Source organism: Methylophilus methylotrophus DSM 46235 = ATCC 53528, from assembly GCF_000378225.1.
In the GTDB taxonomy this organism is placed as follows: domain Bacteria; phylum Pseudomonadota; class Gammaproteobacteria; order Burkholderiales; family Methylophilaceae; genus Methylophilus; species Methylophilus methylotrophus.
The window spans coordinates 170,403-228,073 of the sequence record NZ_KB905143.1 but is presented as its reverse complement, the minus strand read 5'-3'; the positions used below and the strand labels follow the sequence as shown (position 1 = coordinate 228,073).

48 protein-coding genes (2 of these 48 cut by a window edge) are annotated in these 57,671 nt (G+C 47.7%); 23 read left to right on the top strand and 25 right to left on the bottom strand.

Annotation, left to right across the window (positions count from 1 at the left end):
- Positions 1-1,086, bottom strand: the 5' portion of a protein-coding gene (metH, locus tag F463_RS0109610; protein WP_018986871.1) for a methionine synthase. Its footprint begins 2,703 nt before the window's first position; only the first 1,086 of its 3,789 coding nucleotides appear in the window; it begins with the start codon at positions 1,084-1,086; its stop codon lies beyond the left edge, outside the window.
- A gap of 196 nt (positions 1,087-1,282) precedes the next feature.
- Between metH and F463_RS0109605 the strand changes: the two genes are divergently transcribed.
- Both F463_RS0109605 and F463_RS0109600 read left to right on the top strand, forming a co-directional pair.
- The gene (locus F463_RS0109605; RefSeq protein ID WP_018986870.1) at positions 1,283-1,669 is read left to right on the top strand and encodes a CidA/LrgA family protein; all 387 of its coding nucleotides are present in this window, start codon (positions 1,283-1,285) and stop codon (positions 1,667-1,669) included.
- On the top strand, positions 1,662-2,402 hold the full coding sequence (locus tag F463_RS0109600; RefSeq protein ID WP_018986869.1) for an LrgB family protein: 741 nt from the start codon (positions 1,662-1,664) through the stop codon (positions 2,400-2,402). The genes F463_RS0109605 and F463_RS0109600 overlap by 8 nt, the downstream gene beginning before the upstream one ends.
- 1,638 nt (positions 2,403-4,040) lie before the next feature.
- Here the strand turns inward: F463_RS0109600 and waaA are convergent.
- On the bottom strand, positions 4,041-5,306 hold the full coding sequence (gene waaA, locus F463_RS0109595; protein WP_026295484.1) for a lipid IV(A) 3-deoxy-D-manno-octulosonic acid transferase: 1,266 nt from the start codon (positions 5,304-5,306) through the stop codon (positions 4,041-4,043).
- A 398-nt stretch (positions 5,307-5,704) separates the two neighbouring features.
- Here waaA and F463_RS0109590 point away from each other — a divergent pair, with 398 nt between their 5' ends.
- Together F463_RS0109590 and F463_RS0109585 are read left to right on the top strand one after the other, a co-directional pair.
- A complete protein-coding gene (locus tag F463_RS0109590) occupies positions 5,705-7,870 on the top strand; it encodes an adenosylcobalamin-dependent ribonucleoside-diphosphate reductase (RefSeq protein ID WP_018986867.1) in 2,166 nt (721 codons plus the stop codon).
- Positions 7,871-8,000: 130 nt separating this feature from the next.
- On the top strand, positions 8,001-8,693 hold the full coding sequence (locus F463_RS0109585; RefSeq protein ID WP_018986866.1) for a TSCPD domain-containing protein: 693 nt from the start codon (positions 8,001-8,003) through the stop codon (positions 8,691-8,693).
- Between the two features lie 214 nt (positions 8,694-8,907).
- Here F463_RS0109585 and F463_RS14625 read toward each other — a convergent pair whose 3' ends face one another.
- The 4 genes from F463_RS14625 to F463_RS0109565 all read right to left on the bottom strand — a co-directional run bounded on the left by F463_RS14625 (position 8,908) and on the right by F463_RS0109565 (position 15,645).
- Complete coding sequence (locus tag F463_RS14625) at positions 8,908-9,411, bottom strand: hypothetical protein (RefSeq protein WP_018986865.1); 504 nt, start codon at positions 9,409-9,411, stop codon at positions 8,908-8,910.
- A gap of 599 nt (positions 9,412-10,010) precedes the next feature.
- Positions 10,011-13,094, bottom strand: coding sequence for an efflux RND transporter permease subunit (locus F463_RS0109575; RefSeq protein ID WP_026295483.1), 3,084 nt, complete (start codon positions 13,092-13,094; stop codon positions 10,011-10,013).
- A gap of 2 nt (positions 13,095-13,096) precedes the next feature.
- A complete protein-coding gene (locus tag F463_RS14280) occupies positions 13,097-14,251 on the bottom strand; it encodes an efflux RND transporter periplasmic adaptor subunit (protein ID WP_018986863.1) in 1,155 nt (384 codons plus the stop codon).
- Positions 14,248-15,645, bottom strand: a complete 1,398-nt coding sequence (locus F463_RS0109565) for a TolC family protein (RefSeq protein ID WP_018986862.1) — start codon at positions 15,643-15,645, stop codon at positions 14,248-14,250. The genes F463_RS14280 and F463_RS0109565 overlap by 4 nt, the downstream gene beginning before the upstream one ends.
- 189 nt (positions 15,646-15,834) lie before the next feature.
- On the opposite strand from F463_RS0109565, the gene F463_RS0109560 reads away from it, so the two are divergent.
- Positions 15,835-16,518 carry a response regulator transcription factor gene (locus F463_RS0109560; RefSeq protein ID WP_018986861.1) on the top strand — a complete coding sequence of 228 codons (684 nt, stop codon included), beginning with the start codon at positions 15,835-15,837 and terminating at the stop codon, positions 16,516-16,518.
- Positions 16,490-17,893 carry a sensor histidine kinase gene (locus F463_RS0109555; protein WP_026295482.1) on the top strand — a complete coding sequence of 468 codons (1,404 nt, stop codon included), beginning with the start codon at positions 16,490-16,492 and terminating at the stop codon, positions 17,891-17,893. Before F463_RS0109560 ends, F463_RS0109555 begins: the two co-directional genes overlap by 29 nt.
- Before the next feature lie 127 nt (positions 17,894-18,020).
- Here F463_RS0109555 and F463_RS14275 read toward each other — a convergent pair whose 3' ends face one another.
- Both F463_RS14275 and F463_RS0109545 read right to left on the bottom strand, forming a co-directional pair.
- Positions 18,021-18,650, bottom strand: a complete 630-nt coding sequence (locus F463_RS14275; RefSeq protein WP_018986859.1) for a hypothetical protein — start codon at positions 18,648-18,650, stop codon at positions 18,021-18,023.
- Between the two features lies 1 nt (position 18,651).
- Entirely contained in the window at positions 18,652-19,173 is a 522-nt protein-coding gene (locus tag F463_RS0109545; protein WP_033413367.1) for an ImmA/IrrE family metallo-endopeptidase, read from the bottom strand.
- 407 nt (positions 19,174-19,580) lie between these two features.
- Here F463_RS0109545 and F463_RS15310 point away from each other — a divergent pair, with 407 nt between their 5' ends.
- Positions 19,581-20,255 (top strand): DNA adenine methylase, encoded by a 675-nt coding sequence (locus F463_RS15310; RefSeq protein WP_026295480.1) that lies wholly within the window; start codon positions 19,581-19,583, stop codon positions 20,253-20,255.
- Positions 20,252-21,091 (top strand): 8-oxoguanine DNA glycosylase, encoded by an 840-nt coding sequence (locus F463_RS0109535; protein ID WP_018986856.1) that lies wholly within the window; start codon positions 20,252-20,254, stop codon positions 21,089-21,091. The genes F463_RS15310 and F463_RS0109535 overlap by 4 nt, the downstream gene beginning before the upstream one ends.
- Here the strand turns inward: F463_RS0109535 and F463_RS0109530 are convergent.
- The 3 genes from F463_RS0109530 to F463_RS0109515 all read right to left on the bottom strand — a co-directional run bounded on the left by F463_RS0109530 (position 21,088) and on the right by F463_RS0109515 (position 24,108).
- Entirely contained in the window at positions 21,088-21,681 is a 594-nt protein-coding gene (locus F463_RS0109530) for a 7-cyano-7-deazaguanine synthase (RefSeq protein ID WP_018986855.1), read from the bottom strand. The genes F463_RS0109535 and F463_RS0109530 overlap by 4 nt on opposite strands.
- Complete coding sequence (locus tag F463_RS0109525; RefSeq protein WP_033413309.1) at positions 21,674-22,915, bottom strand: PfkB family carbohydrate kinase; 1,242 nt, start codon at positions 22,913-22,915, stop codon at positions 21,674-21,676. Before F463_RS0109525 ends, F463_RS0109530 begins: the two co-directional genes overlap by 8 nt.
- Positions 22,916-23,421: 506 nt before the next feature.
- Positions 23,422-24,108: a hypothetical protein gene (locus F463_RS0109515; protein ID WP_018986852.1), complete on the bottom strand. Its 687-nt coding sequence runs from the start codon at positions 24,106-24,108 to the stop codon at positions 23,422-23,424.
- 475 nt (positions 24,109-24,583) lie between these two features.
- Between F463_RS0109515 and F463_RS0109510 the strand changes: the two genes are divergently transcribed.
- From F463_RS0109510 to F463_RS15265, 8 genes are all read left to right on the top strand, one after another.
- Positions 24,584-25,315, top strand: coding sequence for a TnsA endonuclease N-terminal domain-containing protein (locus F463_RS0109510; protein ID WP_018986851.1), 732 nt, complete (start codon positions 24,584-24,586; stop codon positions 25,313-25,315).
- Positions 25,282-27,234: a Mu transposase C-terminal domain-containing protein gene (locus tag F463_RS14270; protein ID WP_018986850.1), complete on the top strand. Its 1,953-nt coding sequence runs from the start codon at positions 25,282-25,284 to the stop codon at positions 27,232-27,234. The genes F463_RS0109510 and F463_RS14270 overlap by 34 nt, the downstream gene beginning before the upstream one ends.
- Positions 27,231-28,262 carry a TniB family NTP-binding protein gene (locus tag F463_RS14265; RefSeq protein WP_018986849.1) on the top strand — a complete coding sequence of 344 codons (1,032 nt, stop codon included), beginning with the start codon at positions 27,231-27,233 and terminating at the stop codon, positions 28,260-28,262. The genes F463_RS14270 and F463_RS14265 overlap by 4 nt, the downstream gene beginning before the upstream one ends.
- A complete protein-coding gene (locus F463_RS0109495) occupies positions 28,262-29,953 on the top strand; it encodes a TniQ family protein (RefSeq protein WP_018986848.1) in 1,692 nt (563 codons plus the stop codon). Before F463_RS14265 ends, F463_RS0109495 begins: the two co-directional genes overlap by 1 nt.
- Positions 29,954-29,978: 25 nt before the next feature.
- On the top strand, positions 29,979-30,218 hold the full coding sequence (locus F463_RS0109490; RefSeq protein WP_211209196.1) for a hypothetical protein: 240 nt from the start codon (positions 29,979-29,981) through the stop codon (positions 30,216-30,218).
- On the top strand, positions 30,215-30,424 hold the full coding sequence (locus tag F463_RS0109485) for an MbcA/ParS/Xre antitoxin family protein (RefSeq protein WP_018986846.1): 210 nt from the start codon (positions 30,215-30,217) through the stop codon (positions 30,422-30,424). Before F463_RS0109490 ends, F463_RS0109485 begins: the two co-directional genes overlap by 4 nt.
- Before the next feature lie 26 nt (positions 30,425-30,450).
- Positions 30,451-30,768: a DMT family transporter gene (locus F463_RS15270; RefSeq protein ID WP_018986845.1), complete on the top strand. Its 318-nt coding sequence runs from the start codon at positions 30,451-30,453 to the stop codon at positions 30,766-30,768.
- 129 nt (positions 30,769-30,897) lie between these two features.
- Complete coding sequence (locus F463_RS15265) at positions 30,898-31,506, top strand: DMT family transporter (RefSeq protein ID WP_281163730.1); 609 nt, start codon at positions 30,898-30,900, stop codon at positions 31,504-31,506.
- A gap of 93 nt (positions 31,507-31,599) precedes the next feature.
- Here F463_RS15265 and chrA read toward each other — a convergent pair whose 3' ends face one another.
- On the bottom strand, positions 31,600-32,949 hold the full coding sequence (gene chrA / locus F463_RS0109470) for a chromate efflux transporter (RefSeq protein WP_018986843.1): 1,350 nt from the start codon (positions 32,947-32,949) through the stop codon (positions 31,600-31,602).
- A gap of 358 nt (positions 32,950-33,307) precedes the next feature.
- Here chrA and F463_RS14255 point away from each other — a divergent pair, with 358 nt between their 5' ends.
- Positions 33,308-33,787 carry a DarT ssDNA thymidine ADP-ribosyltransferase family protein gene (locus F463_RS14255; protein WP_018986842.1) on the top strand — a complete coding sequence of 160 codons (480 nt, stop codon included), beginning with the start codon at positions 33,308-33,310 and terminating at the stop codon, positions 33,785-33,787.
- 110 nt (positions 33,788-33,897) lie between these two features.
- Positions 33,898-34,113 carry a hypothetical protein gene (locus F463_RS0109460; RefSeq protein ID WP_018986841.1) on the top strand — a complete coding sequence of 72 codons (216 nt, stop codon included), beginning with the start codon at positions 33,898-33,900 and terminating at the stop codon, positions 34,111-34,113.
- Between the two features lie 65 nt (positions 34,114-34,178).
- Here the strand turns inward: F463_RS0109460 and nhaA are convergent, their stop codons facing one another.
- The 9 genes from nhaA to F463_RS0109415 form a co-directional block, all read right to left on the bottom strand.
- On the bottom strand, positions 34,179-35,567 hold the full coding sequence (gene nhaA / locus F463_RS0109455) for a Na+/H+ antiporter NhaA (protein ID WP_018986840.1): 1,389 nt from the start codon (positions 35,565-35,567) through the stop codon (positions 34,179-34,181).
- A gap of 165 nt (positions 35,568-35,732) precedes the next feature.
- Positions 35,733-36,455, bottom strand: a complete 723-nt coding sequence (locus F463_RS0109450) for a tetratricopeptide repeat protein (protein ID WP_018986839.1) — start codon at positions 36,453-36,455, stop codon at positions 35,733-35,735.
- 31 nt (positions 36,456-36,486) lie between these two features.
- On the bottom strand, positions 36,487-37,710 hold the full coding sequence (locus F463_RS0109445) for a MalY/PatB family protein (RefSeq protein WP_018986838.1): 1,224 nt from the start codon (positions 37,708-37,710) through the stop codon (positions 36,487-36,489).
- A complete protein-coding gene (ovoA, locus tag F463_RS0109440) occupies positions 37,692-39,797 on the bottom strand; it encodes a 5-histidylcysteine sulfoxide synthase (RefSeq protein WP_018986837.1) in 2,106 nt (701 codons plus the stop codon). The genes F463_RS0109445 and ovoA overlap by 19 nt, the downstream gene beginning before the upstream one ends.
- 317 nt (positions 39,798-40,114) lie before the next feature.
- Positions 40,115-41,623: a porin gene (locus tag F463_RS0109435; RefSeq protein WP_154650041.1), complete on the bottom strand. Its 1,509-nt coding sequence runs from the start codon at positions 41,621-41,623 to the stop codon at positions 40,115-40,117.
- A 200-nt stretch (positions 41,624-41,823) separates the two neighbouring features.
- Positions 41,824-43,077, bottom strand: coding sequence for a cation:proton antiporter (locus tag F463_RS0109430; protein ID WP_018986835.1), 1,254 nt, complete (start codon positions 43,075-43,077; stop codon positions 41,824-41,826).
- 305 nt (positions 43,078-43,382) lie between these two features.
- Positions 43,383-44,237 carry a hypothetical protein gene (locus F463_RS0109425; protein ID WP_018986834.1) on the bottom strand — a complete coding sequence of 285 codons (855 nt, stop codon included), beginning with the start codon at positions 44,235-44,237 and terminating at the stop codon, positions 43,383-43,385.
- 17 nt (positions 44,238-44,254) lie between these two features.
- Positions 44,255-44,491, bottom strand: coding sequence for a DUF2789 domain-containing protein (locus F463_RS0109420; protein ID WP_018986833.1), 237 nt, complete (start codon positions 44,489-44,491; stop codon positions 44,255-44,257).
- 22 nt (positions 44,492-44,513) lie between these two features.
- A complete protein-coding gene (locus tag F463_RS0109415; protein ID WP_018986832.1) occupies positions 44,514-45,830 on the bottom strand; it encodes a chloride channel protein in 1,317 nt (438 codons plus the stop codon).
- 297 nt (positions 45,831-46,127) lie between these two features.
- Between F463_RS0109415 and F463_RS0109410 the strand changes: the two genes are divergently transcribed.
- The 3 genes from F463_RS0109410 to F463_RS0109400 all read left to right on the top strand — a co-directional run bounded on the left by F463_RS0109410 (position 46,128) and on the right by F463_RS0109400 (position 48,596).
- Positions 46,128-46,397 (top strand): hypothetical protein, encoded by a 270-nt coding sequence (locus tag F463_RS0109410; RefSeq protein WP_018986831.1) that lies wholly within the window; start codon positions 46,128-46,130, stop codon positions 46,395-46,397.
- A 70-nt stretch (positions 46,398-46,467) separates the two neighbouring features.
- Positions 46,468-48,117 (top strand): MNIO family bufferin maturase, encoded by a 1,650-nt coding sequence (bufB, locus tag F463_RS0109405; RefSeq protein WP_018986830.1) that lies wholly within the window; start codon positions 46,468-46,470, stop codon positions 48,115-48,117.
- 26 nt (positions 48,118-48,143) lie between these two features.
- Positions 48,144-48,596, top strand: coding sequence for a DoxX family protein (locus tag F463_RS0109400; RefSeq protein ID WP_018986829.1), 453 nt, complete (start codon positions 48,144-48,146; stop codon positions 48,594-48,596).
- A 164-nt stretch (positions 48,597-48,760) separates the two neighbouring features.
- Here the strand turns inward: F463_RS0109400 and F463_RS0109395 are convergent, their stop codons facing one another.
- On the bottom strand, positions 48,761-49,660 hold the full coding sequence (locus tag F463_RS0109395) for an SDR family oxidoreductase (protein ID WP_018986828.1): 900 nt from the start codon (positions 49,658-49,660) through the stop codon (positions 48,761-48,763).
- Positions 49,661-49,928: 268 nt separating this feature from the next.
- Between F463_RS0109395 and F463_RS14250 the strand changes: the two genes are divergently transcribed.
- Positions 49,929-52,493 (top strand): bifunctional diguanylate cyclase/phosphodiesterase, encoded by a 2,565-nt coding sequence (locus F463_RS14250; RefSeq protein ID WP_018986827.1) that lies wholly within the window; start codon positions 49,929-49,931, stop codon positions 52,491-52,493.
- Between the two features lie 55 nt (positions 52,494-52,548).
- Here F463_RS14250 and F463_RS0109385 read toward each other — a convergent pair whose 3' ends face one another.
- The 3 genes from F463_RS0109385 to F463_RS0109375 form a co-directional block, all read right to left on the bottom strand.
- The gene (locus tag F463_RS0109385) at positions 52,549-53,487 is read right to left on the bottom strand and encodes a sodium:calcium antiporter (RefSeq protein ID WP_018986826.1); all 939 of its coding nucleotides are present in this window, start codon (positions 53,485-53,487) and stop codon (positions 52,549-52,551) included.
- 54 nt (positions 53,488-53,541) lie between these two features.
- Positions 53,542-54,405, bottom strand: a complete 864-nt coding sequence (locus tag F463_RS0109380; protein ID WP_018986825.1) for a bestrophin family protein — start codon at positions 54,403-54,405, stop codon at positions 53,542-53,544.
- A gap of 194 nt (positions 54,406-54,599) precedes the next feature.
- On the bottom strand, positions 54,600-56,993 hold the full coding sequence (locus F463_RS0109375; RefSeq protein ID WP_033413306.1) for a catalase: 2,394 nt from the start codon (positions 56,991-56,993) through the stop codon (positions 54,600-54,602).
- A gap of 210 nt (positions 56,994-57,203) precedes the next feature.
- Here F463_RS0109375 and F463_RS0109370 point away from each other — a divergent pair, with 210 nt between their 5' ends.
- Positions 57,204-57,671 carry the start of a DUF72 domain-containing protein gene (locus F463_RS0109370; protein ID WP_018986823.1) on the top strand. It continues 495 nt past the right edge of the window, so the window shows 468 of its 963 coding nt (coding positions 1-468); it begins with the start codon at positions 57,204-57,206; its stop codon lies beyond the right edge, outside the window.

Here is a 57,671-nt window from a genome sequence, read left to right as displayed (position 1 = left end):
AATCACAAACGGTTCCAGGCCGGACAGCTTGGTCGTCACCGGTAAGGTTGGCACCTGGCGTGGTGGCAGGTCTTTAATCGCGTTGTAAATGGCATTGATATGCGGTGGCGTCGTCCCGCAGCAACCACCGGCAATATTGATAAAGCCGCTTTGCGCAAATTCTTTGACCAGGCTGGCGGTGATGTCGGGCGTCTCATCAAAGCCGGTATCAGACATCGGGTTGGGCAAACCTGCATTCGGGTAAATACAGACAAAGGTATCGGCCACTTTGCTGAGCTCTTCGGCATACGGGCGCATCAGGGTCGCACCCAGTGCACAGTTGAGGCCCACGGTCAGTGGTTTGGCGTGGCGTACCGAATGCCAGAAGGCCGTCACGGTCTGGCCTGAGAGAATACGTCCAGACGCATCGGTCACCGTGCCCGAGATCATGATCGGCCAGGTCTTGCCCTGTTCTTCAAAGAAACTGTCGATGGCAAACAGCGCGGCCTTGCAGTTGAGCGTATCAAAAATGGTTTCCACCATGAGGATATCTGCCCCGCCTTCGACCAGGCCGCGAATTTGCTCCAGGTAAGAAGTCACCAGCTGGTCAAAGCTGACGTTACGGGCCGCGGGGTCGTTCACGTCGGGTGAAATCGAAGCGGTTTTTGGTGTCGGGCCCAGGGCGCCTGCCACAAAACGCGGCTTGTCCGGCGTGCTGTATTTGACGCAGGCGGCCTTGGCCAGCTTGGCCGCTTCGACGTTCATCTCGTACACCAGATGCGCCATATGGTAATCGTCTTGGGCGACGCTGGTGGCCCCAAAGGTATTGGTTTCAATGATATCGGCCCCAGCTGCCAGGTATTGTTCGTGGATTTCCTGGATGACGTGCGGCTGGGTCAGGGTCAGCAGTTCGTTATTGCCTTTGACAAACAGCTCACGCTCACCGGCAGGCCCCTGAAAATCCTTGAACCGCTCGCCACGATAATCGGCTTCTGTCAGCTTGTAGCGCTGAATCATGGTCCCCATGGCGCCATCCAGGATCAGGATGCGTTGGGAGAGGGCCTCACGTAGCCATTGCTCAGTGGCAGAAACCGGCAGCTGTGTCATGCGTTTCAACTTGAAAATAAAAGCAATATTTTATCACAATGACAACGCCACCCCTTGCAAGTCGGCCACAGCACTTGTGGCATTAGGGGTTACTCCCGACCTTGCTCACATGGATAGGCGAATTCAACAAATGTCTTTAACATATCGCTGATACGGCGCATGGCGCATTCAAACCCGCATATAAACGGATCAATACATGATTTCAGGCTTGGTACAACTTTTCTTATGGCAAGGACTGGGTGAACTGCTCAGCAAGTTCTTTTTACCTGGCATTCCTGGGCCAGTGCTGGGCTTGCTGCTACTGCTGGCATTTTTATGTTTGCGCGGCCAGGTAGATAAAGACCTGGCCGAGGTGGCGGACAGTTTTCGCCAGCATCTGGGCCTGTTGTTTGTGCCTGCCTCAGTCGGTGTTTTGCTGTTTTTGCCAGAATTAAAGACCCATGCGCTGGCAGTGAGTACGGCGCTGGTGATCAGTGTGATTTTGACCATAGCGGTCACCGCGATTGTGTTGAAGATGTTCTGGTATTTTTCACTAAAACGCCACAAAGGCAACGCCTTGCACAGGGAGCAGCGCCATGAATAAGCGTTTGCCGATTTCCGACATCTGGGTCTACCTCTCGGGCGACCCGCTGTTTGCGCTGATCATTACATTGGCCACTTACCAGCTGGGTTACCTGCTGTATGTGCGTGCCAAGCGCAATCCATTGGTCAACCCGGTCGCTATTTCCGTGATCCTGACCTGCCTGGCGATAGACGTGCTGGACATGCCCTATGAAAAGTATTTTGAAGGCGCCCAGTTTGTGCACTTTTTACTGGGCACCGCGACCGTGGCACTCGCCGTACCGATCTATCACGGTTTCAAACGCATGCAGGGCAAGATCTTCCATATCTGGGTAGCGCTCACTGTAGGCAGCACTGTCTCCATTGCCAGTGCAGTGGCCATTGCCAAACTCATGGGGGCGACTGATAACATTGTCGGCAGCATGTATGCCAAATCGGTCACCGCCCCAATTGCCATGGGCATTGCCGAGCGCTTAAGCGTTTCGCCGACCCTGACAGCAGTGTTCACCGTGATTACAGGCATGCTGGGTGCGATTCTGGCGCCTTACATCCTCAATGCCGTCAAAGTGCAGCAATGGTGGATACGCGGTACGGCAATTGGTGTGGGTGCACATGGGCTGGGGATTACGCGAGCGTTTAGTGTGAATGAAGAGGCGGGGATTTACGCCAGCATGGCCATGGGGCTGAATGGCGTGATCAGCGCCATAGGATTGCCGATTGTGTTGACTTATTTACGGCCGCATTTGGGGTTTTGAAATGTGGTTGGGATCATTCCCACTCTAGTCTATTTCATCTGGTCGTCATTCTGGCGTCGTTCAGAATCCAGTTATAGGGTGGGCATGTATGCCCACGCGGATTGGTGTGTGTTGTTTGTGATGTTCTTTTTCGCCTGTAGGCGAGTGACTTTTCTTTGCTTGCACAAAGAACAAGTAACCAAAAGAAAGTGCACCCTAGCTTCCGCTTGATTCCTGCGTTGCTCACCAAAACAAGCGGTCACGAAACTCGACCTGGCAGCTCACGAAATGCGTGAGCTGCTGCGGGACTCGAACAGTCGCTCCCTTCTCCCTTGTTTTGTCTGCGCTACTCGGCGCGTCAGATAGGGGCCCATGAAAAGCACACGCTTTCACTTTGGTCAGATTCTTTCCCCTGCATCCCGCTCAATCTTAGGTGAAAAATAGAAGTTGTAGGGTGGGCATGTATGCCCACGCGGATTGGTGTGTGTTGTATGTGATGTTCTGTTTCGCCTTTAGGCGAGTTACTTTCTGTTGCTTGCCCCACAGAAAGTAACCACAACTAACGAAGTGTTGCGGCGTAGGCTAACCTTTAGGTTAAGCCACAAAGTGGCGGCCGTAGCCAAAGAAGAGGGCACCCAGCCATCACGGCCTTCGGCTGCCTTGCGTTGCTCAGTAAATTAAATGGATGTTTGTCAGGTTGCTTTTCGCTTTTTCAGCGAGTTACTTTTCTTTGCTTGCACAAAGATAAAGTAACCAAAAGAAAGTGCACCCTAGCTTCCGCTTTTATCCTGCGTTGCTCATCAGCGTAGGCGTCCAGCGAAACTCGCCCTAGCGGCTTGCAAAGTTCGCAAGCCACCGCGGACCTCAGACAGCCGCTGGCCGAAGTCCCCCACGCTGACTGCGCTACTCGGCGCGTCAGATAGGGGCCCATGAAAAGCACACGCTTTCACTTTGGTCAGATTCTTTCCCCTGCATCCCGCTCAATCTTAGGTGAAAAATAGAAGTTGTAGGGTGGGCATGTATGCCCACGCGGATTGGTGTGTGTTGTTTGTGATGTTCTTTTCGCCTGTAGGCGAGTTACTTTTCTTTGCTTGCCCAAAGATAAAGTAACCAAAAGAAAGTGCACCCCAGCTTCCGCTTGTTTCCTGCGTTGCTCACCAAAATAAGCGCTCGCGAAACTCATCCTAGCGGCCTGCACAAATCGCAGGCCACTGCGGGATTCGGACAGCCGCTCGCTTCATCTTATTTTGCCTGCGCTACTCGGCGCGGCAGATGGGGACCCTGAACACCCGATGAGCGCAACGATCCGTGGATTGAAGAAAGGAATTGGTGTTTTTCAACGGTCCAAACTTCAACGATGCGAGTTTGGCGAGACAAATCCCATTCCATCACGCTGAGTAGCGGAAACAAAGTAAGGAAGAAGGGAGCGACTGTCCGAGTCCCGCAGCAGCTCACGTTTTATGTGAGCTGCCAGGTCGAGTTTCGTGACCACTTACTTTGTTGAGCAACGCAAGGGAGCCGCAGGCCGTGATGGCTGGGTGCCCTCTTCTTTGGTTACTTTCTGTGGGGCAAGCAACAGAAAGTAACTCGCCCAAAGGCGAAATAAATCGCCACAACAATCAACTAATATCGAAATGACTTAAGTACCTCACTAAAGAATTACTTTTTTAACAATGGCGCCATCGCCATCATCAGTCTTTCCGTTGTCCCTCTATGCTGCAACGTAAACCCTTTCGCCGCCTCCGCCATCATACGCACTTTCACCTTATCCGCCGCCAAGGCTGCAATCATGTCATGCAGCTCACTCACCTCTTTTAACTGCACCGCCGCATCGGCCAGCACGGCTGCTTGTGCCACCTGCGTAAAATTAAACATATGCGGCCCTAGTATCGTCGGGACGCCCATGGCCGCCGCTTCAATCAGGTTTTGCCCGCCCAGCGGCTGCAGGCTGCCACCCATCACGGCAAAGTCACTGGCGGCGTAATAGGTATACATTTCCCCCATGCTATTGCCCAGCACCACTTGCACATCGGCATTTAAGGGTTGTACCAGTTCTGTACGCAGCACATAACGCAGGCCACGTGATTTCAGTAGCGATTCCACCTCGGCAAAGCGTTGCGGGTGGCGGGGCACCAGCAGCGTGAGTACGCCTGTGCCTTGCACGGCATCGAGGATCAGTGACTCTTCACCTTCACGTGTGCTGGCAGCCATCAATACGGTGCGGTCCTGGCCGATTCGCTGGCGCAATGCCGCACCTTTGTCAGCGCTGTCTGTGGGAGGCGTGACGTCAAATTTAAGGTTGCCGCAGATGATTGGATGCGGTGCCCCAAGCGCTTGCAGGCGTTCGGCATCCGCGGCGGTTTGTGCGGCCACCAGTGCCAGTTGTTGCAAGCCTTGCCGTGTCAGGCTGCCGAGTCTGGCGTAGCCAGCGGCCGATTTGGCCGAGAGGCGCGCACTCAGCAGCGCCACCGGGATGTGCTGGCGCGTGGCCTGGTCAATCACATGGAACCATAACTCGGTTTCCATTAACAAACCTAATACCGGCTTGAAGTGCGCAAGGAAGCGTTTGCTGGCGCCCGGCGTGTCTACCGGTAAATAGGCTTGCAGTACACGGCCCTGGGTAATGTGCTGGCTAAACAGCTGGCGACCGGTGTCACGGCCAGTAGGCGTGCCGTGGGTGATGAGTATCTGGTGTTGCGGATACTGTTCAAGCAAGGCATGGATCAGCGGCTGTGTCGCGCGCGTTTCACCGACGGAGACGCAATGCACCCAAATTAGCGGGGCGTTGACGGTTTGCGTGTAATAGCCATAGCGTTCGCGCACATGCTGGCGGTATTCGGGTTGTTTCAGGCCACGCCAGAGCAGCTTGAGTGGCAGCAGTAGCGCCACCAGTGTCATGAGTAGGGAATACACGATTTTTGGCATGGCGCTATTCTCGCATTAATGCTACCAAAATGGGTGCTTCTGGTCGTTGTTTAGAGACTTGTTGTATTGCCGACACACCTCAAAAAACACGTGAGTGATGACTCACCTATGCTTTGGCGCCTGTTTCTTTCACGCTCAAAAAAATGCAATACATATACCGCAAAAAAAATCACAAAAAAAGCATTGACGTCAACAAGCTATAGGCATAAATTATTGCCAACAACACAAGATATTGTGTTTGACCGGTGCCGCGCCTCAAGCCATAGCGTGCGGCCATGCAAGCGTGAAAACGCTTGTTTTAAGCCGGTCCTGTTGCAACGCGTTGTTTACCGCAGGGGTTTTTTCCGGTGCACAACGCGTTATCAATTTAATAAGAAACACCAAGGTGGGAGAACTCGATGCTGAAAGCAGTTGAACAAAAGAAAGTCCAGTCAGAAGGAGTTGCTGTGGAGATTCCGGTGCAGCCCGTCTCACTCGATATCTGGGACAAGAAATACCGTCTCAAAACCAAGTCTGGCGAGCATGTGGATAAAGACATGGACGACTCTTATAGCCGAGTCGCCCGTGCGCTGGCGGACGTCGAAACCACCGAAGAAAAAAAGCAAGAATGGCACGAAAAATTCCTGTGGGCCTTGCGCCGTGGCGCGATTCCGGCAGGCCGTATTACCTCCAACGCTGGCGCACAAGAGCACAAGCCAGCTACCTCTACCATTAACTGTACCGTGTCAGGCGTGGTCGAAGACAGCATGGACGATATCCTGGGCAAAGTGCACGAAGCCGGTCTGACGCTCAAAGCCGGTTGCGGTATCGGTTACGAGTTCTCCACCCTGCGTCCAAAAGGCGCGTTTGTCGCCGGTGCCGGTGCCTATACTTCCGGCCCGCTGTCGTTTATGGATATCTACGACAAAATGTGCTTCACCGTGTCATCTGCCGGTGGCCGCCGTGGTGCACAAATGGCAACCTTTGATATTTCGCATCCAGACGTGACTGACTTTATCAAAGCGAAGCGTGAAAACGGCCGTTTGCGCCAGTTCAACCTGAGCTGCCTGATCACCAAAGAATTTATGGAAGCCGTCAAAGCTGATGCCGAGTGGCGCCTGGCTTTCCCGGTGACTGAAAAAGAAGCCATTATTGATGGCCTCAATGTCAACGATGAGTCACAAGTGGTGTGGCGCGACTGGCCAATCAAAGGCAAATACCTCACCAAGCTGGAAGGCCCAGAGGCCGGTAAAGTGGCTTGCCGCATTTACAAAACCATCAAGGCACGCCGTCTGTGGGATGTCATTATGTCTTCCACCTACGACTTTGCCGAGCCAGGCTTTATCCTGATCGACCGCGTCAACGAGATGAACAACAACTGGTTCTGCGAAAACATCCGCGCCACCAACCCATGCGGCGAGCAACCCTTGCCGCCATACGGCGCCTGCCTGCTGGGTTCTGTGAACCTGACCAAGTTTGTACGCGAGCCATTCACCGACAATGCGCATTTTGACTGGGACGAATACCGCGAAGTGGTGGCCGTGTTCACCCGCATGCTCGACAACGTGGTCGAAATCAACGGTTTGCCACTCGAGCAGCAACGCCAGGAAATCGCCCGCAAACGCCGTCACGGTATGGGCTACCTGGGCCTGGGCTCAACACTCACCATGCTCAAAATGAAATACGGTGATGAAGATTCAGTGAAATTCACTGAAGAAGTCACCCGCATCATGGCCGAAGTGGGCTGGGAAATCGGTGTGCAACTGGCCGAAGAAAAAGGCCCGGCACCGATCATGGACGAGAAATTTGAAGTCACTGCCGACATGCTGCGCGTTCGCCCCGAAATGGCGGCTGATGGCATCAAGGTTGGCCAGAAACTGGCCGGTAAAGTTTTGCTGGGCAAATACAGCCGCTATATGCAGCAGTTCCCAGAAGGCTTGCGTAACCAGATCGCCACCAAGGGTGTGCGCTTTACGCACCACAGCTCTATTGCGCCCACCGGCACGATCTCACTGAGTCTGGCAAACAACGCCAGCAACGGCATCGAGCCGAGCTTTGCCCACCACTATGCACGTAACGTGATCCGTGAAGGCAAAAAGTCCAAAGAGAAGGTGGACGTATTCAGCTACGAGCTGCTGGCCTACCGTGAACTGGTGAACCCGAACGCGATGCCGTTCAGCGACAAACCAGAAGAACAATTGCCGGATTACTTCCTCGATTCATCCACCATCATGGCAAAAGCCCACGTGGATATTCAGGCCGCGGCGCAAAAATGGATTGATAGCTCCATCTCCAAAACCATTAACGTGCCTACCGATTACGACTTTGAGGATTTCAAAGACATCTACCTCTACGCTTACGACAAGGGCTTGAAAGGTTGCACGACCTTTAGATTTAATCCCGAGGCATTCCAAGGGGTTCTGGTGACCGAGAAGGATTTAGAGAGCACCACTTACAAGTTTACGCTCGAAGATGGCACCGAGATCGAAGCCAAAGGGAATGAAGAGATTGAGTACGACGGAGAAATCCACACCGCCGCCAACTTATTCGACGCCTTTAAGGAAGGTTATTATGGCAAGTTTTAATTAGAGCCAAGCGGATTAAAAGTCCGCTGCTCTAAAAACTTGCCCATTAAAAGTAGTGGCAACCATCAAAATTTGAGCACGTTAAAAGATTGAGTTTATTAAAAAATTAAGCTCCAATAGGGAGAACAACATGGCAATTAAGATCGACAAAAAAATCACCGCCTACAAACTGGTGACCGATGAAGACAAAAAAGCAGCCGAGGCCGCAGCAGCGCCTGTCACGAATGTTATCCAAATGGGCGAACCATTAAGCCGCCCAGATATGCTTGTGGGTAACACCTACAAGATCAAAACCCCGGTGACCGAGCACGCGCTCTACATCACCATCAACGACGTCATCATGAACGAAGGCACGCCACAAGAACACCGCCGCCCGTTTGAGATCTTCATCAACTCCAAAAACATGGAGCACTTCCAGTGGATAGTCGCGCTCACCCGCGTCATGTCCGCCGTGTTCCGCAAAGGTGGCGATGTCACCTTTTTGGTTGAGGAACTCAAAAGCGTGTTTGAGCCTAGCGGCGGCTACTTTAAAAAAGGCGGCAAGTTTGTGCCCAGCCTGGTAGCCGAGATTGGTGAAGTGGTAGAAAAACACCTGCAAGAAATCGGTATGCTGAAAAAGCCAGGTTTAGACGAACACCAGCAAAAACTGGTAGAAGAGAAAAAAGCCGAATACCTGGAAAAACACGCCAAATCGGGTGAAGAATCAAATGATGAAGGCTTCCCAAAAGGAGCGCAGCTTTGCAAAAAGTGTAATACCAAAGCAAGCATCCTGATGGATGGATGCATGACTTGCTTGAACTGCGGGGATAGTAAGTGCGGTTAAACAATTAAATGAAAGGAGCTTCGGCTCCTTTTGTGAGTGGCAGCATAAATTGCAAGTTTGGCTTCATAAGCTGCAACTTCTGCCCCTAAAAGATGCAACTTAAGTTAACTTATTAAAACGAAAAGCCCCAATAACGGGGCTTTTGTATTGATACAAATTAGGGATTTTTCGCTTTCGGATTATTGATGTCTTGAGAGGATTTATCTCGCAGATTTCAGGATTCTTTTTTTGATTTGTTGATAAATTCGATGATACTCTTCGCAAGCACCAGTGAGGGGTTGTCTAGCTCTTTCTTTTCGTATTGAGTTGGTTGATTATCAGAGGCACTCTCAACTTTTCTTTTTTGCTCTTCCTCTTGCCAGTATGCATTGTACTTAGTAATGAACTCTTTATGTTCTGAAGGCATTTCATTAAAGAAAGAGTCGTTCTCTTCGTATATATATGGCTTGATTAAAACTTCACTTTCCATCTCATGAATAAATCTCATGCAGTAGTCAAATACATCTGATACCGCAATATCAGTCCTATTGTTAAACTTATCCTCTAGGGTTTCAAGATTGTTTGTTTGGGTATTATTATCAATCCAAAAGAGGGGATATGGAATTCCACCCATTACGCCCTTTAAACAAACCCTCTGGTCATAAAAGAATTTCACATCGGATTTTAATGACTTAACTTGGGGCCAAGCTTGTATGCATTTTGCTAAAAGTAAAGCCAAATCAATTGATAGGATAAATTTCCTGGGGGTGGCATGGCTTCCTAATCGAAAGCCATTATCAATTGATGGGCCAATATAATCTTTTATAAGGCCTTTCGTGTCGTTCTCAAATTTTTTGTCGTTTGTGATTCAAATCGAGATTCTTGCAATTCAACTCGAGATTGTCATTTTAATAAAATCAATTGATTAACAAATAACTCAACCTACAAAGTTGCACCAAAAATGGTTTTTTGCCAAATTTGAGATTTGTGTTGATGAAGTTCTAAAAACAGCTGAAGGTAATTACTTTAACAATCGCGGGCGCGTTACTTTTGGGCGCATGAAACTTACCAGGAAAGAAAAGAACAATGACTGACTATAGTCAAAAACTTGCAAATATGCGTGCCCGTCGCCAGAGAAGCTCAGTTACGGCATTGAAAAAATCGGAATCATACGCTACTGATTCTGTGAGTTTTGCTGAGGCATATGAAAGCGCTACATATACACAAATACTAGCGACATTTGAAAGCTGTAGCGGCTAATTATAATCATCCTTGTCCGTGTAGAAATGTATTTGCAGATAATACTGGAGGTAAGGATATTGAATAATGTTACACAAGTTATTTAGTATGAAATAGCCTATATATTAATGGTAATAGCATTAGTGTCATCATTGATGCACCTCCTAAACCCCAAACGATCACCGTTGACAATGGTCTTTGTACATCAGAACCTAGCCCATGCGCCAGAGACGCAGGCAATAGTCCCAAGATGGCCACTAAAGAGGCGATCACTATTGGCCTAAAACAATCCATGGCACCCTGTATGATGGCATCGTCCGTCGGGAGTCCATCCTTCTCAAGGGTTGTAATCGCCTTGATCATTAATACACCACTCATGATTGATATGCCAAATACCGCAGCAAAACCAACCCCTGAAGAGACATTCAAATTCATCCCGCGCAAATAGAGCGCCACCAATCCCCCTGTAAATGCAAATGGGATTGTAGAAAGTAAAATCAGGGCATATCGCTGTGATTTAAAGATTGCCACGATCAATAGATAAATAATCAAAATTGTGATGGGTACCAAGATGGAAAAATGTTTGCCTGCTCGATCCAGATTCTCAAACATGCCTATCCAATTTAAACGATAGCCTTCTGGCAGCTTCAGTTGCTTGGCAAACACCCCTTGGGCTTCAGAAACAAAGCCACCCTGATCACGGCCCTGAATATCACTGCGCACAGTAAGACGACGCACACTGTCTGCCCGCGCAATCATCGTTTGACCATCCACGACTTTAACTTTTGCCACTTGAGACAATGGAATGGGAATCCCATCAGCATTAAATACGGGTAAGCGCTGTATCGACTGCATGGAGTTCATATATTCAGAAGAAAACTTCACAGCGATATCGAATCTTTTCTCATCTTCGTAAATCACGCCCACTGGCGATCCACCAATAGCGGTATTTATTAAGGTGGACAAGTCGATAATATTGACTTTATAACGTGCGCACAAGGCTCTGTCTGGCTCAATAACCAGCTGTGGCTGCGGCCCTTCCTGCTCAATGTTGACATCCACCGCGCCAGGAATTGTTTTTAACAATGTTTCAGCTTGCTTTGCGAGTGATAGCAATACGGTTGAATCATTGCCGGAAAACTCAACAGCCATGTTTGCTGAAGTTCCATTGGAGTCTTCTGTCACACTATCAATAATAGGCTGTGTGAAATTAAATCGGGTGGTTGGAAACTCTGTTCTGAATGCGTTTCCAATCACGGTAATGAGTTCGCTCTTGCTATGTACTTGTGTCCAGGTTGTCGGATCATTTGGACCTATCATCATTTCAACTCTGCTGGGTGGATATGGGTCTGTACCACTGTCATTTCGACCAGCTTGTACGGTCACAAATTTAATGTCTGGAAAGGACATGGCAACCTCTCTCAGGCGTTTTCCGAAGAGCGATGTTTGCTCTAGCGAGGTACCCTCGGGGAAGTTTGCCCTGACCCAAATGACGCCCTCATCCATATAAGGCAAAAACTCGGAGCCCACTCTAGGGAAAATAAAAATCGTCAGTAATCCGATCAATAATGCAGACAATACAACAATCGATTGCGTGTGCTTGAGCGACCATGTTAGCGCAGCATGATATTGTTTCTTTAGGTACAGCAACAGCTTACTTTCTGTATCCTTAAAGCCATTTTTAAACAAAAAAGAAGCGATGACTGGTAAAACAAACAAGGAGAAAATGACTGCTCCGATCAAGGCAAAGACGATCGTTTGCGCCATGGGTCTAAACAGTAGGCCCTCTATATGAGTGAGGGTAAGCAAAGGCAAAAAGGCGCCCACAATAATCAGAACTGAAAAAAAGACTGGGCGTTCTACTTCTTGCGTCGCTTGAGCAATCGTTTGAATAGTCTTATCAGGCGCATCAGGATTGCTCGCATGCGCCTCATTGTTTGCGTGCAGTGCTCTGGCTATGCTTTCAGCAATAATGATGGCGCCATCTACAATAATGCCAAAGTCAATTGCACCAATGGATAGGAGGCCAATCGGGATACCCGTCAGGTACATGAGAATGATGGCAAAGAGTAATGAAAATGGGATGGTTAATGCAACCAGGATAGCAAGCGCTGGCCGCCCCAAAAACATGAGTAAAATAAACAATACGAGCATCACGCCAAAAGTGACACTATGTGCAACCGTGTGTATGGTGCTGGCGATTAATTGACTTCTATCATAAAACGGCACGATTTTTACGCCCAAGGGCAAACCTGACTTATTGAGCTCGTGGATAGCTGACTGTACCCGGTTCAATACATCGGAAGGGTTCTCGCCTTTTCGGAGTAAAACGATACCTTCGACACTTGCATCTTCATTATTTTTACTAAAGATCCCCGCAGGTATTTTTTTTGAAATTTGTATACTGGAAATATCCCGCAGATATAGCGGCTGGCCATCGACAGATTTGATGAATACATCGCCAATCTCTTTCTCATTTTTTAAAACACCAGTGCCGCGGATGACGAAAGACATCCCGCCTCTAGACAGCACGCTCCCACCAGAATTGGTATTGTTTGATTCTATTGCACTGATGGCCTCTTGCACTGAAAGACCATAACGCAATAGCTGTGAAGGATTAAGAATAATGCCATATTGCTTTTCAAAACCGCCAAAATTTGAAACCTCGGCAACCCCCTCTGCACGCAATAGGCGGGGAATGATTACCCAATCATTGAGCGTACGTAATTCGATTAAATCCTGCCGACCATCAGATACCAGTTCATAACGCACCATTTCACCATACGCCGTAGCGAGAGGTCCAATTTCTGCCTCAGCACCAGCCGGTAAGCTGATCAGCGCTAATTTTTCCTGTACTCTTTGCCTTGCCCAATAACTTTCTGTGCCTTCTTTAAAGATGAGTTGAACAACAGATAAGCCAAAAATTGTGCGAGACCTTATTGTTTCGACATGCGGAACATTTTTCATGGCGATCTCTATCGGTACAGTTACCTGTCGCTCTACTTCCTCAGGTGCCTGACCTGGAAACACAGTGATAACTTGTACCATCTGTGAGGATATGTCCGGGTAGGCGTCTATTTTCATTTGTGTGAATAAAAATATGCCTGCTATGGAAATAGCCGATGCAATTAGTAGTACCGCCCAACGATATTGGAGAGCGTATTTAATAAAGCGGGCAATCATGACTATGCCGCCTGCTTGGATAGAGAAGTTATTGTCATGACGACTTTCTCAGCGATTGGCTTTAATAAAATGGCCCCGTGACCGATCACTTTTTCTTCTTCAGTCAGCCCATCTAAAATCTCTACCCAATTCGCGTCAAAACGCTCACCGACCTTCACTTCTGTGACTTGCCATTGATTATCTTGAACCATTCGGAAGACATAGTCTTTATCACGAATATGGATCAATGCATCGGACGGTATTAAGAGCGAGTCTCGGGCATCAGTGCCTAAACCAATGTCGGAGAACATGCCAGGAATTAATTCACCATTCTGATCTGATATTGTAAAGAATACTTTTAGGGTTCTTTTCTCGATAGACAGCGAGGGAGAGATGCTCTGTACACGTCCTGTAAAAACTTTATCAAGATGACCATAAAAGCGGGCAGCAAGTTGCTGGTTAACTTTAATTTTGTCGATACTGACTTCAGGCACATCCCCTGCCACCAATACAGCGGTTTGTCCGAGTTTTGCCAGTAGCTCTACATCCACCCCGGCTTGCAGCAAGCGTCTCTCGGCATCGGCAAAACTATGCTTCGCCTGTACCATTGCATTTTGCAAATCAAATAATGACTTTTGTCCTTCCAGTTGTGTTTGTAATAGATTCGATTCTGCAAGATTCAAGTCCCGTGCCGCTTCAGTACCAATCTCTACAAGCTTCCTCAGCCTTTCAACTTCCGTTTTCTGAGTGCGTAATTGAGTGGCTATCAATTCTTGTGTTTTAAGTATTTGTTTTTTCAAAAATGCAATGTCGGTTCCATACTTCTGCCAGTCAGCATAAATGGCAGACAGTTCTTGACTATTAAATTCAAAATTATCTTCCTGTGGCAATAGTCCACTTTTTCTTTTTGCAATTACAGTCCCGGTCATTGTCAACATGGGGATAGAAACAGATGTTTTCTGTAGTTGAAGGATGCTCATTTTTCGATACAACGGAGATTGTGGATCAATTTTGATCGTATGATTATTTAATACAGTCACCGGAGAAGGTGTCGGCACTTGACTCTTTATAGGGCGGGACTTTCCGCTGGTTTCTTTTAGGTTAAACCAGAGCACCAGTGCTAGCGCGATGACCAATAAGGCGATATAACTGAGGTGAATGTGTTTTTTGCTATTCATTTTAAAATTTGCTTTCCAACAGCTGCATTCAATGCGTATAAGGTATGCCAGTAGCTTGATAAATTCTGGATATGTGAGCGATAACTGTCTCGGTAATTTCTTTGGGCATCCAGCAACTCAAACAAACTGTTGCCGCCAAGCGCATATGCCGTTTTGATCTTGTCTCTGATGAAGCGGGCTGACTCTAGTTTGGCTTCCGAGTCGATAGACAAAACTTGATGAACATTCGCATAGTTTTGATGGAGTTGCTCTATCTCTGACCGCAGTTCGACCAATTGACTGTCCAACAAATATTCAGATTGCGTTTTTACAGACTTTGCCTTGGCAATATTCCCTTGATTCCGATCAAATAATGGTAACGAGATGTCAATGCCAATTCCCCATGAGTTAGCGTCCGGGTAACCGATTGCTTTCTGCTGAAACTGTCTCGTTAAACCGAATCTGGGTGTGACAGAAGGGTAGGCATTAACCTCTTCCACTTTGAGTGCGGCGGATGAGCGTTCTATTTGTTTACGTATTGCCTGGATATCCGGTCTATTTTCTTCTGCAACGGCTAATAATGTTTGAATATCTGCCGGGGGAATCAGATGTGTAATCAATAAGTCGCCGTGAATTTGAACCTGGCTGGTCTTGCTCGTACCAAGGTAGCTTTTTAATTGGCTAAGCGCCGCTTGCAAAGTCGCCTCTCGTGCTCTTACTTCACTTCTGCTAGTGATTATTGATAATTTGACGCGATCAAGCTCAATAGTGCCAACTCCACCAACAACAACACGCTGGGTAGTGATTTTTTGCAGTTCGACAATGTCCTTCAAGTCCTCCTCGGCCAGCTTTAATAATTGCTGCGCCTCTAAGACATCATAAAAAGAGGCAATTGCCCCCGCAATTCGCTGCCTGATCACATCATTCACATTGAACCTGGCAACATCAATGCCTTTTTCTGCCTCAGCCACCTCAGCAGCTTTTTTACCAAATAGAAACCAGTCAACCGGATAGGAAACACCTATATCAAACTGCGGAGGGCCTCCTTGCCTGTCTGCGGTAAAGGGACGATTTAGTGGCATTAAAGTACCACTGGTAGAGATCACGGGGTTCGGCGGGAGCTTGGCTGTCTGCAAATCAGCCTCTGCCTGTCGAATGGATTCAATTGCTCCACGTATCTGTGCATCGGCATATAAAGCTTTAAGAATCACTTCATCCAGTCCAAGTATGGCAGTTGTGGCTGGTTGGTCGATGCGATCAATCTGCGCTTGAGAACTTTTTTTAAGGAGAGTCGGGCGTTCGTCAGACACAAATGCAGGCGGGCTAATGATCTCCTCAGCGACATTATGTGAAGCAAATAAAAACAATATGCTTGCTATGACAAAAGATGGTTTGTGACAATTAGTTTGTGCCATAACGCTGTTTAATTTTGTTGTGTTATATCCTGAAGTTGCAGCATGCTAATTCATTTGGCCAAATGAAATTCTGAATTTCTATTCAGAAATACTGGTTATGATTGCGATATGTTGGTGGGTTTTCTTAAAATGAAGAAAGTGACTTAAGCAGGAATAACAAGTCATGTTGTCTGACAAGGTGAATAACGTGTGAAGATACTTTTAGTAGAGGATGATGCAAAAGCTGCAAAATTAATTGCCAGAGGACTATTGGAGGAAGGCTTTTATATCGACATTGTTTCAACGGTCGCCGAAGCATTGGCAGCTCCACTGGGGATATATCATTTAATACTTCTGGACTGGATGTTGCCTGATGGAGATGGCCTAGACGTTTGCATCAAACTACGTAAAAGCAAAATGATGATCCCCATTCTGATGTTAACGGCCAGAGATACAGTGACTGACAAAATAACTGGTTTAAATAGTGGCGCCGATGATTACCTGCCTAAGCCATTTGTATTTGAAGAGCTTCTTGCACGTATGCATTCATTATTAAGGCGTAATGCATATACCAAAGTTGAAATGATCACCATTGCTGGCATTAGTATCCAAACCTACACAAAAACGGTCATCAGGCATGGTCACCGGGTGATTCTGACCGCAAAGGAATTTGATCTTTTAGAAATGTTGATGCGAAATGCTGGCAACGTTATCTCCAGAAAAGAAATCGCTCAACGACTATGGCAGCAAGACATGATCGGGATAGACAATTTAATTGACGTCAATATCAAAAATCTGAGACAAAAAATAGACTTGCCATCCCAGTCCAAGTTAATTCATACCGTTAGAGGCGCTGGTTTTATTTTTGAAGAAAGAAGAGAAATTGAAACTTAACTTTCGGCAAAAACTCACGCTTATTCATCTTGTTACAATCATATTCATTGTCACTGCGACGGCTTTGTTTTCGTGGTGGCGCCTATCGATTGTCATAAATGGGCAATTGGATGCAGCTTTAGTGGCCTTGGCCGAAACTGAAGCAGATATGATGATGTTTGCCCATGATGAACAAGAGATCAGAGTTCATGACAGTCAGCACGAAAAGGAAACCCCTTCACTTAGCAGAATTGATAGACTCATCCAAATAGTCGATCCGCAAGGATTTACGATAGCCAAAAGCCACAACCTTGGTAACGCAAATCTCCCCATCCAAAAATTGCGATCTAGATTCGGTAAAGATATTCAATTTGCAACTGTCAAACATTTTGCCAATGAACCTCTCAGAGTTGTCATCTACCCTGTAGAAAAAAATCATCATCGCTATTTCATCCTAGTGGCGGGATCATTGGATGATATCCACCAAACACTCGATTCCGCAACTTTCACTTTTGTCTCCATGACAATCGTGCTCGCGCTTGCCATCACTTGGGCGAGCGCTATTCCAATCAAACGGTTACTAAAAGTCATAGATCATATCGTGACCAAGGCTAAAGAAATTAGTCAGGATAGTTTAAACCTGCGTTTACCTCACGACGATGGTCAGGATGAAATCTCTAAACTCATTGAGACACTGAATGAGATGTTAAGCAGGCTTGAACAGTCATTTCTAATACAAAAGAGCTTTACCGCGCACGCATCACATGAATTGAGATCACCTCTATCTCGCATGCGCACCGATATTGAGGTCACACTAAGAAGAAGTCGTGATTCCCAAACTTATTTGCAAACGGTGCAATCATGTTTAGTCGAAGTTGAGAACCTTACGAATATCGTGCATGGATTGACGTTACTGGCTGAGTTAGATGCCAAACAAACGTTAGAACGTCATGAATTAGTCTCTGTTACTGGCCTAGTAAATGCAGCAGTGAGACTACAAGAAAACGCATTCAGGGAAAAAGGGATTCTACTTAACATAATACTGGAGAATGAATTTGAAGTGAGAACGCATCGAGAGTTTGCGACTTTAATCATCAGCAATATTCTCGATAATGCCGTCAAATACAGTCCAGCTGGAACCTCAATTCTTGTTAAGGGCAGTAGGAATCAAGGCCGTATTGAGTTAAATATCATAGATGCGGGCGATGGATTTCTACAAGATGAACTTCCCTTTATTTTTGATCGATTTTTCAGAGGTAGGGAGTCTTTGAAAAAACAAATTCCAGGATGTGGTTTGGGTTTGGCATTAGTAAAAATACTGGCTGAATTTTCAGGTTGTGTGGTGACAGCCAGTCAACATTCTGGAGGGGGTGCCTGTTTTACGATCAGGTGGTAGATAAACATATAAAAATCTCGAGACAGAGCACAACTGTTGTACTGATTTTAGACTAATGCCTCAGACTTTCAACTCACTGTTCTGTTAAATTTCGAGTTAATTTGCAAGACACATGCTAAATCTCAACTTATGTTGCAAATGGCTTGAAATTCATATTTGCATGACTCCTACTAAGTCTTTGATTTGTATTGATGTTGGGTCTTAAGTCAAATTGCAGACGACATTTTTGCAGCAATCTAAAATTTGCAACAACTGAGTCATCATCTACCATATCCTCTGACTGACCTGATCTTAGGATTAGCTCATGATTAATTACAGGAAACCCCGCTATCCAACCAGTCAGTTTTAAGTCCAAGCTTTTTGAAAACTTCTTAATGGCCGGCCTAAATTTTTCTGCAGCTCTTTTCCACGCAATTACATACACTGCTACATGTCTATAATCTTTGATTTGAACAGTGTAGATGAGCTCATCACCAGCACTCTTCCATAGGTTTGGTTCGTCACCACTTGGCCAGCTATAGTCGGTCTGATTTTCTTTATTCAATGCTCTCCACTCTTGGATGAAGAGCCGATCAATCTCTCGATAAAAATTCGTGGTTGCCCTAAACCAAGCAGGACTAACCTCTGTAGAGTTGAGATTTTTGGGAGTGGATTGTTTAAATGCGGTTGAGCCAACTATATCTACACTAAGAAATAATCGTAGCTTAGGCTTAAGGAATTGGGGAACATTCAGTTCCGCTAAGCTGATATCCTGCATTTCAATTGAGGAGATTTAGCGATTTAGCTCTAACTTCAGCCGCCTGAACAGAGACGAAAAAATGAGAAGCAAGAGAGTACAAGTCTCCAGCAAACTTCACATAACTTGAAGTGAATTCTTCTTTTGGCATTAGGAATCCTGCAGCAAACCAATTGGCCTCATATTCTGCGAAGGAGTCGCCATAACGCATTGCTTTGAGCGAGCCTATTTCATCCCCATTGCTTTTATGAAAAATGTAATGCAGGAAATAATGGCCTAGTTCATGACAAATTGTGAATCTATCCCTTGATTCACTTGTATGGTCTGCAAGATTTATTTCAAAGTTTCCGATATCGCTAATTGATATAGAGCCAGATGCAGAATCCATTTCAAGCAAGCTTTGATAATGAATCTTGCCGCCGAGCTTTTCGACGATTGGAGCTAATGAATCGCCAGGTTTATAACCTAAGTCTCGAGCGACTATTTCACTAAACTCGAAGATTTTATCTTTACCAAGCTTACATGGCCTAATATCTTCGCTCATGATAACTCCCCTAAAGAAACTTTCGAATTCTACCAAATTTCGCTGCCGCGCGGTTGAAATGAATCTGTTTGCGATTTGAAAATACGGAGCATTTTTTATGCGAACCAATATATATTCAGTAAAGTTTATGTCACAGGTTTTTCATTTAACGGTAAATGGGTAGTAAAACTTCAAAGTTTTCATATGCATTAAACCGTCAACATTATTGACATTGAATTGTTGTGTACTGTTCACTGCCCCACCAGGCTGTAATCGATGAATAAGGAAAATGAGCGACAATTTTCAGTTCTCCTAGATATGAATTAATAGGCGTGAAGAAGGCGGCGCTTACAAATTAACTTCGTAATTAAACTCAGGTGTTAATAATCCAACTTGACACCATCGCCACATTTAGCGATGATTTCGTCATGCGCTACGACGGTGGAAAAGGGGTCAGTTTCCCTCATATCATTAATCTCATACCTCCTCATCGGAGGTACATAGAAACTCACCTAGGTGGCGGTGCTGTAATGCGGCATAAACGACCAGCTATCAGTCAAATAGGAATAGATCTTGATTCTAAGGTAATAGAAACTTGGAGTCAGAATTTTCCCCATTATTGCGACATTATTCATGGTGATGCCGTAAGTCACCTCGAGTTTATGAGCCTTGATGCTGATACGGTGGTATATGCAGACCCCCCATACATGACAGAAACACGCCGTCGGACCCGTGTCTATCGATGTGATTACACGGAGCAGGATCATGTCCGTCTATTGGAGTGCTTAACATCTCTTCCTTGCAAGGTCATATTGTCTGGCTATCCATCAAAACTATACGAGAAATATCTGGCGAATTGGTCAGTGTATAGATTTGAAGCAAAGACACACGTAGGAATTCGGGAAGAATGGGTATGGTTTAACTATAAAAAACCAAGTGTACTTCACGACGATCGTTATTTGGGCAGCGACTTTCGTGAACGCGAACTAATCAAGCGTAGACAAGACCGGCTCAGAGATCGTATTAGCAAGTTATCTGAGTCAGAAAAGTCCTCACTTTATTCTTGGTTATCCAATGAAGTTAAACAGCGAGTTGATATATGACTCAAACATTACGCTATTGGATTAATGAAGAGGAAATAGTTCGTCATTTTCCTGCTGCTGATGCAGAGGTTATGCCCGGTGTTCGGTGGGGCGAACCTTGGACATTGTTTACTCCCGCATATTGGTTGTCTCAATTTTGGATGAATGACTTGGATAAAGTTCAGCATTCACCGTATCAAGCTCGAGGAACTCTTGCTGAAGAAGTGGTTTTTTGTTTGCTCGGAGGATTTGGGATTACTGCAGAGCTTGCAACAGCAGCATTTGAAGCCTGTTGCGAAAGAGGGCTGATACAAACAATGGAGTCAAATCCTGAGGTTTGGAGTGCTGTGCTTCTGCGACCTTTAAGTTTGAATGGCAAAACGCAACATTATCGCTACCCGAACCAAAAAGCACGTTTTCTTGGTGCTGCTATGGGATTTTTACAGGAGAATCCTTTAGAGAAGGTCTCTGGTCTAGCACTTAGAGATTCGTTGTTAAAAATACAGGGTATTGGTCCAAAAACAGCTGGCTGGATTACTCGCAACTATTCTGATTCCGATGAGGTGGCCATATTAGATATTCATATCGTTCGCGCTGGCGTGCTATGTGGTTTTTTTAGCTCGGATGAACGAGTAGAAAAAAATTATTTTGCAATGGAAACACGTTTCCTTAAATTCAGCGAGGCTTTAGGTGTTAGACCTTCTGTTCTTGACTGTCTTATATGGGATCAAATGCGTAGTCTCGGTGGGGTAGCATTAAATGCATTGCGAGATAAGCAGTTATGCAAAACAAATAATCAAACTAAACTAACACAGCCTGAAAGGCGGCAAACACAACTTCTTTTTAAGGGTTTCTAGCGTTCGTACCCCAGCGTTCTCATTATCTCGGAATGCTTAAAGCAACCTCGGCATTGACCACAAGCAAAATTACTCATATGGCATGAATGACACCATCCAAGGGTTCCTGTCGATATTTTTGATTTATGGATCAGTTCAATACTTGTTAATTCTATACCTGGTGCCGAGAGGTTTAGTTTACCTTCCTGAATAATTAGTAATTTATTCATTGCTACTATAAAGTCTTTTGTACCATCTTTATGCCTCAAATCAGTTACAACAGTACCAATTAGAATGCGGGCACAATCATGCTGCATTGCGATCATAGCTCCAAGAGTAATGAGGAGCTGGTTACGGAAAGGCCAAAATTCTGAATTCTCCGAATGAACGGATCCCTTTCTATTTAACATATCACCACTGCCAAATTGAGTTGTATCGGCCTTCCTAACCAGATGCTTAAGCTTTAATTCTTTGCATATTTGAGCCGCAGAAGTGATTTCTGCTTGTGATGCAAGTTGCCCATAGTCAATTGTTAAGCATAGAGAAGGCCGCAGCCATGCGGCTATTGCAGATGACTCAATACCGCCAGAGAGTAGCAGGAGATCAGACATCACCCATCAGAAACCAGCATACAGCATATATACCAGTAGTAAGATCAGTTGTAACTTCACAACCTGATCCTATAATCATAGTTAGTAATTCAGGATTAACACTTTCAGCTACAATTACTACAGGAATGTCTTTAGCTCTTGCGTATCCTACTTCAAATACAGTACCAGGATCTAAACCATCTAGTAATGCAATGACTACACCAGACTGTTCAAGTCCAAAGAGGTCAGCAGGCGCGACCTCTTCTGCGGGTCCTATGCCGACATCATGTATAGGAGAGAATACTTTGAATCCCATGTCCTGAAGGGCATCTCTGACTTCATCAACTCGCCATTGTTCTGCGGTATTGAAAAAAGGAGCTGCTATATAAATTTGTGTGTTAGGTATAAACCTCTGTCCTTGCCCCGAAAAATTGAGTTCTGCTGATTTTGCCTCCTCTCGATAATTGGGAAGAAGATTTGAATCAATCGTGTCTTGCCCTCCTTCGACGTAGGCGGCAGTTATTCTAGAAGCAAACCATGCTGCAGAAACTGGTGGTTGTCCCTCAATCAACCAAGCGTATGCAAAAGCTGCTGAAAAAGCATCTCCTGATCCGATCTTGTGAACGTGATAAGTAGGAAATGGACGCACCCAGTCATGAGTTGTTGAGGTTTTAACTAATGCACCTTGTGGCCCACATTTCACTACCACAACTGAAACGTTAGGTTGCTCGAATAACTTTTCTGCAATTTTTGTACATTCAGTCTCCCCTGTTAAAGCCACGCCTTCAGAGTGGGAAACAACTAAAGCTAGCTCATCTGCAGTCGAACCGTTAATGTCAAAGGGTTTAGATTTGATACCATCCTGAGGATCGTATACTACTCGTTTTGCATGAATTGGAGGCCTACCCTCTATCATCCCATACACAATTGCTAGGTCTGCATGAATTGGAGGAATGTTCGAATTTTCGATATTGAGGCAATAATGGATGGTAGGTTTACCTAAAGGATACCTATATCTAAACCAAATATCATCTATTCTAGGATGATTAACTAATCTATAACCTAAATTCGATGCTATTGATTCGAAGATAGGTTTCAGCTTAGGGCCTGTAGTAGTATGAAAAGTAACCTCGCTATGAAGGCTTGCAAGTATTGCTGCTGCTCGACCACCGCTTCCTCTGTAAAGCTGAAGACGAGGGTAGGCGCACTCTTCCCCATATGAGCCACCGACAACAGTTATAGGAGATGTGGTCATTTTATAGATACCTGAACCGTATAATTTCCCTTGTCTATTGAAACGATGGTAGCGGAGTATTTATATCCGTTTTGGATACAGTTAATTAGCGCTGCAACTTGAGTGCCTGTTAGTGATCCTGCTGTATCGCCCATATATTCCACTATTACGGAAATCGTTGGAGCCGTTTGGAGTTTCACCTCAAGTTCTGTTGTTATACCGAGTGGCCCAAGTACTGCAGGTTGGGGTGAGTTTATGTTTGCTCGAAAGTTTACGCGCTCACATGGGTTGCTCGGCACAGTCGGTTGCCATCCCCCTTTTGAACCAGCCATACTTTTAACTCCCTGCTATTGTTTAGTTGATTATCTCAAAAACATAAGGTGTTTTAGGCGGCTTTCATAAGAGCCCTTTGAATCTTACCATTCATCAAACAAAATAATGAAGATCAGGCTAGCAATAAATACTCACTTAAATGCTATGTTAGCCTGAAGAGCATGGCTCCGAGAGCTTTTGATTATCTCCATCACTTAATAAATGATCAGAATCGGAGTGAGAATTATCTTTGTAAAAACGCTAGAAAAAATAGGGCCATGCCGAATGCCTTCATCTTCGATTTTTATTAACGCTTTTTTGACGAGATTGAAACATGTTTCATTTTGACAAATTAAAGACTCTCTTAATAAAGCCAGTAGTGCTATGAATGCGAGGGGAGAGGGATTTCTAACTAGGCTTTCGTAAAACGGCAGCTCTGTAATAAATTTCTTCCGCCAAAACAATGTTGACGCGTTAGCATTTTCGCGAACGATATATTTACGTATCTCGGGGGGTAGTGATTCAAAAACCTCTCTGATAAATTTCATCGTGATTTCTTTATCCACGTTGGCCAAGTCAAAACGTTCATCAGTCAGCCAATGGATGGTACCAGGGTATTTTTCTTCAACTATTTGAGCAATTCCTTTTCTACCGCCTTTCTTTTCCTTAATCGACGGCATTGTCTTGCCAAGACGGTATTTCTCCCAAAGTCTCGCACGATGTTTATTGAAGTTTTCCCTGACCAAAATGGACGGTGCGAATTCCTTTTCTAATTCATAAGCCGTTTTTCCACTGGCTTCCGCAACGGCATTAAACCATGTCTGTACCCTAAATTTTTTCAGTAATTTATCTGTTTTGGGCCTACCTACAGGCTTTTTTTCTGCTGATTTTGATTCGACCATTGCGAATTCCGAGTATACACAGAGGAATTTAAAGGGATTTTATGCTAATAGTGTCATATTTTACATGAATAACTTGCTACTAATGGCAAGTCTTGATTATTGAAAGTCCTAGGTTAGTTTGAAATGGAGACCCCCATTAAATGCAACCAATGCTGGGTGTCTCAAAAGGTCAGCAACCATCCGGTTGTTGTAAACAAGAGAGGAACTAGTTCAGAAGAGTTGATATAGCCAAGAATGTCTTTTGCGGACATGAAATGCAAAACGACCCAAGTACGGCAAATACTTGAGTCGCTTTTAAGAACATCTGCTTGTGTACCAGATGATTCTATTCTACGACACGTTAGCTGCTAGTCAAGAGCCTTAACGCGGGTAGTCTCGCATTTCTTCTGGAAAGGTGATTCCAGCAGGCAGTATTGCTGATGTCATCTTCAATTCGCTCACTAGATCGTCTCTAGATTTTTTCTAGGAGATTTTTATGAGTTATTTAATACCATCAGACTGCTCAGTCACGAGCATCGCTTTTGCCCCACCTGGGGAATTAAGCCGCAAGGTTGTGAAGCGGTCCAATGCCCGGGTGACCTTGAAGTACCCAAGTTGGAAAATGCAGACCAGTCTGCAGTGCGAATCTGAAAACGAGCGCAACTGCATGCTGTATCTGGACATGAGCCCTCATGTCATCAGCTTCAGACCACAGCCCTGCGAAATCCAGTATGTCATGAATGGGCAAGACCATGTCCACTATCCTGACTTCCATGTTGAGACCAATGGTGGTCAACACCTCATTGAGGTTAAAACCTTATCGGGTCTGGATCAGCATATTTGTGATCGCTCAGATCTGCTGACAAAGCTGTTGCCGAATCACGGATTCCAGTACCACGTAGTGATTGCTGAGTTGATTGATAACCCAGTGTTTTTGAGTAACGCCTGGTACATCAAGCGCAACGGCAAGATTCAAATGCCTATGTTGGCCCGTGAGCAACTTCGTCGGCTTTTTCAGAGCATGGGCGGTATTCCATGGCGCTCTCTGCAGAGTACTCCTGATAATCCATACCTCAATCAGTACATCTGCCAACTGATTATGGAGGGGTTGCTCCTCGTTGACCTTACAAAGCCCATCACCGCTGAAACATTGGTTGCCTGGGTGAATTATCAACATGCGGAAGGAGAAGGAACATGGGCGTCGCTTATTTCCAAAAAGGTGCAGTAATTTCGTTCAAAGGACGCGTGTCTACGCTCAAGCGTGAAGTAGGTGAAGCCCTATGGCAGCTTGAGGATTCACAGACCGGCTATCTTGAGACTTCTAAGTTGGATGAGATGTTATTGGCGCTTGAGTCCGGGGATCTGACTTTTATTTTGGAGCGTGACAAGTTTGTCAAAACACCCCCTGCGAAAGCACTGCTGATTGATACTACTGATGCAGGATTTGATCGGGCCAAGCTCAAACGTGGATGCGTGAAAGCAGTAGAGGGTCTACCCGCGACTAAGGCAATGTATCAAGCCGCCTTACAGGAGTTCTGGAATACCCACAGTTTGAAGCAGCCGATTCCCCACTGGATCACGGTGCGAAGATGGGTATTGAAGTTCCTGAAAGGGGCACGGGATATTCAAGCTCTTTTGGAACAGCATCAACGCAAAGGTAATCGTTGCAACCGCTATCCTGATGCAGTGATTGAAGTGGTTGAGCGTTTTATCGATAACGTTTACCTAACCACATCACGCCCAACCCAAACAAGGATTCTAGAGTTGGCCACAGCGGATATTCAGGAGCGCAATCAATGGGCGATGCAAAGTGGCAAGTTACCTCTGCCATCTGCGCGGCTGGTGAAGCGTTTAATTGATCAAATCCCGGCCTTTGACAGGGATGTTGCCCGTCGCGGGGCGACTGTCGCGCGCAGAATGTATCGCGGCAAGCTCAACCATATCGAGACCAATCAGCGGCTAGAGGTGGCTGAGATTGATCACACCCAACTGGATATCTTTGTGGTGGATGACGCTGGTATTCCACTGGGGCGTCCGTGGCTCACTGTCTGTATTGATAAGCATACCCGTTGCATCTTGGGTATTTATATCGGTTTCGAGTCGCCTAGTTATCTGTCTGTCGCCAGATGCTTGAAGCATGCGCTGAAACCTAAGCTTTCTCTGCAAACGGAATACCCGAGTATTAAAAATGCCTGGGAGGCGTTTGGTGTGATGAAAACACTGGTGGTGGATAACGGAATGGAGTTTCACAGCGATAGCTTTGAAAAGGCCTGCTATCAGTTTGATATCGAGATCAAATATACACCTCGTAAGTCTCCCTGGTACAAGGGCAGTGTTGAGCGTTTTATGAGAACGATCAACGATGGTATCAGTCATGGCAACCCTGGGACTACGTTCAGCAACATCTTTGAGAAAGAGGATTACGACCCAGAGAAACATGCCGTGATTCGTTATGAAAAGTTCAAGGAAATCGTTTTCAAGTGGATTGCTGACTATTACCACCAGAAGCCTCACGCAGGTCTCGAAAGGGTGAAGCCGGCGGATGCTTGGCGAAATGCTGACTCAGTCAGTAATACGCCAGTCGCCACCAATCTTGAAGTCATCGACATGTTGTTGGGCAGACGCGATGAGTGCTCTCTCACGCATAAGGGCATCCAGGTCAATAACCTGCTCTACAACTCGCAGGAAATGATCCTCTGGCGTAAGCAGTGTGGCGACAAATTGACGGTCGAAGTCTTGGTTGATGAGGGCAATCTTGGCCAAGTGCATATCAAGCATCCAGTGGATGGTAACTATGTCGCGGTGCCTGCGCTGAATCAGGCATACGCCCAAGGCTTATCGCTTTGGCAGCACAAGCTTTATCGCAAGTATGCCAAAAACAGAATCGGCCAGGATAACGAAAAAGGATGGATGCGTGCTTCTAAAGACATCCACGAAATGGTGATGTCGGAGGTCGGTTTTAAAAAGACCAGCGCAAGACTACGAGCCAAACGGGGTCGTCTGATTGAAGATCAAAAGCGTACCCAAGACATCGTCGAGCAGCATCGCGAAGCTGAGGCTGAGTTGATGCCGGATGCCATGATGGTGTCTTTATCCCTAAATGAAGTTGAAGGTTTTTCCGCAATCGTACAGGAGCGTCGTAAATGAATACACAAACTATGAACCAAACCAATATCCGTAATTGTATCGATAACTTATTGATACCAAGTTTCAATTTTCAGATGGCCTCAAAACGCCTTGAGCAGCACTTCAATAACTCTGTCACTGCGGTTGAACCGCTGGGAATTGCGGTGGTTGGTGAGTCTCGGAGCGGGAAGTCCAGAGTGATTGATAACTTGATGCTCAATCATAGTCAGGAGCGTACTGAAGAAGGATTGCGGGTGCCAATTCTCAAAGTCACCACGCCAGCTAAACCTACTGTCAAAGGATTCGTAGACGAGATGCTGTATGCCATTGGTGACCGCGTCAAGACTGGCCGGGAAACTGAAATCACGAAAACAGAACGGTTAAAGTTGCTACTTAAACAGGCTGGTACAACTTTGCTGGTGATTGAAGAGTTTCAGCATTTCTATGATCGTGGCTCACATAAGGTTCAGCATCACCTGTCTGATTTTCTGAAAAACCTGCTGGAGGAAACCAAGATTTTCCTGGTCGTTGTTGGTCTGCCAACTTCCATTAACGTGATTAACCAGAACGAGCAGTTGAGCGGTCGTATGCTGGGTTCTATCAAAATGCAGCGTTACAACTGGTCGAATCAGGACTCCCAGCATGAGTTCGTCAGAATTCTGAAAGGGTTCGAATCTGGGTTGGTTGATTTCAAACTGCCGGCGATCGGTAATGAGAATATCGCCTTCCGCTTTTTTTGCGCTTCGGGTGGCTTGATTGGGTATGTCGTCAAGATTCTCAAACAGGCGGTATGGGATGCCATTGAGGATGATAGAGCAGAAATCACCATGCGACACCTGGAGGAGGCTTTCAGTAAGGCCATATGGCTAGAGGGCGTCTCGGTTGCACATAACCCGTTTGCCTCATCATTCGATCCTACTCCCACCAAAGCGCTCATGGATCAGGTTGCAAGGATTGGTCTTTCGGCTGTTGATCTGGAGAGTTTACGCATGCGCGAGCTCAATACCAAAGGGGCATTATTGACACCGAAAGGAGGTTTGTACAATTGATGTTTGATAACGTTCAGCCATTAGTGGTCACACCTCAACCTGTGCCTTTTGAAAGCTATAAGGGCTATATTTTGAGAGTGGCTGAGGCTAACGGTTATCGTTCCATTCACGGCATGCTCCGGCATGCCGGAATGACTGAGAACGAAATCCGTTCGGCAACGCCTGACCCTGAAAAATTAAAGCGGTTGGTAGGCAGTGATCTGTCAGAGTTTGACTTCCTCTCTGAGAAAACCAAGCATAGTCGCTATCAGGTGCTTTCAGGACATCGTATCCCGAGTTTGTATCTGCGCTCTAAGCATACGAGAGTCTGTCCTTGTTGTATCGCTGAGAAGGGTTATATCTCCAGTTTTACTGAGCTCAAGTATGCTGTTGTCTGCCCTGAGCATAAGATTGAAACCATCGAACAATGTCCAAGCTGCGGTAAAGGGCTGGATGTCTTTCGACCAGGGCTCACCAAATGTCAGTGCGGCTATGATTTTAAGCATGCAAAGGCTCGCGAGGTAACAAATCATACGGTGATTGGTTTGATGCATATCCTCAAAGCCAAACTGGAAAATCAGGATTTGGATAACTCATTGCTTGAGCCCTTAGGATTTCCTGTCGAGGCGATTGCTAAGTTGTCGCTCAACACAGTGCTGAGTTTGTTATACCGGCTGGAGGGACGCTCAGCTGATGCGCAACCCAATGGTGACTTAATGGCTACAGTCACTTTGGCGGCCAGCATCTTTACGAACTGGCCTCGGGGTTTTCACCAATATCTGGAGGAAACGCAGGGACCACAGGCCGATATGGCAAGCACAGGGCTGCGTAAGCAGTTTCTGCCGATCTATGAAACCTTGTTTAAGAATGGGCTACCCAAGGATGAAGTGGCATTCATGTATCAGGCCTTTGTTGAGTTTGGCCAAAGCCAGTGGCGTAAAGCATTGATCCACCCTAAACTCCAACAAGGTGGCACATCAAATATCGTAGGGATTTATGGACTGGCACAGGCATTGAGCAAGCAGCCTGCCACATTACGAAAAATGGTGGCTGCAGGCTTGATCCCTGTACATACAGTCAATGCCAAAGGACAGGCACTGTTTGAGGTCACTGAGCAGTTAGTATTTGAGTTTGCCGCAGGCCAAAGCCTCACAATTAAAGAAGCTGCGGAGCGGTTGGATTTGCCAGTGGCCATTTTGAATGTGTATCGCCAAAAAGGGTATTACCAGGCACACTTCATGACCAACCCAATGAAGTTATTTCATGAGCGGGATGTTGAGCGGTTGAGAAGTGAGTTGGTGGACGGAGTGGAGTTTATATCCAATTCACCACAAGATATTCGGTACATCAGTTTAAAGCAGATTCTGCTCAAGAAGCTGGGACCGTCGGTGATCAAGGCGGCATTGATTGAAGCTATCAGAGTTCGCGAGATTGTGCCTGCTGGCATCGCAGGTGAGAAGCCAGGTGATTTACTCTTTCAGCGCTCACAAATTGATGAAGCCATTTCTAGGCTAGCACAAAAATTCTCTGGCATGATTTCATCGGAAGATGCCGGCGAGATTTTAGGGGTAGACGCCAAGGTGGTTAAAAGCCTGATCAAAGCTAGTGCGTTTGAGGCATGCTCTACAGATTACGGGATATATGTGATCGAAGAGTCTTTGGTTGGATTTAACCAATCTAGTATGCAAGAGTATTCTGTCAATCGAGCATGATTTGGCCAATAATTGAAGGAGCATCATGATGAAAAAGTTTCGAGAAAAAGTGGTCCCTGAAATATCTGGCTACGTTTGTGATCGTTGTGGCCGTGAAGCCGAAGCTCATGGAGGAGAGGCTGAGGAACTCCTCTCAATTGATCGAGTGGGCGGGTATTGCTCGATTTTTGGGGATGGCAATCGAATTTCAGTCGACATTTGCCAGCATTGCCTTAAAGACGTATTGGGGGAGTGGTTACGCATTGTACCGCTGAGGTTTTCATGACTATTGAATCTAATCCTGCACAAAATCTGGCAAAGATTCGATCTTTGGCTATTGATACCTTTGGTTCCGAGTCAGCGGCAGAGTCTTGGCTCAATCAATATCATGCTTTGTTAGGAGCCGCTCCTATCGTTGTGGCAGAATCGCCCTCTGGATTTGTTGAGGTTCAGAAAATGCTAAGTGCGATCAGTTATGGTGGAGCGGTTTAAACTCAGTTGTTTGATATGATGCCTTGATGAAGATACATCCTGAAGCGTTTTATGCCGTTTTAGCAGCCCTTCTTTTCGGCTTGGCAACACCTATAGCAAAGCTATTAATCACTGATGTTTCACCGCAAATGCTTGCAGGCTTATTGTATGCAGGCAGTGGTCTTGGTCTGTTTGCCTTCTATGGCATCACTCGAATTTTACAAAATAAATCCCAAAGACACCATCCTATACAAACATCGGACTTGCCCTGGCTCGCGGGTGCAACTGTGTTTGGAGGTGTGATAGGGCCAGTATTACTTATGCAGGGATTGCTATCTACGCCTGCTTCTATAGCATCGTTATAACTCAATCTGGAAAGCGTAATAACTGCATTACTCGCCTGGTACGTTTTCAAAGAGCATTTTGATCGGCGAATACTCCTTGGAATGATCTGCATTGTACTGGGTAGCCTTCTGCTTTCATGGCCAAACGAGTTGAATGTAACGTTCCCTTGGGGAGCGCTGGCTATAGCAGGCGCGTGCCTATGTTGGGGAATTGATAACAACCTCACCCGGAAAATATCAGCCAATGATGCGCTACAAATTGCTTGTATAAAAGGGTTGGTAGCTGGTTTTGTAAACCTAGGAATTGCACTTAGCCTCGGTTACAAATTACCGGCTTTATCAGTGGGCTTAAGTGCAGCGAGTATCGGCTTATTAGGTTACGGGGTAAGCCTAGTATTGTTTGTCATTTCTTTGCGCCATATTGGCACAGCCAGAACCGGCGCATATTTTTCTATAGCACCCTTTGCTGGCGTGATCTGCTCTTTTGTGCTGCTACACGAGCAGCCTAATACTATGTTTTGGATCGCAACAGGCTTAATGATGATAGGTGTTTGGCTGCATTTAAGTGAGCATCATGTTCACCTTCATCATCATGAGGAACTGCAACATCAACATCGTCACATACATGACGAGCATCACAACCATGAACATGCCTTCGATTGGGACGGAAGTGAGCCTCACACTCACTCCCATCAACATGTGCCATTAAATCATAGCCACCCGCATTTCCCTGATCTACATCATCAACACAAGCATTAATACTTGCTCAGTGCTTCATCAAGTCATCCGGAATGTTCTCTGACTACTTGTGCAACCTGACTGGTCACAACCGTACTGTACTAATTTGAAAATTCACATCAGTAGTTTCCAAATCATCCCTAATACACCACTGGTGATAATGACCGGTATCACGCCTATCTTGAACCTGAAAATGGCTATAGAAGCCACGATAGTCAATAAAACAGATGGCCAGTCAACTGCGCCCTCAAAGCCAGTTGGCCAAAAGACATGATAAGCAAAGAACAATGCCAGATTTAGAATCACCCCTACCACCGCAGCGGTAATAGCACTCAGTGGCGCGGTAAACTTCAAGTTGCCGTGTGTCGTCTCAATAAATGGAGCGCCCATAAAAATAAAAATAAAGCTGGGTAAAAACGTAAAGAAAGTGACAACAGATGCCGCAGCAAATGCAGACGCAAAAATGGCATCAACGCCTAGAGCATGCGTCATCCAACCACCAACGAATCCAACGAAAGTGACCACCATAATAAGCGGGCCTGGGGTGGTTTCCCCTAAAGCCAGACCGTCAATCATTTGTGTTGGGCTTAACCATTGGTAATGTTCGACGGCGCCCTGAAATACATACGGTAATACCGCATAAGCGCCACCAAAAGTCATGAGGGCCGCTTTAGTAAAGAACCAACCCATTTGAGTGAGTGTTGCCTCCCACCCATACAAACCCACTAAGACCAGCATTGCCGCGAACCATATCGCCAAGCCTATACCCGCCATTCGCCACAACTTATTCCAACTGAAAAGTGCATGTGAAGGAGTTGGGGTATCGTCGTCTATCAATGCCTTGCCGTAATTTTTATCGGCTGCTCCATGACCTCCGCCAACTTTAAAAAACTGAGGCGTTTTGCGTCCACCGAAATGACCAATAATACCGGCTGCAAGAATAATCAAAGGAAAAGGCAGTTTTAGTAAAAAGATAGCTATGAAGGCTAATGCAGCGATAGACCACAATACTTTGTTTTTGAGCGTTCGGGAGCCTATTCGGTAAGCTGCAAACAAAACAATTGCCACGACAGCAGGCTTGATGCCATACAGAACGCCAGCGACAGCAGGCACGCTCCCATAGGCCATATATACCCAAGCAAGTCCTACCAAGATGAAAAATGAGGGGAGCACAAACAATACTCCAGCAACAAGCCCTCCCCAAGTACGGTGCATCAACCAGCCAATATAGGTGGCAAGTTGCTGTGCTTCGGGACCAGGTAGCAACATGCAATAGTTGAGCGCATGCAAAAAGCGCTTTTCTGATATCCAGCGTTTTTTCTCTACCAGGTCGTGGTGCATGATGGCAATTTGACCTGCCGGTCCACCGAAGCTAATGAAGCCTAGCTTTAACCAATAAAGAAATGCCTCTTTAACAGAGATTGGGGATATTTGAGATGAAGAGTTTTTATTCGTTTCGTCCATAAGTTCTCATTTCGTGGGGATTCCCCCCAAGATTTGAGCAGACCTTGGACGGAAATCGTCTTGAAACGGGGAGGCTGCTGAATCCCCATATAAAAATTATACAACCGACTTAATTAATTCAGAACAAGAATTACTATTTACTGGCTGATATTAGGTAATAAATCGACCTTAGGAGAATTCGGTAAATGAATTGCAGTTTATGTGTGATGTGTCCAGCAGTAGTGCAATTTATGGCGATATTTTGCTGCAATATCTACTGATTGAGCGAAGATTAATTATTTGATTTTAAAAGTTGAATGGTTGCGTCTTATGTAGGAGGGCACACCTTTTTATTTGTAGTTTATTTAAAGGCTTTTGTATGCAGGCAGAAGTTTTAAGAAGAGATATTCAGTGTTTATACCATTTCACTAAAATTGAAAGTCTTCCGTCTATCATGACGAACGGAATCTTACCGAGGGGGCACCTAGATAATTTAGGGTTACCTTATCAGTTTAATGATGATATAAGATTGGATGGACATCTTGGTGCAAGCAGCTTGTCAATTGAACATCCAAATTACAAGATGTTTTGGAGGCTGCGAATGCTAAGTACAACCCAACAATGGATTGTGCTAGGTGTGCAGAGAAATATTTTGTGGGAAAAAGAATGTGCTTTCTGTCATGAAAATGCAGCAAGTGCTCAGGTAGCTAATATACCAATTGCACAAAGAAAAACCCTGCAAGCGTTTAATAACATGTTCGCTGAAGCTCCGAATAAACCTACTCGCGCAGCTCTTCGTCTTCCAGATAAGTTTCCGACAAATCCGATGCTCAAAGTCCTACTTCAAAGTTTGAAATAGGATTGCAATTCCTGTCTTTTGAATCGAGCAGCCAATTGGCTACCTGGCTTGTTGCGCTTTCCAAATTTGCGTGTTATCAGCCCAGAAGATTTGTTAAAGGAGCGGTTGAAATGAGTGCTTTAACCTTACGTTTACCCGATGACAAACATCAGCGGTTGCGTGCTTTAGCAAAATCACGCGGTACCACAGTTAATCGCCTGGTGGATGAAATGACAACTCTAATGCTGGCGGAGTTTGATGCTGAAACGCACTTTAGGTTAAGGGCGATGCGTGGTGCTGACAATGTTGAGCGTGGGTTAGCGTTGTTAGACAACGTTGCCACTTAATCAATGTTGACCAAGGATAGTTGAGGAGCAGGTCTTGCTCAATGCCCCCGAATTCAGCCGCGATTTTATGCAGCAGGTTTTTGTATATGCCTGCCTAAAAATCTTAAGACAGAATAACCCACGATGCCAGCAATGATGGAGGCTGCCAGCACGCCGGTTTTTGCCATGAGTAAATATTCCGGACTACCTTTAAAGGCTAACTCAGCAATAAAGATGGACATGGTGAATCCGATCCCGCCAAGAATGGAGACGGCCATAATTTGCGAAAACGTAGTGCCAGTAGGCAGTTGCCCCAGTTTGAGTTTAATCGCGATCCAGCAGGCACCGGAAATGCCTACCAGCTTGCCGAGCGCCAAGCCGAGGAATACGCCCAGAAACACCGGGTGAGAGAATGTGGCGCCAAACGTAGATGCATCGATGGTGATGCCTGCGTTAATGATGGCAAACAAGGGGATGATGAGAAACGCGACCGGCAAGTGCCACACATGCTCTAAACGCTGCAAAGGGGTTTGTACCTTGTTTGCGTTTTGTTCTACTTCTTCAGCCAGCATGTAGAGGCGATCATTGGTCATGACGGTGTCATGGTCAGTGCGGCTCTCGTTAAATCGAGTCACCAGATCTTGAATGTTTGCGGCAAATCTATCGAGGTTGTATCTGGACCTGGCCGGGACTGTAAATGCCCCTAATACCCCAGCCAATGTGGCATGGACGCCAGATTGAAATAAGGCGTACCAGAGGAAAACCGCGACAATAAAATAGGGGCTGACTTTGCGCACACCAGAGAAATTCAAGGTGATCAAGATGAGCACCAGGCTGGCCGCAATGAGTAACCATGAAATTGAGAGATGTTGCGTGTAGAAAAAAGCGATGACTAATACCGCACCCAGGTCATCTGCAATGGCAAGCGCGACTAAAAAGGTGATGAGGGTTTTGGGCACCCGGAAGGCCAGCAATGCCAGCACGCCGACCGCAAACGCAATATCGGTCGCCATGGGAATGCCCCAGCCCGGCACGGCATCGGTGCCATGATTAAAGGCAAGGAACGTCAACGCTGGCATGACCATGCCGCCGATGGCAGCAATGATGGGTAAGGCGGCTTGTTTAATATCTGAAAGTTCGCCAACCAGAAACTCCCGCTTTAACTCCAGGCCGACGACAAAAAAGAAGATTGCCATCAAGCCATCATTGACGAAATGATGCAGGCTCATTTGCATTTGCCACTCGCCGAACATGACGCCAACAGGTGTGTGCAATAAATGCTCGTAAACCTCTGCCAGATTGCTGTTGGCGATGATCAGTGCAAAGACTGCCGCCAGCATTAACAGGATGCCACTGGTGGTTTGTTGATGAACAAAATGTTCAAACGGGGTAATGACTTTGGTGAAGATTCTTTCCCACGGGGCGTAAATCACCCCATCTTTTTCAATACCCGCTGCTTTTTTGCTGATAGACATGCGTTACAACCTAACTTTGATTTTTGCCTGATGCGTTTAAACGGTAGACATCACTGGAACTGGAGACACCGAATAATATATTGGCACTCATTTTATTACGATACTGCAGAATACATAAGCCTTTTGCGGTCAGTGAAGGCTTGCTTCTGGTAACCAACGCAATATTTAACAGCCTTGTAAATGTTGGCTGTTACATTGTGCGGCCAATTGTTTGGCAGTGGCTTTTTGTTCTTCGCTCATTTGCGCAGCAAGATAATTGAGCATTTTGGTGTGGCGGTTCACAAAGCGCTTGTCTTCGTTTTGCGTGGCTAGCAATAGCCACATGGCTGCTTTGACCGTGTTTTGCTCAACCCCGGCCCCTTGCTGGTAGAGGTCAGCCAGATAACCTTGGGCTTCACTATTGTTATTGCTGGCGGCCTGGCTTATCCATTTCACCGCGGCGGGCATGTCTTGTGCGATCACATCGCCACGCAAATACAGCATGCCTAAGTTGAGTTGCGACTTCACATGCCCTTGCTTGGCTGCCTGCTCATAATAAGTCACGGCTTGCGGGTAGCTGATGCTTTGAGTCTGGCGCTGAAACACCAGTGAGGCCAGCAGGTACTGCGCTTCTTTGTAACCCAGATCTGCTGACTTGGTGTACCACTTGACCGCTTCATCCATGTTTTTGGTCACGCCATCGCCATCTTGATACATCAGGCCCAGGTTGTAGCAGGCTTTGGCATCGTTCTGGTTCGCCAGGGCCAAATATATGGCGTGGGCGGCGGCATAGTCTTTTTCTGCGAGCTTTTGTCTGGCTTCTTCCAGCGTGTTTGCTTGCGCCACGATGCCTGTGAACAATGCAAATAACAACAGCCCAGCTAACATCATTTTCCCTGTTTGCATCATGCGTTTTCCTTAAAGGTGAATGCTGCGTTTGTTATGCATGGCGAGTTAAAGCGGTTTTTAATCGCGCCAGTGCTTCTAGTACGTTGGCTTTGGTGGTGCCTATGTTCATGCGCATAAAGCCTTCGCCGCCATGACCAAACATGGGGCCAGGGGAAAGGCCGAGCTGAGCTTCATCAATAAAAAAGCGTTTTAAAGCGGCGTCATCCAGCTTGAGTGCGCGGCAATCTAGCCAGAGCAGATAAGTGGCTTGCGGCGCGATGACTTTAATACTGGGCAGCTCGGCTTGAATATACGCCACGGCTGCATCGCGTGTGGCTTGCAGATAAGGCATCAGCTCATTTAGCCAGTTGCCGCCGCCGCGATAGGCCGCTTCAAAGGCGGCCATATTGAGGGGGTTGGTGACTGAGATGCCCAGGATGTTGAGATGGCGTTGAATGGCTTGTCTATGGGCGGTGTTAGGCACAATCAAGGCAGAGAGCCCCAGCCCCGGGATATTAAAGGTTTTGCTGGGCGAGACGGCGGTAATCACTCGGTGCGACTGCGCAGTTTGCTCTGCGGTTTCGGCCTGCATCGCCAGGCGGCTCAACGGCTGGTGTTGTGCATCGGCATAGACTAAATCGGCATGGATTTCGTCGGAGAGCACAATCAGGTCGTGCTGGTTAGCGATGCTTAACATGGCTTCCAATTCTGCCGTTTGCCACACACGACCTACCGGATTATGCGGTGAGCATAGTAAAAGCAGCCGGGCCTGTTCGGCGCATACGGCCAGGTGGTCCATGTCTATCTGGTAGTGCGGCTGGCCTGCGCCATCCATCAGACGTAACGGGTTTTCAATTAAACGCCGTTGCTGCCCGGTGACCGCCGAAAAAAACGGGAAATACACCGGCGGTTGCACAATTACGCCATCGTCTGGCTGAGTGAGCGCTGCAACGACCATATTCAGTGAAGGCACCACGCCGGGCGTGAGCACAATCCACTCGCGTGGCACTTGCCAATGATGCTTGGTCGCTAGCCAATCCATCAGTGCTTGATAGAGGCTGTCTGGCGCCAGGGAATACCCTAGCACCGGATGTGCGACCCGGGCTTGCAGCGCCTGGATCACCGCTTCAGGCACGGCAAAATCCATATCGGCCACCCACATCGGCATGACCTCGGTGGTGCCGAAGGTCTGCTGACGGCCATCGTATTTTAATGCGCCGCTGCCTTCACGCGCGATGGCTTGGTCAAAGCGGCTGGTCAACGCACGCGCTCCCATAGCGTCACTTCTGACAGCGTATGCTGGAATTTGTGGCGGGTTTCGCGGATCACAAACGGAATCTCTACCGGAGCTTGCATGAGTGTCAAGTGCGGGCTTAACAGGGCTTTTAAACCATCCAGCGTGGTCACATTTTCACCATCCTGCTTGTAGCCGCCTATCCATTCTTCGCGTGGGGTGTGCTCCTCCAGCCAGGTGTAAGGTGAGGTGATCATGAGCACGCCGCCCATATTCAGGCGTTCATGAATGCTGCTTAAGAACTGGCGCGGGCTATACAGCCGGTCAATTAAATTCGCAGCCAGAATAAAGTCATAGCCCGTGAATTGGGCTTTGAGGTTGCAGGCATCGCCCTGCCAGAACTCTACTTTATCGACTACCTGGTCTAAGCCCAGGGCGCTCAGGGTGCGTTCCTGGTAGCTGACTAACTCACCTTCGTCCGCCAGGGTGTAACGCAACACGCCTTGCTCGGCCGCCTGCAGTGCCAGTCCAATAAAGCGGGCAGAAAAATCGATGCCAGTGACGTGTTCAAACGCTTTTGCCAGCTCAAACGTGGCGCGCCCGGTGGCACAGCCTAAATCGAGCGCTTTGCGTCTGGGCTTGGCTTGTAAATGCTCTAAGGCATAATCGCTCAAGGCTTTGGGAAAGTTAGGTACGCCAAAATAGCTGTCGCCATAATGAAATTCAGCATACTCAGACAGTTGTTTGTCCGATTCGTAATACGCGGCTTTATTTTCTACGGGGGTGTCAGTCACAATATAGCGGAATCCTGCATGTTGAAAAAAGTGGCGACGAAACGCATAGCGCGAGTGTTTAATCGCCTCGTTACCGGTCGAAATCCACGAACCGCCTTTGATGAGGTTATGGCGGCCATCGTAGGTCGGTGTCGTAAAGTCATCGTACAAGGGATGCACTTTAAACCCATCAAACGGGAAAATCGGCGTTTCTGTCCATTGCCAGACATTGCCTACCACATCATAGAGATCACCATGCGCAAACTGATTGACCGGGCAGGATGACGCGCCATGGTCTAAAAACAGGTTGGCGTGATGACCATTGGCGATCTTCTCATCTGACAAGCCTCCATGCTCATACAGACTATACCACTCATGCTCGGTGGGCAGGCGCACAGGTTTGCCGGTTTGCGCAGACAGCCAGTTGCAAAACGCCTTGGCCTCATGGTAATTCACTTCTACCGGCCAGCTCCAGGGCATGTCGACTTCTTCGGTCATCAAACGCAGTTTCCAGCCGCTACCGTGTTTGATCCAGAAGGTGGGGTGTTCAGCTTGTGCGTATTGCCGCCAGGCCAGGCCTTCCTCTTGCCAGTAGACATCATTCTGGTAGCCACCTGCTTCTACAAACTTCAAAAACTCGGCATTGGAGGTGAGGTATTTTGCCGCCTCAAACGCCTGACAGTGCATGTGAAAGTGACCGTACTCGTTATCCCAGCCGTAATACTCGACAGACTTATTCAGCACAATCTCACGCGCCGGGATAGTCACCAAGGTATTTTCAGGCGCGGCAGCCGTCAAGTCAGCAGTATGCGTCCAGGCGGGGGAGGGTTGCACATATTTTAAGGCGTGTTGGCGGATCAGCACCGAGCTGGTTTCCAGGTGGATGCGCTCATGCTCTATGCCCATGAGAATCGGCCACCAGGGGCTCTCCCAGTCGATCGCTTTATCCAACGGCAGGCGATTGATCAAGTCATCCACCACTTCACGCACACCGGCCCGGTAAGCTTTGACCTCGGCAGGTGTCGGCCACTGGTAGTGGGCCTCGTTGACATCGTCCCAGCTCATTTCATCGACGCCGACAGCAAACATGGACTCAAACCTGGGATTCACGCGTTCTGTGATGAGCCCGGCCAGAATCAGCTTATTGATAAAAAAGGTATGGGTATGGCCGAAGTAAAAAATCAGCGGATGCCGGAGTGGAATCGGTTTGATGTAATACGCCTCGTCACTGGTGAGTACCTCAAACAATGATTCATAAATATCTGATGTTTCATGAAAATAAGCCAGTATCTGCTCGCGTGTCAGCGGTGTTTGTGGATGGTTTAATAAGGGGCTTCGGTGAGGGTGCTTGCTCATATTATTAATCGTTGTGTGTATGTTTTTACTCTTATAGGTGTCTATGCATGCTGGAAGTCAGGTCTGTGCTGCGGCCAATAAAACAATCACCTGCCAGCTTGCGCTTGTTTATTGAATAAAAATGAAGTGATTGGTTCAATTGAGCATGAGAAATGAGTTTGCTTGGTAGAGATCTCTTTAAGTATCTTCAACTATCCAGCGCTTGTAGAACAGCATTTGAAGACATTAACAGCCGCGATTTCGGCTGCTAATGTCAATAAAAACTCGGCAGAATACATGCTTATAATCGTTATTAGCATGCACTCATAGCTTAAGCATTAAAAAGAAAAATCCCACTGTGCCCACATCCTGTTTTCGGCATCTTTTTGCAACCTGACCGGATCCTCTACACTCAGGCGGCTAAATTGCAGACTCAGTTTGTTGAAGTGGCCTTCTAAAAAGTAATTGATCACAGCACTGAATTCAGTCTGTTTGTCATTGTCACGGCTGGTGTCCATATCCACCACTGCATAACGGCCTGCAAATTCGATGCCGGTCGGGATGAAGTCCAGAAAAGCGTGCGGGAAGTATCCTGCCTGCACAAACCCGCCCAGTAACTTGGTGCGTGCATCGTTATTTAATGTGTCTTTGATCTCTTTGGCATGCAACTCATGTAACAATGAAAACCCTTTCCATTTAAAATGGACTTCTTCCATCATCTGCTGTATTTCATATTGCCCATTTTGGGCGCCTGCCGCGCCGGAGGTGGCAGGATCTCTATAACGCGCCCCACCTGCAGCGTTTAAATCCGTCAGTCTTCTGCAACTGCGGCTATCGGTTTCAAAGGCAGTACATTTACTACGGTTAGTGTTTGCCGCGATCGAGATATTCAATGCCGGGTGTTCATGATATTCCACATCGGACTGGCTGAACCTCATTTCCCCTCCCAGTGCGTTCCATTGCAAACGACCTGAATACATCATGTTGCCATCGTCGTTGTTTCGTTCGCCCACTCCCAGGCCGGTAAATACACCCGCATAATAAGTGAAGTCGTACCACTGACCAGGAAAAAGGTTACCCTTCACCTCTATGCCCTGCTGGCGATCAACCGTGAAGATGTCGTTGACGATGGAACGGTTCACAAATTGCTGGCTGCCTGAGGAAGTGACACGCTCATTGTTATAGCTCACTTTGCCTCGCCCCACCCGCACCTGCGCCCATTTGTACTTATCATAGGTTAAATTGGCATCACGTAATACAGGTTGCGACCAGTCATATTGCAGATAATATTTGAGCCAGGGGGAATAAGCGTGACCATTGAGTTTGGTGCGTGCGCGACGAATCATGAAAGAGCTTTCATCTCTCTGTACGTCAGCGAGGGTGCGGGGGTCACTGTCAAACGGTTCTGCATAGCGCGCCTGCAGCCGGTTTTGAATCGCCAGCGAAAACTTGTCGTTGTCGGTTCTGAATTCGAAACCATTTTTGCCATAACTGGTGGTAGCGGGGGTGTTTGCTTTGTTTTTGGGTGGCGCAGTTCTATTTTTTGCCATTTCTTCTTCTGTGAGAATATTCTGCACAGAAGCCACCGCTTGGTTTTCTGTCAAGGCGTTATTGCTAGGGTGTTTTTCTTTTAATTGCAGCTCTTTTTCGATTTCAGCTTTTAAGCTGGCCCGTAATTTTTCAATCTCTTCTTTTTTTTCAAACGTTCCTAATCTGGTCCGGTTATGACCGGGGGCGGCATAAATTTGCTGTGTGTCATTATCTACATATAAATCCAGCGCGTTCGCTGAAGGGTTGAAAAATGCAGCGAATATTAAATAGCACGTTAAACGTGGGAGGTTGTTCATGTCGTCACCGGTCATGTTGAAGTGTTAAATGAAAGTTTAAAATGTCATATTTCTGTCACAATTATTATGTCATTTAACAATTAAACCGTGAAAACTTATCGCACAGTTTCGTCGGCTTGCCGATGCACTCCTGACAGAGATGTCATGACTTTTAGTAACACAAACCAAGCCTAATCATTTTGCTGCTTTACTTTGTTTCCTCACTTGCGATCGAATAAACCATTAAGAAGAGGCTTGACGCTGATACCATGCACCACGATGGAGAGCGCAATGACAATAAAGGTGAGTTGAATCAGCTCTCTGGCGATGGACTCGGGTACGCCATGCTGAATGGCATACATGAGGTAGTAAATTGAGCCTATGCCACGCACGCCAAACCACGCCAGGGTTGCCTGAATGGGCCAGCGTGTTTTGGTGAGCATCAATCCGCATAACACGCTTAACGGGCGTGCTACCACAAAGACAAATAGAGCGAGGCTGATTGTGCGCCAGTTCCAGAAATCAGCCACCAGCATGCCTCCTACCAGCAATACCAGCATGAGTTCCGAGAGTCTTTCGAGATGCTCTTTGAATACCAGGGCTTCTGCACTGACAATCGAAGGCACCGCAGTGTCGGCATCTTCAACCACGGGCTCTTCGACGCCGGCGCCCAGTTGTTCGGGTTTGATCCCGGCAGCTTTTGCGAGCTTGAGCTCAGTATGTCTAAGCGCCACGGCGGCAAAGAATACCGCTAAAAATCCCCAGCCATTTAATAACAGGCTAAAGCCATACACAATGGCGATTAATCCCAAACCGACTAAATCGTCCAGCACGTCTTGCCTGGTTCGCTGGCCTCTCAGCTCCCAGACCATTTTACCGACGGCAATACCTCCGGCGATGCCGATGATAACGGCGATAGCGGTGGCCCAGATGATCTCTTTCATCAGCCATTGGCCACCGGCGGTACCCAAGTCGTGCAGGCCGAGCAAGCCGAGGCCGAGCATGATAAAGGGAAACGCAGTGCCATCATTCATCCCGGCTTCGCACGTGAGCGTGAACCTGAGTTGATCTTTGTCTCCCGGGTAGCGGGACTGAGCATCCGTCGCCAGCACAGGGTCGGTGGGTGCCAGCAAGGCTCCGAGCAGTACGCCTGCGCCTAATGGCAGCTCGAGTATAAACACAGCGAATACGGTGATCAGTGCAATGGTGAACATCATGGAGAGAGAGGCCAGCCTGAGCGGTAATTGCCACTGTGTGAGTTTAAACGGGACGGGCATTTTAACCCCGGCTGAAAACAGCGAGATGAGGACTGCGATCTCGGTCAGCTTTTCCAGGAGGGGGGCTTGCTTGATAGGGTCAAAATAAAAGAAATTGAAAAAAGATGGCCCGAGAAGAAAGCCAATGACGAGATACACAATGGCCGGGGTAAAAGGCAGCTTCTGCAAGCAGGTTTGGCTTAACCCCCTGGTTAACATTAACAGTCCTATGAGTAAAAACCACAAGGGAGAAGTCATCTAGGTTGATAGCCAGTGAATGAACGTCACTGGAATACGCGCTTGAAAAGGTTGATTGGTAGCATCATGATTTCCTTCAGACCTCCGGCACATTGAACCTAATTTCCGAAATTAATTCATCAAACAATCAACCTGTAGCGGTAGATTAATATGGCGGGCAAGTGGTGTTTATCAGGAAGACACTGAAAACCATGTCAGAATCAGCGCACCAGACAACGCTGTTTAGCTAACAGCGCATCCGTTTTTTGTCGCCGCTGCAGGTCTACTCAAGCCATACCCATCCATTGCGCGGCACCACGTGCCGAGGCTTGTACCGCTTGTTGGTAGGTGGCCGTCGCTGGCAAATGGTCAGCCAGCTGGTGGAGTGACAGATAGCCGGGGTCTAAACGGATATCTTTTTCTCGGAAAATGCTGTGCTCCAGGGCGTAGGTTTCTGCCAGTGCCCTGAGGGATTCGGCCAGAGGTTTGGCAGGATCGCTGGGTATAAAGTCGCCTAGCAGCCAGAGGTGTACATCCTCTTCTTGGCTGTAGCCAGCTTTCGGGTCCGCCAGGCTATAGGCATGATCTATCCTGGCCTGGTTTTCAACTTCTTTCGGGTCACCATAGGCGACTTCGTAATATTTCACTTTGGCGGTGAGTAGTGAGGTCGGGCCATCAATTGGTACCTGGCCGACCGCGTAATAACCGGCGATGGCGCGCAGGCTTTTTAAATGGTGCTCTTTGCCGACAAAGTGGATAGTTTCACCCCGGGCTTGCAACGCTTTGATGCCTGCTGCCATATCTTTGGTGGCCGCGTAAATGAGGGCAGCGCCATGCGCTGTCGTTTTCTGGGCAAGACTATAGTTGATCATGGCCGTGCCATTGCGATATAACTCCATCGCGCTGGCGGCCGCTGCATCAGCTTGTGCATCCAACACTACTGAAACAGCCATTTTGGTGCCGTTGTCATTGCCACTGGCCAGGGCAGCAAGCCAGTTCTTCACTTGCTCGGTGGGCCACTCAGGGTATTGCTCCTTAGCGAGTGCAAACACTTGCGGTAGCAGCCGGGTTTGTTCGGCCACGCTGAGGTCTTGCAGCCGCACTGTATTGTAGCCAGGCGGCAGGTTGAAATCGTCACTCATAAAATCTCATGCCCTGTTTACTTCTTGTGCAGCCTGGCATTCAACTGATCTATCACTTCCGCCCAGTCTGCATCTTTTAAAATCTCTTCACGCAGAAATGCGGCTTGGACGGGTGTCCAGTAGGGTGCTTCAGCGAGTGAAATATAGCCAGCCAGATGGCTATGTGTTTGTATAAATGCGTCGATCTCTGCATCGCTATTCGGCAAACCGAGTTGTGCAAACAGGTTATTGAGGGTGTGTAGTGAAGCTTCCATGATGCGGTCTCCTTGGGGATGGTCACTGTTTTGGCGTGTGGCTGCCTGGGCTAAACTGGCCAGCCAGTACCGAGTAGAGCGGGCGGCTGAAGATTCTGGAGGTGACAGTGGCAATGAGTGAAACGGCCATCAGGCTGATGACCATTTCATGGCCGTCTATCATTTCCATGACAATAATAAAGGAGGTAATGGGTGCTTGGGTGACGCCTGCCAGAAAACCCGCCATGCATAAGGCACTGAATGCAATGGCGATATCGTGGTAGTGAAAGATGGTCGACAGGTCGTAACCGATGCCTGCGCCTATCGACAATGCCGGGGCAAAGATGCCGCCCGGAATGCCACTCAAATAAGTGAAAATGGTGGAGAGGTATTTGACGATAGGGTAGTACCAGGTTTCATTGAGGGTGCCATCTAGCATGGCTTTGGTCATTGAGTAGCCCGAGCCGTTAGCGGCACCGTGGCTGACAATCCCCAGGCCTGCCACGAGTAATGCGCAAAAGCCTGTCCAGTAAAGGGGGTGGCGGGTGCGGAATGCCGTGATTCTGCCAGGCAGGTTTTCAGAGAATTCGATAAGCGTCCGGCTGAAGATGCCGCCAGACATGCCGCAAACCAGCCCGCAGATGAGCACGGGCAACAGGATCTCGGTGTGGATGGCGCCGACATTCAGGCTGCCGAAATAGGTGTAATTGCCTTGTAATGAAATGGAAACCAGGCCGGACAAGACAATGGCGGTGATCATGACGCCATTGGTTTTTTGTTCAAACTTGCGGCTCAGTTCCTCAATCGCAAACACAATCCCTGCCAGGGGGGTGTTAAATGCCGCTGAAATACCTGCTGCGCCGCCCGCCAGAATCAGGTGTCTGGGATCTACATGAAAGTGAGCCGGGAAATATCTGCGGAAACCATGCATGATGCTTGCGCCAACCTGCACCGAGGGGCCCTCCCTGCCTGCAGAGAATCCGGCGGCCAGCCCTAGTGTGACAAACAGCATTTTGGTGACGGCGATTTTAATCGACACCAAATGGCTGATGGACTGGTGTTCTTCGTATTTTAAGGCGGCAATGGTTTGCGGGATACCGCTACCGGCGGCACCGGCCAGCCAGGTGCGGGTCACCCAGACGATAAAGATGCCCACGATGGGCATGATCAGGATAGGCAGCCACCAGAACGCGGATTGCATCCCATAAAACCAGGCAATCGCCTGCTCTGTGGCACGCGCAAATAATACAATCACCAGCCCGGTAATGGCCGCTGCGGACCAGATGATAAACCTGCCCAGCCAGGCATGGAGGTCAGTCATCTTGATGGATAAGGCGATTCTCCTGAGCTTTTTCAGCATGCTTGGATTGCTTTCATTGATTCATGTTGGGTTAGCGTCAGCATCAATCCGCTAATTACTAGAGGTCCATAGTCTAACTTGAAGCATGGACCAATCCTAAATAAAGTGACCATCCCTGTTGCAGATGTTTCAATTTTTCTATCTGTTCATAGATCTCCGGTGTTGTGGAAAAGCCGTTTATAAAAATTTTCAACCTGTTTGAAAAATACATGTAAGTAATTTCTATCTCCTCAGACTAAAGGTGGCAGTCCTCATGGACTGGTTCATTTTTTTGATTTGTTACTTTTAGGAGATGTGATGAAAACGACTAACAAATTAGCTGCTGCAGCACTTTTGGGCCTGTTTACCGCCAACGTGATGACTGCCACCCCGGCATTCGCAGGCGAAGAGAGCAAGTCTGGCTGTCACGGCAAAGACGATACCAAGATGGAAAAAGCCAATTGCAAAACGGCAGATGGCAAAGAGAAGCATGCATGTAAAGGTAAAAACGCCTGCAAAGGCCAGGGTGGCGATGGCAAAAACGCGTGTAAGGGCAAGGGTTCATGCGCCACTGACGGTAGCAAGTAATTTAGAAATTATCTCAACCAGATTCAAAAAGGCAGGGTAGTCACCCTGCTTTTTTGAAAGGAATTTTTAAATGGGCTTAGATTTAGATCATTTATCTCTCGGTTTCGGACTCGGGCTCAGACCTCAGCACTACCCTTATATTTTTGAGCATCAACCCAAGGTTGACTGGTTTGAAGTGATTTCCGAAAACTTTATGGATACCGACGGCAAGCCCAAACGCAATCTGGCGCGTATCCAAGAACAGTACCCGGTCGTCATGCACGGGGTGTCCCTGTCGATAGGCAGCGTAGACCCGTTGAATTCTGACTATCTTAAAAAACTGAAAGCGCTGATGGACTGGGTGAATCCTGCATGGGTTTCCGACCACCTGTGCTGGACCGGTGTGGCGCATAAAAATACGCATGATTTGTTGCCGCTGCCTTATACCGAAGAATCGCTCAAGCATATTGTCCACCGTATCCAGCAGGTGCAGGATCGGCTGGGGTGCAGGATTGCGCTGGAAAATCCTTCGACTTATCTGGAGTTCAAGCACTCTACGATGCCGGAAGCAGAGTTTATTGCAGCCATGGCTAATGAGGCTGACTGCCATTTGCTACTGGATGTGAACAATGTGTATGTCACCTGCTTTAACCACCGGCTGGACCCGCAAAGCTACCTGGATGCCCTGCCTTTGGACCGCGTCATACAGGTACATCTTTCCGGGCATAGCCATAAAGGCAACCATATTGTGGATACTCATGATGACCATGTGATTGATGAGGTGTGGAACCTCTACAAATATGTGGTGCATAGGGCCGGGCGTGTGCCCAATACCATGATTGAATGGGATGACCGTATCCCAGAATTTCCGGTGTTATCCGCAGAGCTGGATAAGGCCAGGGAAGCCTCCAGGCATGCCACCGAATTTACCTTGCCGCAGATTGCGCATGATGAAAGCGTCGTTGCGGCTGAAGAAAGCGTGCCGCTCTTAAAGGCACAAACCCATATGCAACAGGCGGTGATGCTGGGTGACCGTTTTGATAGCGTGCCTGTGCAGTGGATACGGGCCAAAAACGCATTTGCGCCACACGAGCAGTTAGCGGTCTACGCCAACGCTTACCGCTACCGTTTGTATGATGCGGTGGCTGAAGATTATCCGGTATTGCGGCATTACCTGACCGACAAAATATTCTCGGACCTGATTTGGGCGTTTGTGGAAGAGGTGTTACCGGACCACTTTAATATTGGCCGTTTTGCACTCAAACTGCCAGCCTTTATTCAACAGACCTTGCCTGACGATGCTTTTGCGCATGCCATGTGCCAGCTGGAAACCACGGTGGCGCAAATGACAGACCCTACCGAAACCCAGCCACTGGATGAAGCAGATATCCATGGGCTGACAGCCGAGACATTGTTAGACCTGACACTGTATCCACGCCAGGCCCTGGCCTTGATGCAATTTGATCAGCAGGTGAATGCCTATTACCAGTCCGTGATGGATGACCAAACGCCTCATGAGCCACTGCATGAGGCCGTTTACCTGGCTGTCTTCAGACATGAGGATGTAGTGTGGCGCATGGAGCTGGAGGCACAGGAATTTGGCTTGCTCAGCAAACTATTTAGCGGCGCAAACATAGGCGAGACCTTGGCTGACGTTGAGGAAGACGCGAAATACAAGATCACGGAATATTTTTCAAAATGGATGCGCAACGGCTTGCTCGCATCGCATCAATACACGTAAACATACACACTGAAGGGGAAATACCAATGAACGCATTACTGAACCTGTTGATCTGTTGGCCTAAACGCATCGCCGCCCATTTTGAATGGGCTGGCCCGCTGGTCGCGCGTATCGTGGTTGGCTATACATTTATGCTGACCGGTTGGGCCAAGCTCGATAACTTACCAGCCATCATAGAAAACTTCAAAAGCTGGGGTATTCCATTCCCGGAATTGTTGACGCCTTTTGTGGCAGGCTGGGAGTTTTTGGGCGGGCTGGGCCTGATACTGGGGCTGATGACCAGAGTGCTCGGAGGCGGCCTGGCCGTGGTCATGGTGGTGGCCATTATTTCCGCCAAGCTGGCGGATATTGATTCGCTGGAAACCTTGCTGGGATTTGAAGAAGCGACCTATTTTGCCGTGTTCACCTGGCTGGCGATTTGTGGGGCAGGCAAGGTCTCGCTAGATTATTTTCTGGAGCGCAAACAGTCTGATAAATAAACCAAAACGGTGGCTCCCGCAGGAGCCACCGCTGTGCTGATGACCATTTGTGAGATTTAACCCCAGGTGGGCTTGAACTCTTGGTATCAACGATTCCAGAATACTGCCAATCTCATGCTGGATTCATCGGTCATTTTCTGGTTTGCTTGTCAGAATATCCAAGCCTAATGCGTGACGATGCCACCGCTACCATGAATATGGCCGTCACCACTGGGTGCATATAAAGTCCCATCGGGGTCTCTGGGCGCTTCTGCATACTGTTGCCGGTTAGCCTGTTTGGCCGACATTTTCTCAGCCAGTGTCGGCATCAGGTTTTGCAGGGTGGTATTGACCTTGGACATCATGCCCACCTTGATGTGATGGGTAATGCTGGTGGCGGCCTCCAGAATCGCATTGGCCACATCGGCAGGGTCAATCTGTGGCGTAGGCAGTTTGGGTTCTTTGTTCATGTAGTTTTTGGCATGCTGGGGATAAGGCGTATTGACGGCGGTTGGCTGGATCAGGGTGATGGAAATCGGTGCCTGGTCCAGTTCTTGCACTTCTACGCGCAAGGCATCGGTAAAGCCTTTCACCGCATGCTTGGTGGCAGAATACATGCCCTGTAATGGCAGTACCGCTTCAGATACTTCACTACCAAGATTAATTAACGTGCCTTCACTTTTAATCAAATGTGGCAACGCAACCAGTGAGCCATACACCACACCCCAGAAGTTGATATCGAACAGTCGGCGATGGTCTTCGTCACTGACTTCATCCAGCCGGCCATAGATAGATACGCCTGCATTATTGACCCAGGTGTCTATGCTACCAAATCGCTCAATAGCGATCTGCGCAACTCTTTCCAACTCTTCACGCTGGCTGACATCTGCCACGACATACATGGCTTCACCGCCATTCTCAACAATCAAATCGACCACATTCATTAATATGTCTTCACTACGGGCAACCAATACCAGTCTCGCACCTTGCTCTGCCGCAGCATAGGCTGTTGCCAACCCGATGCCACTGGAGGCGCCGGTGATCACCATCACTTGTTCGCTAATTGGCGTAATAAGTTTACTCATGATTTCTTCTCCTTAACTGATAACAGGAACGGTGTTGTAAACCGTTAAAGTAACGTGTAGGAAGCAAGGAAATAATCCGGCTAGGTCTGATTGAAGCGTCGGAATTTCACATGAGCGTAAATAAGAGTATTGTGACTTATAAATGCAGCTTCTTCTGCCGTTATACACAACTAACCGCTGTCAAACGAGGTCTACTAGACAGAGGGTGATTTTCAACAGTGCGTTCTGGTGCAGCTAATCAAATAAATATTGTTGCGGAGGAGATGTGATGCCAGTTGCAAAAGGAGAGGGTCTCACAGATTTTGAGTTATTTTCACGTTTCTCGCTTGATAAGGTTCAAGATTGGATTACCTGGCTAAATGCGGCGGGTGATCTCGTTTATGTCAATGAGGCGGCGTACAAGGCATTGGGCTATAGCAAAGAAGAAGTCTATGGGTTGAATATTTTTCAGATTGATGAAAGTTATTCGCCTGCATCATGGGCCGCGCATTTTGCCAGTTTAAAAACATTAGGCGCTAAAACGTTTGAAACGCAACATCGAAAAAAAGATGGCAGTGTATTGCCCGTGGAAATCAATTCAAATTATATTGAATACAACGGCCATGAATATAACTGTGCCATCGTCAGACCCATCATAGAGCGCAAGCGTGCAGAAACACGCGAGCACATCAAAAATCATGTGTTGGATCTGGTTGCCCGCAATGCACCTTTAAAAAGTATTCTCGGCTACCTTGTACAAGGGGTGGAAGAAGAAAATCCGGAGCGGTTATGCTCGATTCTGCTGCTGGATAAATCCAACCAAGTGCTTAAAAACTATGTGGCGCCCAGTTTGCCCAAGGGTTATTGCGAGGCCATAGAAAACCTGGAAGTGGGCCCCAGTGTCGGTTCATGCGGTACGGCTGCGTTTAGAGGTAAGCCAGTCATTGTGGAGAACATCCAGACAGATCCCTTGTGGAAGAGTTTCAAAGCGCTGGCTGCCCAATATGGGTTGGCGTCGTGTTGGTCCATGCCGATTATTGTCGACCATCATGAAGTGATCGGCACCTTCGGGATTTATCACAAAACACCCAAGGTGCCTACGCAAGCCGATCTTGAGCAAATGGAATATCTTTCCAACCTGGCCAGGATCGCCATTGAGCGGCATCGCGCTGCGGAAGAGCTACGGCTATCGGACTCCATTTTCAAGAACACCAGTGAAGCCATGCTAGTGTTGGATATTGATGGTTTGATCATCGCGACTAACCCGGCTTTTACCAACATCTCCGGCTACAGTGCTGAAGAGGTCATTGGGCATCACCCGATGGCGTTTGGCTCGCCCCGGCATGATCAGGATTTTTATAGCGCGATACGCAGTGATCTTGAAGAAAAAGGATCCTGGCGGGGCGAAATCTATGGTGTTAAAAAAAACGGTGAAGAATATATCAACTGGGTGACGGTCAATACCACCAATGATGAAAAAGGGCAGCCATTCAGGCGCGTGGTGTTGTTTTCTGACATTACCGAAAAGAAAAAACACGAAGAAAGTATCTGGTACGAAGCGAATTACGATGCCTTGACCCATTTGCCGAATCGCCGTTTGTTCCAGGAGCGGTTGCAACAGGAGGTGTTTCGAGCCAACCGCGTAGGCGCTAAAGTGGTCTTGTTGTATTTGGATCTGGATGGTTTCAAGGAAGTCAATGACGCCTTGGGTCATCAAGGCGGAGACCAGTTGCTCATTGAAGTGGCACGGCGGCTCACGCATGTGGTCAGGATTACCGACTGCATTTCTCGTCTGGGTGGTGATGAATTTACCGTGACCCTGGTAGATGTCCAGGACTCACAAGCCGCGACCAATGTGGCAACGTCTATCCTGGACCTATTACAAGCCCCCATCATGATTGATACGCATGCCACTTACATCTCCGCCAGTATCGGGATTACGGTGTACCCTGACGATGCTGAAGATGCATCCGCCCTGATTAAAAATGCCGACCAGGCGATGTATGAAGCCAAAAAGCGCGGTCGTAACCAGTATTCTTTTTATACCCAGGAAATGCAGTATTTGGCGCAGCGTCGCACTGAACAAAAACGGGAACTCAGGCATGCATTGGCCAATCATGAGTTTGAAATTTATTACCAGCCTGTGGTAGAGCCCAAGTCTGGGATGGTGACCAAGGCAGAGGCCTTACTGCGGTGGCGGCATGGCACCATGGGGATTGTCAGTCCGGCAGAATTCATCCCCTTGGCTGAGGATGCAGGCCTGATCCATGAAATCGGCAGCTGGGTATTTATACAATGCCTGGAACAGGCACTTCAGTGGCGTAGCCGGTTTCATCCCGACTTTCAAATCAGTGTCAATCTTTCCCCGGTCCAGTTTAAAAATACGGCTTACTTTGATCGCTGGTTTAATTTGCTTGCGTCAACGGCAGCCAGTAAACATTGCCTATGCGTCGAAATTACAGAAGGCGTGTTGTTAGATGCTTCGGACAAGACGTCAGAGCAGTTATTACGTTTCCAGGAAGCCGGGGTGGAGGTGGCCATCGATGATTTTGGCACCGGATATTCTTCACTGGCTTACATCAAGCGCATCAATGTGGACTATCTCAAAATCGATCGTACTTTTATCACACATCTCGCCAGCGAATCTGCCGATTACCCCTTGGTTGAGGCGATCATCATGATGGCCCACAAATTGGGACTCAAGGTCATTGCAGAGGGCGTGGAAACAGCCTCACAACTTGCATTATTAACCCAGATAGGTTGCGATTATATCCAGGGCTACTGGTATTCCAGACCTTTGTCAGCCGACGCATTCGAGGACTGGCTGAGTGCCAGAATGCAAAATCCGGCATGAAGATGCTTTCGCTTACCTTTATCGTGCGCGCTTCTTATGACAGCATACAGCACGCTCACACTTGCGTAGCGACTTTGAAAATAAAGAGGCTATATAGCCATATCATCAGCAATCCTTCCCAAACCGATATTTTTTTGTCTTGGGTGAGCAGGTAAAAGAGTAACCCGGCTGCCAGCATGAAAGGCAATGAAAAATAAATCAGGATTTCCGGGACAGAAATGGGACCATACAGACTGACTACAAAAGGAATCACCAGGGTATTGAAGACGCAAGAACCAAGCACGTTGCCGATCGCCATTTCTGCTTTGCCGGAAGACACTGCCGAGATATTCACTGCCAACTCCGGCAGGGTAGTGCCGATAGAAAGTACGGTTAAGGCAATGACGGACTCTGGAATAGACAAACTTTTGGCAATTGAGGCAATAGCGCTGACGGTGTAATCGGCGCCAAAATAAATACCGACGGAAGCCAGTATGAGATACAAGATTGCTTTAGTGGGGGGCGCATACACGTTGGCTTCTGCATCAGGCATCACATCTTCCAGTTGACCACCTTTCACCAAGTAAATGCTATAAATAAGAAAAATCATCATGCCAAAGATCGCTTCCGGCCATCTGATGACACCATCATATGCAATGACGGTGAAGGCAAAGAAACTCCCTACTAAGAAATGCAGGTCAATAAAGATATAGGCGCTACCAAGCTGGATGGGCTTGCGGTAAAAGACAACAGCCAATCCTGTCACTAAAAGCAAATTGGAAATGGAGGCGCCCATGATATTACCGGGGACGATGCTGGAAACTCCGGCCTTCACCGACAAAATGCCCGAGATGAGCTCGGGGAGCGAGGTGCCTATCCCCACAATAAAAATGCCTATGACAAATTCAGGCAGGCGTAAATATTTTCCGATTTCACTGGCATTTTGCGTGAATACTCTGGCTGAAAAGAGTAACAAAGACAGTGAAAGAATAAATATCAGTACATCAGTCAACATGTTCAATCCTCTGCAAATTCATTGATGCTGTGCGCAGCACTTTTCCCGCTTGAGCTAAAGCAATTCTGCGACATGTTTTTTGATATTAGCCGCCATTTTGGGTGTGGGCAAATCGTTGGTGTCAGTGCCAAACGGGTCTTCAATTTCTTCGGCAATCAACTCCAGGCTGGCTAACACATAAAAGATAAACACCACTACCGGAATCACGTAATAACCCAGGTTAAACACAAAGCCAAACGGCAGGGTCATGACATAAAAGAAGATGAATTTCTTGATAAATGCGCTGTAGGAGTACGGGATAGGCGTATTCTTGATTCGTTCGCAGACCCCGCATATATCAGTGAAGGCTTTGAGTTCTTCGTTAATGATAAAAAACTGGTCGCCAGTGATGTGACCTGCAATGTAGAGTTCATTGGCTTTCTGGAATATGCGCTGTGCGATCTGGTTGGGATGATGTTCGTGGTGGTCGATCTCCAGGTCCAAGCCATCAAACAGCATTTTACTGACGTCCTCATTCATCAGGTGTTTGGATAGCACCGCCGCATAAGTCGGGATAATTTTCCTGAAAAAGTCACGGTCAGATTCATTGGTCAGATAAGCGGACAATTTAATCGCCAGATTTCGGCTGTTATTAACCAATGCGCCCCAGGCTTTGCGGCCCTCCCACCAGCGGTCATAGGCGGTGTTGGTGCGGTAAGCCAGTAATAATGACAAGACAAAACCGACAGTGGTATGAATTAACGAGAGGTTTTTCACATGGCTACTATCGGCTAGTTTCCAGTATTCCAGCTCAAGATAGGCAATACCGCCTGCATAGCAGCCGATCAGTATCATCATAGGCATCAGTTGCCGGAAGGTATCAGACTCGTGAAAGCGGAAAATGAAGGTGAGCCAGTCTTTGGGGTTATATTGAATCATGATTGCGGAAGCCGTTGAGGGACTGGTACGAGTGTATCACGGCGGCATGATCACGGTGACTTTGCACACCCGGTCTCAAAGGATGGCTTTGTCTTTTTCCTGCTGCCAGCATAGAAAAACCGCCAACGTTACATCGTTGGCGGGGTGCAATGACTTCTTACACATGCGCATGTTGCGAGCGCATGTATCGTCAGCTAAACCAATGGCGGGTCTGTTTCGCGACCGTGGTCGCGGGGCTTGGCCAGGGTCATGAGGAACATTTCAATCTCATCAGAGAGCCTGTCTTCGGCAATGATCAACCCGGGGTCTGGGTTGCCGTCTGGCAGCATGGTCTCAATACCGGCTTTTTGCAATAAATCACTTGCACCTGTGGGGACGAGGATTGGTTTGCAATGACGGTATTGGTCACGCAGGAATTCCACAGTGCGGCCATCCAGCGCCAGATTGGCAATGGAGCGTTCGCCGTCCGCAATCACCATGGCATCAAATAATACGTTAGGCATAGTTTCCAATGTCGCTTCTGCATCTAATGTACTCCCTTGCGCTGTTTCCACCTTGCCGAGTTTGATGCTTAACAGCCGGGGGACACCGCCTTGCGACAGGATGGCGTCGTACAGGGCATTGACGCAGATTGCGTCCACTCCATTGGCAGCGAGGATGGCGACTTTCCTGGTTTTGATTGAACCATCGCCCGGGTAATGCGTTTCTGACAGGGCGGGGGAGGCTGGCAACACCGGAAAAGGCTGGTCGCTGGCTAATGGCGCGGGTGCTGGCAGCGGAATGCCCAGGCCATCCGCAACGGCTTGCGCCAGGGTGGCGTCGACGTTGACCAGGAGTGACACCATGCGTTCTCGTATGGCTGGCGTTTGCACCCGTGTGAGCTCAAACCTGTATGCGTTAATAATATGTTGCTTTTCGGCGGCTGACTGACTGTTCCAGAACAGGGTGGCCTGTGAGTAGTGATCGGCAAACTTTTCCGGTTTACCGCGTACTTTGTCTTCACTGATATGTTCGGGGAAACTGGTAAAGCCATTCATGCCCGCCTGGAATGGGCAGCCACCTCCCAGCGAATTTGGTTCGTAGGCCACGCGCCCCCGCGGGATATTTTGCCTGTGCATGCCATCACGCTGGTTGTTATGGATTTCTTTTAAAGGCGCATTAATGGGAATCTCGTGGAAGTTGGGACCGCCAAGACGGGTTAATTGTGTATCTACATAAGAGTGGATGCGGCCTTGTAGCAGGGGATCATTGCTAAAGTCTATCCCAGGGATGATATGTGCCGTACAAAAAGCCACCTGCTCGGTTTCTGCAAAAAAGTTATCCGGGTTACGGTTAAGCACCAGTTTGCCAACCGGTGTCAGCGGTACCAGTTCTTCCGGGATGATTTTGGTCGGGTCCAGCACATCAAACTCAAATGCTTCTGCCTGTTCCTCGGTGAAAATTTGCAGACCCAATTCCCATTCCGGATAGGCCCCGGCTTCAATGGCTTCCCACAAATCGCGGCGGTGGAAATCTGGGTCGGCGCCGCTGATTTTTACCGCTTCATCCCAAGCCAGTGAATGCGTGCCGGCCATGGGTGTCCAGTGGAATTTGCAGAACACTGATTCGTTTTGCGCATTCACCAGCCTAAAAGTGTGTACACCAAACCCTTGCATCATGCGGTAGCTGCGCGGGATGGCTCGATCTGACATTTGCCACATGACCATATGCGTGGATTCAGGCATTAAGGAAATAAAGTCCCAGAACGTATCATGTGCAGACGAGGCCTGCGGCATGCCATGATGTGGCTCCGGCTTGACGGCATGCACCAGGTCTGGAAACTTCATGGCATCCTGGATGAAAAACACCGGGATATTGTTGCCGACCAAGTCCCAGTTGCCTTCATCGGTATAAAACTTGACAGCAAATCCACGCACGTCGCGGGCAGTGTCGGTAGAGCCACGCTCGCCCGCTACCGTGGAAAAACGCACAAATACTGGCGTTTGTTTACCTGCTTCACTGAACGGTGTCGCTTTGGTGACTGCGGTGAGCGGTTGGTAGTTTTCAAAATAGCCATGCGCGGCAGAGCCTCGGGCATGTACCACGCGCTCGGGGATACGCTCATGGTCAAAATGGGTCAGCTTTTCACGCAGGATAAAATCTTCTAATGCCGTAGGGCCGCGCAGGCCTATTTTGAGTGAGTGCTGATTGTCGCCGACGGTCACTCCCTGGTTGGTGGTTAATGCCTGCAAATTGGAATCGGAGCGCACGCGGTCCAGGTCACCCTTGAGCATATTTTCGCCCTCGGTGGCACCTTCGCCGGTTTTTTCATTGGGATTGTCCTCGGTAATGGTGCTGGCCCTCACCACAGCGTCATCCGCTTCACGGGCTATCCCTGTCATGGGACATCTGGCCTTTTCCCCGTATTCCGCCGCCTTGGTCTCGTTGTAGGGAAACGTTTGGGACAACACATCACCACCGACCACCTTGTCAATCAAGTCTGGAGGAACGGCGCCTTCCATGGATGACATCGGTGGCTCATGGGTAGAAGGCCCGGAGACAGTCGATAAAATGGAGCCTAGCCCTACTTGAGTCTTTGCTTTTGCCATGATTGTTTTTCCCGAAAATAAAGTGCAAGAATGCACCGCAAAAATGAAGTGAAAGTACGAAACGATTATCGGGATATCACCATGGGGTGAATATAAGCGCTCTCCGATTTGATTGTAGGAGAATCATTGCTGAGTGCCTGACAGGTACACTCATCTGCAAGCGAATATTCCGCGCCCTGAACTTCTGCCCGGGCCTGTAAACAAACCGATATGGCTCATGCTCATATCCTTATTGGCATCTCTGGCTGGCGTTATGCGCCCTGGCGGAAAGTCTTTTACCCTGAAGGCTTGACGCAGAAACGCGAGCTCGCATTTGCCTCGCGCGCCTTGCCGACCATAGAACTCAATGGTTCTTTTTATGCCTTGCAGCGCCCGAGCAGCTATCAACAATGGTACGAACAGACGCCAGCGGATTTTGTATTCAGCATCAAGGCGACACGTTATATCACCCACATTTTGCGGTTGGAAAATATTGAAACCGCCATGGCAAACTTTTTTGCTTCCGGCCTGCTGGCACTTAAGGAAAAGTTAGGCCCCATTCTCTGGCAGTTTCCGCCCAGCTTTCGTTTTGATGCAGACTTGTTTGAAGGTTTTCTAAAGCAATTACCACACGATACGCAGACCGCGGCCAACCTGGCATCACACCGTGATGCCACCATGCATGGCCGCGAATTGCTC

Bases quoted from the DNA above. Each gene is read 5' to 3' on its own strand.
- F463_RS0109385 (WP_018986826.1), bottom strand. From the start codon at position 53,487: ATGTTGACTGATGTACTGATATTTATTCTTTCACTGTCTTTGTTACTC.
- F463_RS0109510 (WP_018986851.1), top strand. From the start codon at position 24,584: ATGAGTTATTTAATACCATCAGACTGCTCAGTCACGAGCATCGCTTTT.
- F463_RS0109415 (WP_018986832.1), bottom strand. From the start codon at position 45,830: ATGCTGAAAAAGCTCAGGAGAATCGCCTTATCCATCAAGATGACTGAC.
- F463_RS0109435 (WP_154650041.1), bottom strand. From the start codon at position 41,623: ATGAACAACCTCCCACGTTTAACGTGCTATTTAATATTCGCTGCATTT.
- F463_RS0109605 (WP_018986870.1), top strand. From the start codon at position 1,283: ATGATTTCAGGCTTGGTACAACTTTTCTTATGGCAAGGACTGGGTGAA.
- bufB (WP_018986830.1), top strand. From the start codon at position 46,468: ATGGGCTTAGATTTAGATCATTTATCTCTCGGTTTCGGACTCGGGCTC.
- F463_RS0109600 (WP_018986869.1), top strand. From the start codon at position 1,662: ATGAATAAGCGTTTGCCGATTTCCGACATCTGGGTCTACCTCTCGGGC.
- F463_RS0109535 (WP_018986856.1), top strand. From the start codon at position 20,252: ATGACTCAAACATTACGCTATTGGATTAATGAAGAGGAAATAGTTCGT.
- F463_RS0109395 (WP_018986828.1), bottom strand. From the start codon at position 49,660: ATGAGTAAACTTATTACGCCAATTAGCGAACAAGTGATGGTGATCACC.
- F463_RS0109525 (WP_033413309.1), bottom strand. From the start codon at position 22,915: ATGACCACATCTCCTATAACTGTTGTCGGTGGCTCATATGGGGAAGAG.
- F463_RS0109375 (WP_033413306.1), bottom strand. From the start codon at position 56,993: ATGGCAAAAGCAAAGACTCAAGTAGGGCTAGGCTCCATTTTATCGACT.
- F463_RS0109430 (WP_018986835.1), bottom strand. From the start codon at position 43,077: ATGTTAACCAGGGGGTTAAGCCAAACCTGCTTGCAGAAGCTGCCTTTT.
- F463_RS0109530 (WP_018986855.1), bottom strand. From the start codon at position 21,681: ATGTCTGATCTCCTGCTACTCTCTGGCGGTATTGAGTCATCTGCAATA.
- F463_RS14250 (WP_018986827.1), top strand. From the start codon at position 49,929: ATGCCAGTTGCAAAAGGAGAGGGTCTCACAGATTTTGAGTTATTTTCA.
- F463_RS14255 (WP_018986842.1), top strand. From the start codon at position 33,308: ATGCAGGCAGAAGTTTTAAGAAGAGATATTCAGTGTTTATACCATTTC.
- F463_RS0109400 (WP_018986829.1), top strand. From the start codon at position 48,144: ATGAACGCATTACTGAACCTGTTGATCTGTTGGCCTAAACGCATCGCC.
- nhaA (WP_018986840.1), bottom strand. From the start codon at position 35,567: ATGTCTATCAGCAAAAAAGCAGCGGGTATTGAAAAAGATGGGGTGATT.
- F463_RS0109380 (WP_018986825.1), bottom strand. From the start codon at position 54,405: ATGATTCAATATAACCCCAAAGACTGGCTCACCTTCATTTTCCGCTTT.
- F463_RS0109515 (WP_018986852.1), bottom strand. From the start codon at position 24,108: ATGGTCGAATCAAAATCAGCAGAAAAAAAGCCTGTAGGTAGGCCCAAA.
- F463_RS0109545 (WP_033413367.1), bottom strand. From the start codon at position 19,173: ATGAGCGAAGATATTAGGCCATGTAAGCTTGGTAAAGATAAAATCTTC.
- F463_RS0109420 (WP_018986833.1), bottom strand. From the start codon at position 44,491: ATGGAAGCTTCACTACACACCCTCAATAACCTGTTTGCACAACTCGGT.
- F463_RS0109425 (WP_018986834.1), bottom strand. From the start codon at position 44,237: ATGAGTGACGATTTCAACCTGCCGCCTGGCTACAATACAGTGCGGCTG.
- F463_RS0109495 (WP_018986848.1), top strand. From the start codon at position 28,262: ATGTTTGATAACGTTCAGCCATTAGTGGTCACACCTCAACCTGTGCCT.
- F463_RS0109585 (WP_018986866.1), top strand. From the start codon at position 8,001: ATGGCAATTAAGATCGACAAAAAAATCACCGCCTACAAACTGGTGACC.
- waaA (WP_026295484.1), bottom strand. From the start codon at position 5,306: ATGCCAAAAATCGTGTATTCCCTACTCATGACACTGGTGGCGCTACTG.
- ovoA (WP_018986837.1), bottom strand. From the start codon at position 39,797: ATGAGCAAGCACCCTCACCGAAGCCCCTTATTAAACCATCCACAAACA.
- F463_RS14265 (WP_018986849.1), top strand. From the start codon at position 27,231: ATGAATACACAAACTATGAACCAAACCAATATCCGTAATTGTATCGAT.
- F463_RS15270 (WP_018986845.1), top strand. From the start codon at position 30,451: ATGAAGATACATCCTGAAGCGTTTTATGCCGTTTTAGCAGCCCTTCTT.
- F463_RS0109410 (WP_018986831.1), top strand. From the start codon at position 46,128: ATGAAAACGACTAACAAATTAGCTGCTGCAGCACTTTTGGGCCTGTTT.
- F463_RS14280 (WP_018986863.1), bottom strand. From the start codon at position 14,251: ATGAATAGCAAAAAACACATTCACCTCAGTTATATCGCCTTATTGGTC.
- F463_RS0109490 (WP_211209196.1), top strand. From the start codon at position 29,979: ATGATGAAAAAGTTTCGAGAAAAAGTGGTCCCTGAAATATCTGGCTAC.
- F463_RS15310 (WP_026295480.1), top strand. From the start codon at position 19,581: ATGCGCTACGACGGTGGAAAAGGGGTCAGTTTCCCTCATATCATTAAT.
- F463_RS14270 (WP_018986850.1), top strand. From the start codon at position 25,282: ATGGGCGTCGCTTATTTCCAAAAAGGTGCAGTAATTTCGTTCAAAGGA.
- F463_RS0109485 (WP_018986846.1), top strand. From the start codon at position 30,215: ATGACTATTGAATCTAATCCTGCACAAAATCTGGCAAAGATTCGATCT.
- F463_RS0109575 (WP_026295483.1), bottom strand. From the start codon at position 13,094: ATGATTGCCCGCTTTATTAAATACGCTCTCCAATATCGTTGGGCGGTA.
- chrA (WP_018986843.1), bottom strand. From the start codon at position 32,949: ATGGACGAAACGAATAAAAACTCTTCATCTCAAATATCCCCAATCTCT.
- F463_RS0109460 (WP_018986841.1), top strand. From the start codon at position 33,898: ATGAGTGCTTTAACCTTACGTTTACCCGATGACAAACATCAGCGGTTG.
- F463_RS0109450 (WP_018986839.1), bottom strand. From the start codon at position 36,455: ATGATGCAAACAGGGAAAATGATGTTAGCTGGGCTGTTGTTATTTGCA.
- F463_RS14275 (WP_018986859.1), bottom strand. From the start codon at position 18,650: ATGCAGGATATCAGCTTAGCGGAACTGAATGTTCCCCAATTCCTTAAG.
- F463_RS0109445 (WP_018986838.1), bottom strand. From the start codon at position 37,710: ATGGGAGCGCGTGCGTTGACCAGCCGCTTTGACCAAGCCATCGCGCGT.
- F463_RS0109565 (WP_018986862.1), bottom strand. From the start codon at position 15,645: ATGGCACAAACTAATTGTCACAAACCATCTTTTGTCATAGCAAGCATA.
- F463_RS0109590 (WP_018986867.1), top strand. From the start codon at position 5,705: ATGCTGAAAGCAGTTGAACAAAAGAAAGTCCAGTCAGAAGGAGTTGCT.